45 protein-coding genes and 1 tRNA gene are annotated in these 49,135 nt (G+C 56.0%); 16 read left to right on the top strand and 30 right to left on the bottom strand.

From position 1 onward, the window contains the following. Positions 1–128: 128 nt before the first annotated feature. Together KHW85_RS07170 and KHW85_RS07165 are read right to left on the bottom strand one after the other, a co-directional pair. A complete protein-coding gene (locus tag KHW85_RS07170) occupies positions 129–2,912 on the bottom strand; it encodes a choice-of-anchor M domain-containing protein (RefSeq protein ID WP_291459368.1) in 2,784 nt (927 codons plus the stop codon). A 51-nt stretch (positions 2,913–2,963) separates the two neighbouring features. Next, the gene (locus tag KHW85_RS07165) at positions 2,964–3,725 is read right to left on the bottom strand and encodes an SDR family oxidoreductase (protein ID WP_291459367.1); all 762 of its coding nucleotides are present in this window, start codon (positions 3,723–3,725) and stop codon (positions 2,964–2,966) included. 38 nt (positions 3,726–3,763) lie between these two features. Between KHW85_RS07165 and KHW85_RS07160 the strand changes: the two genes are divergently transcribed. Beyond that, complete coding sequence (locus KHW85_RS07160) at positions 3,764–4,549, top strand: exodeoxyribonuclease III (RefSeq protein WP_291459366.1); 786 nt, start codon at positions 3,764–3,766, stop codon at positions 4,547–4,549. Here KHW85_RS07160 and KHW85_RS07155 read toward each other — a convergent pair. The 6 genes from KHW85_RS07155 to KHW85_RS07130 form a co-directional block, all read right to left on the bottom strand. Then, positions 4,533–5,339 carry a serine hydrolase domain-containing protein gene (locus tag KHW85_RS07155; protein ID WP_291459365.1) on the bottom strand — a complete coding sequence of 269 codons (807 nt, stop codon included), beginning with the start codon at positions 5,337–5,339 and terminating at the stop codon, positions 4,533–4,535. The two genes, KHW85_RS07160 and KHW85_RS07155, sit on opposite strands and share 17 nt — an antisense overlap. Before the next feature lie 10 nt (positions 5,340–5,349). Further along, positions 5,350–6,123, bottom strand: a complete 774-nt coding sequence (locus KHW85_RS07150) for a helix-turn-helix domain-containing protein (RefSeq protein WP_291459364.1) — start codon at positions 6,121–6,123, stop codon at positions 5,350–5,352. Between the two features lie 113 nt (positions 6,124–6,236). After that, positions 6,237–8,852: an ATP-dependent chaperone ClpB gene (gene clpB, locus KHW85_RS07145; RefSeq protein ID WP_291459363.1), complete on the bottom strand. Its 2,616-nt coding sequence runs from the start codon at positions 8,850–8,852 to the stop codon at positions 6,237–6,239. Between the two features lie 194 nt (positions 8,853–9,046). Continuing rightward, positions 9,047–9,847, bottom strand: a complete 801-nt coding sequence (locus KHW85_RS07140; RefSeq protein ID WP_291459362.1) for a hypothetical protein — start codon at positions 9,845–9,847, stop codon at positions 9,047–9,049. Continuing rightward, positions 9,837–10,643: a glutamine amidotransferase gene (locus tag KHW85_RS07135; protein WP_291459361.1), complete on the bottom strand. Its 807-nt coding sequence runs from the start codon at positions 10,641–10,643 to the stop codon at positions 9,837–9,839. Before KHW85_RS07135 ends, KHW85_RS07140 begins: the two co-directional genes overlap by 11 nt. After that, entirely contained in the window at positions 10,640–11,953 is a 1,314-nt protein-coding gene (locus KHW85_RS07130) for a MurT ligase domain-containing protein (RefSeq protein WP_178705883.1), read from the bottom strand. The genes KHW85_RS07135 and KHW85_RS07130 overlap by 4 nt, the downstream gene beginning before the upstream one ends. Positions 11,954–12,039: 86 nt before the next feature. Between KHW85_RS07130 and KHW85_RS07125 the strand changes: the two genes are divergently transcribed. After that, on the top strand, positions 12,040–12,618 hold the full coding sequence (locus KHW85_RS07125; RefSeq protein ID WP_291459360.1) for a GtrA family protein: 579 nt from the start codon (positions 12,040–12,042) through the stop codon (positions 12,616–12,618). A gap of 80 nt (positions 12,619–12,698) precedes the next feature. Here the strand turns inward: KHW85_RS07125 and KHW85_RS07120 are convergent, their stop codons facing one another. From KHW85_RS07120 to KHW85_RS07100, 5 genes are all read right to left on the bottom strand, one after another. Further along, positions 12,699–13,223, bottom strand: coding sequence for a helix-turn-helix transcriptional regulator (locus KHW85_RS07120; RefSeq protein ID WP_291459369.1), 525 nt, complete (start codon positions 13,221–13,223; stop codon positions 12,699–12,701). Further along, positions 13,223–14,266 carry a DnaJ C-terminal domain-containing protein gene (locus KHW85_RS07115; RefSeq protein WP_291459359.1) on the bottom strand — a complete coding sequence of 348 codons (1,044 nt, stop codon included), beginning with the start codon at positions 14,264–14,266 and terminating at the stop codon, positions 13,223–13,225. Before KHW85_RS07115 ends, KHW85_RS07120 begins: the two co-directional genes overlap by 1 nt. A 45-nt stretch (positions 14,267–14,311) precedes the next feature. Continuing rightward, positions 14,312–14,965, bottom strand: coding sequence for a nucleotide exchange factor GrpE (gene grpE, locus KHW85_RS07110; RefSeq protein WP_291459358.1), 654 nt, complete (start codon positions 14,963–14,965; stop codon positions 14,312–14,314). Beyond that, entirely contained in the window at positions 14,962–16,818 is a 1,857-nt protein-coding gene (dnaK, locus tag KHW85_RS07105) for a molecular chaperone DnaK (protein WP_291459357.1), read from the bottom strand. Before dnaK ends, grpE begins: the two co-directional genes overlap by 4 nt. Before the next feature lie 251 nt (positions 16,819–17,069). After that, entirely contained in the window at positions 17,070–17,525 is a 456-nt protein-coding gene (locus tag KHW85_RS07100) for an RNA-binding S4 domain-containing protein (RefSeq protein WP_291459356.1), read from the bottom strand. A 180-nt stretch (positions 17,526–17,705) separates the two neighbouring features. On the opposite strand from KHW85_RS07100, the gene KHW85_RS07095 reads away from it, so the two are divergent. The 5 genes from KHW85_RS07095 to KHW85_RS07075 all read left to right on the top strand — a co-directional run bounded on the left by KHW85_RS07095 (position 17,706) and on the right by KHW85_RS07075 (position 23,728). Beyond that, positions 17,706–18,812: a methyltransferase domain-containing protein gene (locus tag KHW85_RS07095; RefSeq protein WP_291459355.1), complete on the top strand. Its 1,107-nt coding sequence runs from the start codon at positions 17,706–17,708 to the stop codon at positions 18,810–18,812. 149 nt (positions 18,813–18,961) lie between these two features. Then, positions 18,962–20,821, top strand: a complete 1,860-nt coding sequence (locus KHW85_RS07090) for a cell wall protein (protein ID WP_291459354.1) — start codon at positions 18,962–18,964, stop codon at positions 20,819–20,821. Between the two features lie 113 nt (positions 20,822–20,934). Further along, a complete protein-coding gene (locus KHW85_RS07085) occupies positions 20,935–21,948 on the top strand; it encodes a phosphodiester glycosidase family protein (RefSeq protein WP_291459353.1) in 1,014 nt (337 codons plus the stop codon). A gap of 3 nt (positions 21,949–21,951) precedes the next feature. Further along, the gene (locus KHW85_RS07080; RefSeq protein WP_291459352.1) at positions 21,952–23,220 is read left to right on the top strand and encodes a bifunctional glycosyltransferase family 2/GtrA family protein; all 1,269 of its coding nucleotides are present in this window, start codon (positions 21,952–21,954) and stop codon (positions 23,218–23,220) included. Between the two features lie 67 nt (positions 23,221–23,287). After that, entirely contained in the window at positions 23,288–23,728 is a 441-nt protein-coding gene (locus KHW85_RS07075) for a GNAT family N-acetyltransferase (RefSeq protein WP_291459351.1), read from the top strand. 57 nt (positions 23,729–23,785) lie between these two features. Here KHW85_RS07075 and KHW85_RS07070 read toward each other — a convergent pair whose 3' ends face one another. Then, positions 23,786–24,244: a MarR family winged helix-turn-helix transcriptional regulator gene (locus KHW85_RS07070; RefSeq protein WP_009408723.1), complete on the bottom strand. Its 459-nt coding sequence runs from the start codon at positions 24,242–24,244 to the stop codon at positions 23,786–23,788. 261 nt (positions 24,245–24,505) lie between these two features. On the opposite strand from KHW85_RS07070, the gene KHW85_RS07065 reads away from it, so the two are divergent. Next, positions 24,506–25,816 (top strand): M18 family aminopeptidase, encoded by a 1,311-nt coding sequence (locus KHW85_RS07065; protein ID WP_291459350.1) that lies wholly within the window; start codon positions 24,506–24,508, stop codon positions 25,814–25,816. A gap of 120 nt (positions 25,817–25,936) precedes the next feature. Here the strand turns inward: KHW85_RS07065 and KHW85_RS07060 are convergent, their stop codons facing one another. After that, positions 25,937–26,452 (bottom strand): NUDIX domain-containing protein, encoded by a 516-nt coding sequence (locus KHW85_RS07060; RefSeq protein WP_291459349.1) that lies wholly within the window; start codon positions 26,450–26,452, stop codon positions 25,937–25,939. 15 nt (positions 26,453–26,467) lie between these two features. Then, positions 26,468–28,036, bottom strand: a complete 1,569-nt coding sequence (locus KHW85_RS07055; protein WP_291459348.1) for a TrkA C-terminal domain-containing protein — start codon at positions 28,034–28,036, stop codon at positions 26,468–26,470. Between the two features lie 159 nt (positions 28,037–28,195). On the opposite strand from KHW85_RS07055, the gene KHW85_RS07050 reads away from it, so the two are divergent. Together KHW85_RS07050 and KHW85_RS07045 are read left to right on the top strand one after the other, a co-directional pair. Beyond that, positions 28,196–28,831 (top strand): DUF2510 domain-containing protein, encoded by a 636-nt coding sequence (locus KHW85_RS07050; RefSeq protein ID WP_178704832.1) that lies wholly within the window; start codon positions 28,196–28,198, stop codon positions 28,829–28,831. Then, complete coding sequence (locus KHW85_RS07045; RefSeq protein ID WP_178704835.1) at positions 28,828–29,622, top strand: hypothetical protein; 795 nt, start codon at positions 28,828–28,830, stop codon at positions 29,620–29,622. Before KHW85_RS07050 ends, KHW85_RS07045 begins: the two co-directional genes overlap by 4 nt. Before the next feature lie 94 nt (positions 29,623–29,716). Here KHW85_RS07045 and KHW85_RS07040 read toward each other — a convergent pair whose 3' ends face one another. Then, positions 29,717–30,451: a TetR/AcrR family transcriptional regulator gene (locus KHW85_RS07040; RefSeq protein WP_178704838.1), complete on the bottom strand. Its 735-nt coding sequence runs from the start codon at positions 30,449–30,451 to the stop codon at positions 29,717–29,719. 198 nt (positions 30,452–30,649) lie between these two features. Between KHW85_RS07040 and KHW85_RS07035 the strand changes: the two genes are divergently transcribed. The 3 genes from KHW85_RS07035 to KHW85_RS07025 all read left to right on the top strand — a co-directional run bounded on the left by KHW85_RS07035 (position 30,650) and on the right by KHW85_RS07025 (position 33,362). After that, on the top strand, positions 30,650–31,495 hold the full coding sequence (locus tag KHW85_RS07035) for an aldo/keto reductase (protein ID WP_291459347.1): 846 nt from the start codon (positions 30,650–30,652) through the stop codon (positions 31,493–31,495). 86 nt (positions 31,496–31,581) lie between these two features. Beyond that, entirely contained in the window at positions 31,582–31,995 is a 414-nt protein-coding gene (locus tag KHW85_RS07030; protein WP_291459346.1) for an ACT domain-containing protein, read from the top strand. A 50-nt stretch (positions 31,996–32,045) separates the two neighbouring features. Beyond that, a complete protein-coding gene (locus KHW85_RS07025) occupies positions 32,046–33,362 on the top strand; it encodes a DUF4921 family protein (RefSeq protein WP_291459345.1) in 1,317 nt (438 codons plus the stop codon). Positions 33,363–33,734: 372 nt separating this feature from the next. Here KHW85_RS07025 and KHW85_RS07020 read toward each other — a convergent pair whose 3' ends face one another. Continuing rightward, positions 33,735–33,998: a hypothetical protein gene (locus KHW85_RS07020; RefSeq protein ID WP_291459344.1), complete on the bottom strand. Its 264-nt coding sequence runs from the start codon at positions 33,996–33,998 to the stop codon at positions 33,735–33,737. A 481-nt stretch (positions 33,999–34,479) separates the two neighbouring features. After that, a tRNA-Ser gene (locus KHW85_RS07015) sits at positions 34,480–34,566 on the bottom strand. A gap of 78 nt (positions 34,567–34,644) precedes the next feature. Here KHW85_RS07015 and KHW85_RS07010 point away from each other — a divergent pair. Then, positions 34,645–35,016 carry a sterol carrier family protein gene (locus tag KHW85_RS07010; RefSeq protein ID WP_291459343.1) on the top strand — a complete coding sequence of 124 codons (372 nt, stop codon included), beginning with the start codon at positions 34,645–34,647 and terminating at the stop codon, positions 35,014–35,016. Here the strand turns inward: KHW85_RS07010 and KHW85_RS07005 are convergent. Further along, positions 35,003–35,296 carry a DUF4235 domain-containing protein gene (locus KHW85_RS07005; RefSeq protein ID WP_291459342.1) on the bottom strand — a complete coding sequence of 98 codons (294 nt, stop codon included), beginning with the start codon at positions 35,294–35,296 and terminating at the stop codon, positions 35,003–35,005. The genes KHW85_RS07010 and KHW85_RS07005 overlap by 14 nt on opposite strands. Before the next feature lie 104 nt (positions 35,297–35,400). On the opposite strand from KHW85_RS07005, the gene KHW85_RS07000 reads away from it, so the two are divergent. Continuing rightward, positions 35,401–36,429 carry a hypothetical protein gene (locus tag KHW85_RS07000; RefSeq protein ID WP_291459341.1) on the top strand — a complete coding sequence of 343 codons (1,029 nt, stop codon included), beginning with the start codon at positions 35,401–35,403 and terminating at the stop codon, positions 36,427–36,429. On the opposite strand, the gene KHW85_RS06995 is transcribed toward KHW85_RS07000, so the two are convergent. The 4 genes from KHW85_RS06995 to KHW85_RS06980 form a co-directional block, all read right to left on the bottom strand. Beyond that, positions 36,410–37,885 (bottom strand): LssY C-terminal domain-containing protein, encoded by a 1,476-nt coding sequence (locus KHW85_RS06995; protein WP_291459340.1) that lies wholly within the window; start codon positions 37,883–37,885, stop codon positions 36,410–36,412. The genes KHW85_RS07000 and KHW85_RS06995 overlap by 20 nt on opposite strands. A gap of 481 nt (positions 37,886–38,366) precedes the next feature. Next, on the bottom strand, positions 38,367–38,915 hold the full coding sequence (locus KHW85_RS06990) for an NADPH-dependent FMN reductase (RefSeq protein WP_291459339.1): 549 nt from the start codon (positions 38,913–38,915) through the stop codon (positions 38,367–38,369). A 103-nt stretch (positions 38,916–39,018) separates the two neighbouring features. After that, positions 39,019–40,044, bottom strand: a complete 1,026-nt coding sequence (locus KHW85_RS06985; protein ID WP_291459338.1) for a hypothetical protein — start codon at positions 40,042–40,044, stop codon at positions 39,019–39,021. Continuing rightward, positions 40,034–41,068: a VWA domain-containing protein gene (locus tag KHW85_RS06980; protein ID WP_291459337.1), complete on the bottom strand. Its 1,035-nt coding sequence runs from the start codon at positions 41,066–41,068 to the stop codon at positions 40,034–40,036. Before KHW85_RS06980 ends, KHW85_RS06985 begins: the two co-directional genes overlap by 11 nt. A 158-nt stretch (positions 41,069–41,226) precedes the next feature. Here KHW85_RS06980 and KHW85_RS06975 point away from each other — a divergent pair, with 158 nt between their 5' ends. Next, the gene (locus tag KHW85_RS06975; RefSeq protein WP_291459336.1) at positions 41,227–42,666 is read left to right on the top strand and encodes a cell wall protein; all 1,440 of its coding nucleotides are present in this window, start codon (positions 41,227–41,229) and stop codon (positions 42,664–42,666) included. Between the two features lie 149 nt (positions 42,667–42,815). Here KHW85_RS06975 and KHW85_RS06970 read toward each other — a convergent pair whose 3' ends face one another. The 6 genes from KHW85_RS06970 to KHW85_RS06945 form a co-directional block, all read right to left on the bottom strand. Beyond that, positions 42,816–43,829, bottom strand: coding sequence for a VWA domain-containing protein (locus tag KHW85_RS06970; protein WP_178704869.1), 1,014 nt, complete (start codon positions 43,827–43,829; stop codon positions 42,816–42,818). Continuing rightward, positions 43,826–44,308 carry a hypothetical protein gene (locus KHW85_RS06965; RefSeq protein ID WP_291459335.1) on the bottom strand — a complete coding sequence of 161 codons (483 nt, stop codon included), beginning with the start codon at positions 44,306–44,308 and terminating at the stop codon, positions 43,826–43,828. Before KHW85_RS06965 ends, KHW85_RS06970 begins: the two co-directional genes overlap by 4 nt. After that, positions 44,298–45,266, bottom strand: coding sequence for a DUF58 domain-containing protein (locus KHW85_RS06960; RefSeq protein ID WP_291459334.1), 969 nt, complete (start codon positions 45,264–45,266; stop codon positions 44,298–44,300). The genes KHW85_RS06965 and KHW85_RS06960 overlap by 11 nt, the downstream gene beginning before the upstream one ends. Then, the gene (locus tag KHW85_RS06955) at positions 45,263–46,252 is read right to left on the bottom strand and encodes a MoxR family ATPase (protein ID WP_291459333.1); all 990 of its coding nucleotides are present in this window, start codon (positions 46,250–46,252) and stop codon (positions 45,263–45,265) included. Before KHW85_RS06955 ends, KHW85_RS06960 begins: the two co-directional genes overlap by 4 nt. 90 nt (positions 46,253–46,342) lie before the next feature. Further along, positions 46,343–48,298 carry a hypothetical protein gene (locus tag KHW85_RS06950; protein ID WP_291459332.1) on the bottom strand — a complete coding sequence of 652 codons (1,956 nt, stop codon included), beginning with the start codon at positions 48,296–48,298 and terminating at the stop codon, positions 46,343–46,345. Positions 48,299–48,429: 131 nt separating this feature from the next. Further along, a partial coding sequence (locus KHW85_RS06945; RefSeq protein WP_291459331.1) for a phosphoenolpyruvate carboxykinase domain-containing protein occupies positions 48,430–49,135 on the bottom strand: 706 nt, incomplete at its 5' end.

Here is a 49,135-nt window from a genome sequence, read left to right as displayed (position 1 = left end):
GAAGCAAACGATCATGCCTCAACCGCAGATCCACAGACATGAAAAGCCTCCCATTCCCTGGACTTCAATTTCGATGTCCAAGAAACGGGAGGCAGTTCAATGCGTCCAACCGGGGCACTTGCGTGTTATCAGTGTCTTCTACGGATCACGAGGGCAGTACCAGCACCCAGCACAATCGCCAGTGCTGCTGCAGGTATCCACCACCAGCGTGGGAATTGTGCCACGGTCGATTCGGTGGCCTCATCATTGCTCAGCTGGGCTGCTTGAGCTGGAGAAGCTGAATCGGCAGCCGGACTCTCGCTGGGCGTCGGAGCAGCGCTTGACTCTGCTGAGGTAGCCAATGGAACAGCCCCGCTGCCACCACTGACTCCCCCAAGAACGCGTCGGGAACCAGAAGAGTTAGTGCGAGATCCAAGCAAGCGTTCACCCGCGCTGACTTGCCCCAGAGTATTGCTCGGTGGGGTCGAATTCGTTTGGGTGGGCGGCTGAGTTGATGGATTTACCGAGGCCGTTGGATCTGCAGCCGAAGGACTCGCCGCAGGAGAGGGCGCAGATTCTGTCGGGACAGGTGTCGGAGCACTTGTTTGATCCGGCGTGGGGACCGGCGCTACTGAGGGAGTGTCTACTGAGGGAGTGGGCGAAGGAATAGGCTGCTCAGAGGGCTGGTCGCTCGAGGGAGCGGGCGCTGGGACCGCGGCCTCGTGAACGGATACGTTCCAGCTCACCGGTGCAGCGATCTCTTTGTCTCCATCGAGCGCACGAATCTGCAGTCGATAGTGACCGGGGCGCGAAAATACCCAGTTTGCGTGCATGTGAGTCGGCGAGTCAGTGTGAATGAGCGACTTTGCGGGGTCTGCAGAGTCGACCATGATATTTGCCGGGCCACCGAAGGTTCCTCCCTGGAAGAAGGCAACTCTGGAGTCCTTCGGAGATTCCACGACCTTCAGCTCATAATCGATTCCCTTGGGGAATTGAGAATAGTCGATGCCTTCCGTGCTAACCCCAGGCCAGACGATGTCGGGATTTTGAGTTTCAGGAAGCACATAGCTGGATTCACCAATTGCGCCCAAAACGTCATAACTGGGATCAGATAGGCTCTGCGGACGGGTGAAGCGCGCGTTGACACCAACCTTCCACGTCACTGAATCTATTGCACGCATGACTGAGGTCTTCTCTCCCGTTAAGGAATCATCCTTCAGCACCAGCGAGTAATTCGTGGGGGCGCCAGAATCCACGCGAAGACGCAGATCCATATGGCCACGTGCGAGTTCGACCGGATTTGTCTTCAGAGCATCGCCCGCGTGATCGTTACTGGTATCAGGAATATTTGGTGCGGGAGAAGGCGTCGGCGCCGGAGAAGGAAGCAGCGGTTCACTGGTTGGTGCCGGAGCCGGTTCAGCAGGGCTGCCACCCGGCCACATCTTCAACTTCAGATCCATTCCGAATGAGGAGGATAGTTCCACATCTTCCTGCGCCTTCGTGGTCATGGATGCCAAAGACTTGGGGTGCGGGCGAACACTAAACTTCATGTACATGGGCTGCCCAATGCAGGCACCCAAATCTTGCTGCTGGACATCAATTCCCCCCTTTCCAAGGGTGCCTTCAATGGCACACCAAGGGGAAAAATCATATTCGCTTTCGAAAAACTCAACCTTATAGGCAGCGCGCAATTCGGGATCGTCAGCCTGAACCTGAACTGTGTACTGGCCTTCGCTTCCTTCCTTACGGATATAGGAGACATGAACGCCTGGACGAGAAACTGAAATTTGCGCGGGATCCCAAACGGGACTCGGATCCGGATTAGAGGGCTCTATGATGACCGAACTCGCTCGGGTGACACGCACCTCCGCACGGTCTCGCTGAGAGAAGGCCTGAGGCGTCGATGCCCAGCGCGCACTACCGCTTCCGGCCTCGGGAATAAAGACCGCCTGAATCAGCGCATCATCGTCACCCAGAAGTTCGCGCACCTGCGCTTTCCCGTCGACCACGGGTTCTTCGGTGAGGAAGTAGCCGTTGACGGTCAGCCAGAGGCGACCTTGATCCGTTGAGTGACCGCTATTGAAGGTGATCTCCGTCAGGTGCTGATCTCCGGGGTGTTCACGCTCCGGGTTGGGAGCAAGCGTCAACGAGGGCTGCGCCTGAACGCCATCGCTGCGCTGTGCCTGTGCAGCAGCAAATGCTTGGTGAATATCTGTGATACTTCCGGAAGAGGGGTTAGATCCACCGACCTGCCAGGTCAGCGACTGGATGGGTGAGGTGTAGATCGTTTTTCCATCGATCGAACGAGCATTCACACGGAAGCGCGCTTGGTAGCGCCCCGGTTGTGTGAAGGTCGTGAAAAGGTGCGTGTGACGCGGGTTGTAGACCGATCGATAGGCGATATCGTGGCTCGACAGGAAACGCGACACCGAGTCTCCGTGATCGATAAACATCTCCATCCGGCCCGGACCGTCAACATTAATCAGATCTAGGGTGTGGGTGCTTCCATCAAATTCATCAGGCGCTGCCCATTCGACAGAGGAGTCTGCGCCAAGGCCCGCCCAAATTGGAGTGTTGTTGGGACCAGGGTTTTGCGGGGCTGCGTTGAGGACTGAATGCTCGGGACCAAGGAAGGCAAGGTCAGGACGCTTTTCAGGAATCTCTAATTGATACTTCGCGTCTTGTGCTCCGCTGCCTGCCCAGGCTTTGGGAAGCCATAGAACGGTCTTTTCCACCGGCATATTGATGGTGTTCATCGTGAAACTATGCGTATCCGCATGCCAGATTGGAATGGGGGCATCGACGTGTTGACCGGTAACGACCCATTCGGTATCGCGATCAGGCCCAGCCCATGCGAGCTGGGGCATAAGGGCAATGGTCAGGGCTAGGGCTCCGGTAGAAATGATCCTCTTTACTCTCATAATGAGAATCATTATCACAGTAGAAGTGTGTGAGCGTCAATTCCTCCCCGAGCACACAAAACACTACATATGCGGAAGCAAGCGCATGACGCGGCGCGTGACCCAACGCGGCGCAACTCGCATCGCAGCCATTGCCACCTTGTAGACCGGCGTGGGAGTCACCAATACCTGACCGCGTCGCATCGCAGCCAAAGCTTCGGTCACGACCTGCTCTGAGGTTGCCCACAACAAGTGAGGCGCTACAGACATGTCGACGCCTGCGGCCTCGAAAAAGTTCGTGTGCACCGGTCCAGGGCATACTGCTGTCACGGTGATACCACTGCCCCGAAGTTCCTCTGATAGCCCCTCGCTGAATGCGCGAATCCACGCCTTATGCGCGCTATACGTCCCCGCACCGGTCTCTGACGCAACAGAGGAAATATTGATGATGGCTCCCCGTCCACGCGCACGCATGGCATTGACCGCCGCATAGGAAAGAACCATGGGCGCACGAACCATAACATCCAGAGCGTTTTCTTCGGCCTCAATAGCGTTATCAATAAATGAGTGCCCCAGCGCAAAACCAGCGTTATTCACCAATAAACCAACGGGTGATTGCTCATCTGACAAACGTTGAGCGACGCGTTCAACATCACCAGCAACACCAAGATCAGCAACGATAACTTCCGCGTTGACTCCAGCGATCTGATGTAAATCCTCAGCGAGCTTACGCAGCTTCTCTTCGCGCCGTGCCACAAGGACCAGGTCGTGATGAGCCGCTGCTAGCTGCCAGCAAAATTCTTCGCCAATACCCGAGGTTGCTCCGGTCACAAGTGCGATACCCATGGTCATCATCTTAGTGGCCTCCGCGTATGCTGGATTGCATGAGGCTTGCAACTTGGAACGTTAATTCAATCCGCACCCGTGTCGACCGCGTTATTGCTTTCCTTGAGCGCGCCAATATCGACGTCTTGGCAATGCAGGAAATTAAGTGCAAGCCCGAGCAATTCCCAGTTGAAGCCTTTCGCGAGGCCGGCTATGAGGTCCGTATGCACGGCCTCAACCAGTGGAATGGCGTCGCCATCGCCTCGCGCCTCCAGATCGTTTCGCACGAGGTCAATTTCCCGGGACAACCTGCCTTCGGCGACCCCGCAGTTGTCGAAGCCCGTGCTCTGGGCGTCACAGTACGTGACGGCGACCAAGAAGTGACAACGTGGAGCCTCTACGTTCCGAACGGACGCGAGCTCGACCATCCGCACTACTCCTACAAGCTCGAATGGCTCAAAGCCCTACTCACAGTTGGAGATTCTTGGCTTGAAGAAAAACGCCAAATTGCACTGGTTGGCGACTGGAATATCGCACCCTACGACCATGACGTGTGGGATGTAACCGCTTTCGAAGGTCAGACACACGTCTCCCCCGCCGAACGAGATGCCTTCTTCGCTTTCGCTCAGCACGGCTGGGAAGAGGTTACCCGCGAGCGCGTCGACCAATACACCTACTGGGACTACCAGAAACTTCGCTTCCCCAAAAATGAGGGAATGCGCATCGACTTCATCTACGCCTCGCCCGAGCTCGCACAACGCGTCACCGCAGCAGAAATTGACCGTGATGAACGCAAGGGGAAGGGCGCTTCTGATCACGTTCCCGTGATCATTGACCTCGCATAGCGTGCAGGATTTCCTCGTTCAGGGTGCTCCAATTATCGTGGTGCCACGGCCCAAAAGGCTCTTCGCCAAGGAAAACCGCGCGTTCACCTGAAAGCGGATCAACCCACAGGAATGAACCAGCCTGCCCAAAGTGGCCGAAAGTTGCCGCAGACGACTGGGGCGCAGTCCAGTGGGGATTCTTCTCTCCCTTAATTTCACACCCCAACCCCCATGGACAGGGACGAAAATTCCCATACCCGGGGGCAATCCCACTCAGTTCAGGGAAGTGAACACTCTGTGCGTTGGACGCGAGTTCGCTTGATACCAGAGTCGGATGGGCAAGTTCGCGAGCAAACACCATCAGGTCAGCCGCATTCGCACGGCCCGAATAAGCCGGCGAACCTTCAATTTCTACGCTCGCCAGCCCCAAAGGCTCACTGACACTTTCCTCAATCCAGCGAGAAATCTGGCTCCCCGTCGCTTCTTCAAGCATCTGCCCGGCAACTTCAATTCCCGCATTTGAGTAAATCCGTCGCTCTTCTGGCGCGCGTCGCAGGCGCGCCTCGTTCATCGCCATTCCCGAGGCATGCGAGAGCAGGTGCTCAAGCGTCACTCCCGGGAAGGGAGCAGGCGCATCCACAGTGATGAGACCCCGAGAAATCGCAACCAGTGCGGACCACGCGGTGAAGAGTTTGGTGACCGAGGCCAGAGGGAAAACTTCCTGGGGATCCCCCCAGCTCAGCGAGCTACCGCCGTCATTTTCAGCACAAATCGCTGCCTGGAAGGGAATCGAGGAAAACTCTGGAGACATCGCTCATGCCTCAGTTCTGAGCGCTGGAGTATTCCACCAGGAGTTGTTGGAAGGGCGCTGCTGCCTTGCGTGGAATCATCGATCCAAGCGCGAGAAGCTGCTCAGCGCTATAGCGCAATTCCCGAACCGCGAAGGCCAAGTACTTAATGATGAGCTCGCGGCTATCAAGACGCTCGCCGTCCCAACCACCGAGGATCACCATTCCATACCAGCGCTCGACAAGCCTGCGAGTATCCACCGGATTCTCGGGATCATAATCGGGCATCTCCTTGGCCAGTTTCTCAAGGAGCTGGAGCATCGCATCAACTCGATATGAGAAATGATCATGGGCAGGATGGCTCTCGTTCACAGACTCAACGGTAAAAACGCGATCCAGATCAGTCATCACCTGGTTGTCGGAGGCTGCAGCAAGGCGCAGGTGCGCAGCGATCCACTCATTCATGGTCGCAACTTTTGCACCGCGTTCTTCAAGGATCGGATCGCCGGGAGTTCCGTCTTCCGTTTCGGCAGTCACAACCTCAACATCGAAAATACCGAAAGCCTCTTCGAAGGCTTCGATAACATTCAGGACCAGAGCATCCTTCGTCGGGAAGTGATACATAACGGTCGGATGAGAAACGCCGATTTCTTCAGCAAGATCTCGCAGAGAAAAACCGTAGTAGCCGCGCATTGACAACAACTGCGTTGCCCCGCGAATAATCGTTGTCCGAGTGGAACGTCCAACGGAGTAGCTACCTCGCTTCTTACGGGCAGGACCCGCTTGCGAACTTTCGTCTTCGCTCACGGCTACCTCCTTCATTCTTCAGTTCTGCTCTGTTGGGTGGGGATAACTCTTAAAGTCTAAGCGAAAATGCGGGTGGTGCGAAATTATTCGCACCACCCGCAAGTCGCTACCGATCAGCGATTGGACACCTCAACGCGGAGTCCTTCAAGATCATCGGTGACGTCAACGGAAACAGTATCGCCGTCTTCAACCTCACCGCTCAGAAGCAGTTTGGCCAGTCGATCGCCGATCTCGCGTTGGATCAGTCGGCGCAGAGGACGCGCACCGTAGGCCGGATCGTATCCTCGCCTGGTCAGCCAGCCTCGCGCACCTTCGGTGACATTGAGGCTGATTCGGCGGTCCTTCAGGCGATCCGCCATAGATTCAACCAAGAGATCAACGATTCCAGACAGATCCTCGGGGCTGAGCGGATCGAAGATCACGGTCTCATCCAGACGGTTGATGAACTCAGGCTTGAAGGATGCGCGCACGGCGTTCATTACGCCTTCACGCTTCTCTTCTTCGCTGAGCGAAGGATCGGTCAGGAACATCGATCCCAAGTTCGAGGTCAGGATCAGGATTGTGTTCCTGAAGTCCACGGTACGTCCCTGACCATCGGTCAAACGTCCGTCATCCAAGACCTGCAAGAGAATGTTGAAGATCTCGGGGTCCGCCTTTTCAACTTCATCCAAGAGGACGACGCTGTAGGGGCGACGACGCACGGCCTCGGTCAGTTGACCGCCCTGTTCATAACCGACGTATCCCGGAGGGGCACCGACCAAACGGGCTACAGAGTGCTTCTCCGAGTATTCCGACATGTCGATTCGCACCATGGCGCGTTCATCATCGAAGAGGAACTCTGCCAAAGACTTGGCAAGTTCGGTCTTACCAACGCCCGTGGGACCAAGGAAGAGGAAGGAACCGGTGGGTCGATTCGGATCGGACAGGCCTGCACGCGAACGACGGACCGCATCGGAAACCGCGCGGACAGCATCCTTTTGACCAATCAGTCGATGAGCAATGAAGTCCTCCATATGGACGAGCTTCTCGCTTTCGGTCTGGAGCAGTTTGCCAACGGGGATTCCGGTCCACGATTCGACAACCTCAGCGATCTCGGTCGGGCCGACCTTCTCAGCGATCATTGGCTCATTAGCCTCGTTCGCCTTTTCTTCAGCCTCAACCTTTTCTTCCTCTTCGCGAATCTGACGTTCAATCTGCGGAATATCACCATTCTGGAGACGTCCAGCTTCGTCGAATCGACCGGCGCGAATCGCCAGCTCCAACTGGGTGCGCAACTCATCCAATTGGACGCGGAGCTCACCCACCCGGTTGTGGCCAGCCTTTTCGGCTTCCCAACGACTGGTGAGGGCGGAAAGCTCTTCGTTCTTGTTCGCAAGGTCTTCACGAAGCTTCTCGAGGCGCTCCGCAGTGGCCTCGTCCAGACCATCGGGGTCAGACTCGGTCAGGTAGGACTCCTCCATACGGAGACGCTCCACTTGGCGACGCAGAACGTCGATCTCCTCGGGCGAGGAGTCAAGTTCCATACGCAGGCGGGATGCGGCCTCGTCGATCAGGTCAATGGCCTTATCGGGAAGCTGACGCCCGGTGATGTAGCGATCGGACAGTTGGGCCGCTGCAACCAAAGCACCGTCAGAAATAGTGATCTTGTGGTGTGCTTCGTACTTCGGCGCGATACCGCGCAAGATTGCGACGGTGTCCTCAACCGAAGGCTCACCAACGAACACCTGCTGGAAACGACGCTCAAGAGCGGGGTCCTTTTCGATGTTCTCGCGGTACTCATCCAGGGTTGTTGCGCCAACCATTCGCAGCTCGCCACGGGCCAACATGGGCTTGAGCATATTGCCCGCGTCCATTGCCCCTTCAGCGCCGCCACCGGCACCAACGACCGTGTGGAGTTCGTCGATAAAAGTGATGATCTCGCCATCGGATCGTTCAATCTCGTTAAGAACTGCCTTCAGGCGTTCCTCGAATTCACCGCGATACTTCGCGCCTGCAACCATTCCTGTCAGGTCAAGAGCGATCAGCTTCTTGTTCTTCAAAGATTCGGGGACGTCGCCTGCGACAATTCGCTGAGCGAGGCCTTCGACGACGGCGGTCTTACCGACGCCGGGCTCACCAATGAGAACAGGGTTGTTCTTGGTTCGACGAGACAGCACCTGGATCACGCGGCGAATTTCGCTATCGCGTCCAATCACGGGATCCAGTTTGCCTTGGCGCGCAACCTCGGTCAGGTCGCGTCCGTACTTCTTGAGGGCCTCAAAGGAACCTTCGGGATCTGCACTGGTGATAGGTTCGGGGCGAAGCTCATCCAGAGCCTTCTGCAAGCGCTCTGCGGTCGCACCGTTTTCACGCAGGATCTCACCTGCACTATCGTCATTTGCAGCCAACGCAATGAGCAGGTGCTCGGTAGAAACATAGGCGTCTCCCTTAGCTTCTGCACGCTTGCGGGCGTCGTTAATCACCTGGATCAGACCACGTGAAGTCTGCGGCTGGGCAACACTCGAACCGCTAGTTGAGGGCAGGGCGACCAGCGCATTGCGCGTACGAGCGCCGATCTGCTGCGGGTTTGCCCCAATTGCTTGAAGCAGAGAGTAGGCAATGCCCTCACCCTGTTCAAGAAGTGCTTCCAAGAGATGCAGGGAATCCACCTGCGGGTTCCCAGCGGCCTGTGCCGACTGGACCGCGCTGCTCACTGCCTCTTGGGCTTTGCTTGTAAATTGTTCAGTCATCATTCCTCCTGCCGCTCATAACGGGCGGCTTTTTCGTTCTGACTTACACAACGTCAACAAACTTGAGTCTATTCCACTCAACTTTATTTTTCTGCACGAATCAGCATTCGAAAACACATTTCACAGAAAAGAAAAAGAACGCCGAGCTGAACGCATAACACGCCAGCCCAGCGCTCCCTCACACATGAGCAGTTTTAGCGCGAACGACGCAGGTAAATACCCAGACCAATCACGCTCAAGCCCAGCATTCCCACGACACTCGACCACGTCATCGCATCGGGAGCCTTTGACAGCGCGACAGACTCACTAAAGCCAGTCATTCCAACCATTTTCAGACCATCAGGAGAGCAGGCAAGCGTGTAGTCACCAGCCTGCAGTCCCGAAACGGTCCACTGGCTCAAGGTGGACTGCATAGGGTGCTCTCCCCCATCACTTCCACGAAGGAGGCATGAGCTCGCCTGTCCCGAGGTCACCTGTACAACATAGCCACCGCTAGAATCCACGCTCACGCTCTGACCGCTGGAGACCTCGCGAGCACTCGCCTGCATTGCAGAAAAATCCGCACCAGACATTGCAATTCCAAAGAAAATCGCAGGAGCAATGAGAACGGACATGACAATACCCAGCACGATCACACCAATTCCACGACGGCGTTTCTTCGCCGACTGACGAACCTGTGTAGGAACACCGATTTCCTCACCACGCATGGGATGGGCTGGTGGCGCATAGCCAAGTTTCCCGCCGGAAGTACGCAGTTTGATCCGTCCCTGTTCCCCTTCGCGAGGCAGTGTCCTCCCCGCCGGCGCCGAGTCCCCTTCCCTCTCAGATACAGCCTCGATCGACGAGGCCTGCCGAGGCTCGGGCACTCGCGCGGAGGTCATCGCAGGCTCGGCCTCGGAATAGCGTTCAAAACGCGGGCCGCGCGAGGGCAGGACCAACTCACCATACTGATCCCAGGGCACATCCCGCCCTGATCGTGATTCCTCAGCGCTCATGTCGTTCCAAACGCTCGCGGAGCTCGGGGCGCGAAATGGTCGCAGCTAAACGTTCGTGACGAAGTTCCGCAACCCCCGGAACCTCGAGAGGCTCAAGTTTGTGCCCCAAAGCGCGCTCAAGCAAAAGGTCCGCAAGCTGGGGGTTACGCGCAAGGACCGGCCCATGCAGGTAGGTCGCAATGATAGACCCCTGAACAGCGCCGTCGATACGCGGCGCTTTGAAGGCAGCATCATCGCCAGAAGCACTCTGCTCATCAAAGCCTTCGGGAGGAAGAATCGAGTTCCCCTTACCGAAAAGCACCTTCCCCAATGGACGTGCATCGGGGCCCAGCTGGCTTCCACCACCGTGGTTTTCAAACCCTGTCAGCGGCTCAGATAGTCCATCAATCTCGGGCTGAACAACAAGTTCGCCGATCGAACGCTTTCCCTGAGGACGAGTCGTCAGATCCAAGAGGCCCAAACCCTCGACCTTGCGATTGCGCGCATCTGTGTACCAGTGGCCCAAAATTTGAAGTGAACCGCAGATCGCCAGAAGAGGCCTGCCCGCTGCTACAGCATTCTTCAAACCGGGATCGGCGGTGAAAGTCTCAACCGCAAGTTCTTGGGCTGCGTCTTCACCACCACCAAGGGTGTAGATATCAAGATCATCGGGAATCACGTCACCAACACCGACATACTGAATCTGGGCGTCAAAGCCACGCCGACGCGCGCGTTCCGCGAGCACCAGGGCATTGCCACCATCCGCGTAGGTCCCCAAGACTTCAGGGAGAAGAACACCAATTCGCAGTGCACTCATTCTGCTTCCTCCGCTTGACGATGAGAATCCAAAACCCGCTTAAAATCACGCAAAGCCGTGTAGTTGAGAAGAATTTCAACCCTGCCCGGCACGCACGATTGCAGCGCATCCATTGGCAGCGGGAAAAGTTCACAGTGGACGCCCGCATATTCCAATCGAACTGCGAGGTCTGCACCGCGCTCACCACAGGCATAAACCTTGCGATGTGGAGCGCCAAGAACCGAAAAGTCCACATCCCACAGCCACGACAGGTCTTGCCCGTCGGCAACCTGGCCATTGATCGCGACGATGACCTGATCGACACTGGGGTCAATCATGTACATGGCTTCCTGCCAGCCCGCGGGGTTCTTTGCCAGCATGAGTCGCGCCAGTCGACCATGAATTTCATAGGTCGAATAGCGGCCTGCGACCTCAACGACCTCGGACATTGCGCGGCACGCGGCCTGCGGGTCAACGCCCATCGCGACGGCCGCAGCCAGCGCTTCGAGCGCATTGGACAAATTGGCACGACCGGGCAGAGAGAGCCGCAGAGGAATTCGCAAACCATCCTTACGGCAGGCAATGGCACTGGGGTGGGAAGGATCGGAAAGGTCCTCGTCTTCAAGCCACCACAGAGGATCGGGGCGACGATACTGGTCCAAACCCTCATCGGAAGAAGAGGCCGTCAAAGGAACGACCCGCCAGGAATCATCGGCGTGGATGACGCGTCCGCCGCGTGGGAAGGCAGTTGAATCCCCCATCCATGCGTGTCCGGCAGCGACCCACTGAACATTGGGGCTATCCCAGGCAGCCGAAGCGACCAAGGGATCATCACAGTTCGCAATCACAACAGCATTGGGATGCTCATTGACCGCCTTTCGGAGACGACGTTCAACAGCTCCGATCTCACCCACTCGATCCAGCTGATCTCGTGAAAGGTTCAGCAAAACCATGGCCTGCGGATCCACAAAACGCGACACCGTGGGCATGTGCATCTCATCAACTTCGAGCGCGGCAAGCGGGGCATCCGAACGCATGAGCGCGGTGGTGATTCCCGGGGTCATATTGTCTCCATTTGTATTGGAGGCAACATGGCCAATCGAAAAGAGCGCAGCGCGAAGCAGGCGGGTTGTTGTTGACTTTCCGTTGGTGCCAGAAACGACAACACTTCGGCGGTTCTTTGCCAATTCTGCGAGCAAATTCGGGTCAAGCTTCAGCGCTACTTTGCCACCGATCATTCCACCCGAACCGCGTCCGAGGCGGCGAGAGGCCCAACTGGCACCCTTCCCCGCTACAACGGCCACGCGCGAACGTAAAGTCAATGAAGTCATGGAACCTACACTACATTGATTGCTTCATAGCTTCTCCACAGCTTGGGCATAATTCTCACAGATCAGCTGTGGGCAAAGTAAGTGTCATGAACACGAACGCAGCACTCCAGTCGCAGGGGCAGACCGCCACGACATTCGCTTCCGCTCTCAGCGCGAAGCTTGTCGACTCGGTCCGCACCAACGCGCGCATCCTGCGCTACCTGGCCTCGTCGCTGTCCTCAACCGCGCTGGACTACACAATGCTGCTCATCCTGAATGCAACCATCGGCGGAGTCTTCCTGCCGGTCGCACTGGCCAGGGTCTCCTCGTGTTCCTTGAACTTCGCTCTGAACCGGAAGGTTTTCAACGCTCGCGGTGGAATTGTTGCGACCGCAATCCGCTATGCGATTATGGCGGCAAGCGTAATGACCATGTCCTACCTGATGATCCAAGCTTTGGTATCAGCCGGAATGGCTCTGTGGATGGCCTCTTTAACCGCAAATACTTCGCTCTTCATCGTCAACTACCTCGGCCAGAACTTCTTTGTCTTCGGCACCTTAGCTGACCTTCACTCCTCAATTTCCGAGGCCGTGGCCGGGCTTCAGCGAACAGCAACGCGGGCCACTGGCATCCTTTCGTCGTTGCTTGCACGGATTACTCGACGGGACCTGGTCTTAGCTGCCTGAATATGGGGAGCAAAAAGGGGAGGCATTTTCATGCCTCCCCTCACTCACTCCACCTCAAGGACATCGCTCGAGGGGGTGTGTTATCGAGAAACCACAACGGTCCCTTCGATAACCCGGACTCCTTCGGGCGATGCTTCAATAAGCGCGCGAACGCGCTGGTTACCAGCAGGTCGCCACGCTACGAGGCCTCGGTCTCTGACGGGTATCATGCCACCGCGTCGAGATTCTTCAGCACGGCGTGCATGTGCACGTCGCATGGGACGAATCTGGCCATCTGGGCTTGCTACGAATACTCGATCAAAGACGGGTTCGAATTCTTCGACCCGCTCAGCCAAGGCGTCGCGTTGTTCTCGCAGGCGATCAACCTCATCCTCCAGCTCCATGATCCGCTGGATACCGGCCAAGTTGATTCCTTCATCTTGGCTAAGGCGCTGAATCTCCTTCAGACGCTCGACATCGCGTCGGGTGTAACGCCGCCCGCGTCCCTTCGCACGGAGGGGTGTCACCAAGCCAATCCGATCGTATTGACGCAAGGTTTGCGGATGCATTCCCGCCAGCTGTGCGGCAACGGAAATCACGAAAGTTACTTCATCCTGATGTCCCATCACGCACTCACCTTCTTTACAAGATCTGCGCGCGGATCACTCTGATCAAGAGAATCCGCCAGCGACTTGATCGAATCAAGCTGTTCAGGTGTGAGATCCTTGGGGACCACCACACTGATGGTTGCCAAGAGATCGCCCGTTCCCTTCTTCGTGGCCACACCGCGCCCCTTCAGGCGCAGGGTTCGACCAGAATCAGAACCGGCGGGAACCTTGACGGTGACGGCCGAACCATCGATCAAGGGAAGCTCAACCTTGGCACCCAGCGTTGCCTCGGCAAAGGTCACGGGTAGGGTCATGCGAAGGTCATTTCCTTCGCGGCTGTAGACCGGATCCTCCTCGACATGGATCGTGACGATCAGATCGCCAGCGCTCCCACCATTGATCGAGGCCTTCCCCTTGCCGCGCAGGCGCACACTCTGTCCGTCCTTAATTCCCTTGGGAACCTTGACGGTCATAGGCTTACCGGAGACAGCCAACTTGATGTTGACTCCACTTAGGCTTTGCTTGAGCGTAATGCGCGTCGATGCGTGCAAGTCTTCACCCTTTTGGGGGGCTTGCTGGTAAGGCGAACCGTGCGCTCCGCCGAAGTCACCGAATTGAGATGCGCCAGCAAAGGGTGAGGCCCCTCGCGAAGAGCCGCCACCAAAACCACCGAAAGCGCCCAAGATGTCATCTAGGTTGATACCTGCGCCGCCACCGCTGGTGGAGAAACGAACATTTCCACCGTTTCCCCCACCGAAAGCGCCGAAGAGATCTTCGAAGTTCACTCCGGATGCTCCACCACCGGCACCGCCACGGAAACCGCCGGCACCCATCGAGCGAATCGCATCGTATTGCTGGCGCTGCTCAGGATTGGACAGGACCGTATAGGCCTCGCCAATTTCCTTGAAGCGTTCCTCAGCTTCGGGGTTCCCCTTGTTCTGGTCGGGGTGCCAGGTGCGCGCAAGTTTGCGGTAGGCCTTCTTGATTGTGGCCTCATCAGCATCCTTGCTTACGCCAAGGACCTTGTAGAAATCCTTTTGGAGCCAATCTTCTCCACTCACTGCGCGTCACCTCCTTTTTTGACTCTGCAGTTCGTTGAATGTTCCTTATTCAGGGTTGTACACCAGGACTTTCGCCGCGCGGATAATGGTCTCTCCGCGACGATATCCAGATTGCAAGACCTGTCCCAGGACCGGGTGGTCCACATCGGGATTGGGCTGAGCCATCAGCGCTTCATGAATCATGGGGTCGAAATCGTCCCCTTCATCTGCGAAACGTTCCAGTTCGAAGCGCGTTCGAAGCGTGTCTTCCAGCTTGTTCGCGATCGAGGCAAAGGGACCATCGTTGAGATCCCCGTGCTTGCGCGCGGCCTCGATATCGTCCAAGACACCGATCATGGCTTCCAGCACCTGGTCGCGTCCGGACTGGACGTGGCCGGCAACGGATTCCTTGGAACGGCGAACGAAGTTCGAATATTCCTGGTTCAGGTTGTACAGGTCTGCATGGGCGCGAGCGAGTTTTTCTTCCGCCTGCGCCGCTTGGTCGAGAGCCTTGGACAGTTCACTGTCTTCCAGCTGCTCTTCGAAGTCCGACATGTCGACTTCACCCATCTCCTCGCCCTGACTGTTTGCCGAGGCAGCGGTTGCGTGTGCAGCTGCGCCCTCTTGGGCATGGGGCTGGGCGTCGCCCGGGGTGGCCGGCTGAGAGCCGACCACCGGTTCCTGGGCGTCGTCGGAAGGATTCGTGGGCTCGGTGCTCACTTGTCGTCCTCATCCACGACTTCGGCGTCGATGACGTCGTCATCGGAGGAAGTGGACGACTCCTGCGAAGCGCCTGCTTCAGCAGCAGCCTGAGCGGCCTGAGCGTTCTGGTAGACCTCCTGGCCGATCTTCATCGCGGACTGGTTGAGCTTCTCAACGGAGCTCTTCACAGCCTCGATATCGCTGCCCTTGAGGGCTTCCTTCACGGCGTCAAGGTCGCCCTGGACTTCCTGGCGGGTCGCTTCGGAGACCTTGTCGGCGTCTTCCTTCAGGGTCTTCTCGATGGTGTAAACCAGCTGCTCGGCAGAGTTGCGAATCTCCAGCTCCTCGCGGCGCTTCTTGTCGTCTTCTTCGTGCTGAGCGGCCTCGTTGACCATGCGATCGATCTCTTCCTTGCTCAAGGCGCTACCGCCGGTGATGGTCACCGAGGTTTCCTTGCCGGTTCCAAGATCCTTTGCGGAGACGTGAACGATACCGTTGGCGTCAATATCGAAGGTCACTTCGATCTGGGGCACTCCGCGCGGTGCGGGAGCAATTCCGGAGAGCTCGAAGTTACCGAGGAGCTTGTTGTCAGCGGTGAACTGACGCTCGCCCTGGAAGACCTGGACCAGAACCGAGGTCTGACCGTCGGCAGCGGTCGAGTAGACACGCGATGCCTTGGTCGGGATTGCGGTGTTGCGCTCGATGACCTTATCCATGACGCCGCCCATGGTTTCGATACCCAGGGACAGAGGAGTCACATCGATCAGCAGAACATCCTTACGGTCGCCCTGGATGACGCCGGCCTGCAGGGCTGCGCCAACTGCGACGACCTCATCGGGGTTCACGCCCTTGTTGGGCTCGCGGCCACCGGTGAGCTTCTTGACGAGCTCGGCAACGGCGGGCATACGGGTGGAGCCACCAACCAGGACGACATGGTCGATCTCGCTCACGGAGATTCCTGCATCCTTAATGACCTTCTCGAAGGGAGCCTTCGTGCGGTCAAGCAGATCCGAGGTCATTTCCTCGAACTTTGCGCGGGTGAGAGTCTCGTCCAAGTGAACGGGGCCATCAGCGGTTACCGAGAGGTACTGCAGCGAAATGTTTGTGCTCATCGCGCTGGACAGTTCCTTCTTGGCCTGCTCGGCTGCTGCGCGCAAACGCTGAAGTGCGACCGGATCCTTGGAGAGATCAGCACCGCTCTTAGCCTTCACCTGCTCGATCAGCCAGTCGACGATGCGCTGGTCCCAGTCATCGCCACCGAGGCGGTTGTCGCCTGCGGTTGCGCGGACCTGAATGGTGGAGAAGCCATCGTCATCCTTGCCGATTTCCAGCAGGGAGACGTCGAAGGTACCGCCACCGAGGTCGAAGACCAGAATGAGTTCGTCTTCCTTACCCTTTTCGAGGCCGTAGGCCAGTGCCGCAGCGGTCGGCTCATTGATGATACGCAGGACATTCAGGCCTGCGATCTGACCGGCGTCCTTGGTTGCCTGGCGCTCTGCGTCATTGAAGTACGCAGGAACGGTGATGACCGCGTCGGTAACGGGCTCACCGAGGTACTCTTCCGCGTCCCTCTTGAGCTTGGAGAGGATGCGTGCCGAGATCTCCTGTGCGGTGTACTTCTTGTCGTCAATGTTAACGGTCCAGTCAGTGCCCATGTGACGCTTGACCGAAGAGATGGTGCGATCAACATTCGTGACCGCCTGACGCTTGGCGATCTCGCCAACCAGGACCTCGCCGGTCTTGGAGAAAGCAACGACCGAGGGGGTCGTACGTGTGCCTTCTGCGTTTGCAATGATTGTGGGTTCTCCGCCTTCAAGTACTGCGATTGCGGAGTTCGTGGTGCCGAGGTCAATACCTACTGCGCGTCCCATAATTTTTCCTTTCATCAAAGCGTGGTGCAAATTGTCGCCGAGGCGATACCGCGCTTTGTACGTCTTCTGTTTGTGGTGGCCGAGGTTTCGACCTTCAGACCACCTTGAGTCTGTTGCACTCAAGTTTACGGATCGACTACCGGGCCCGCAAGCCCTACATCAAAACTTGAGTCTGACATACTCAACTTATTTCACAGGGTTTTATTCCCTAATTTCCCAAAACATTTACCAAGAATCGGCAACTCTGCCATTTACCATTGAAATTCCGAGGAAAAATCGGAGTTCATTCCGCGGAATTTCTCCATATCGCGACGTTCTTTCTTCGTCGGACGCCCACTTCCGCGTTCTCGCTGAGCAAAAGCAACGCCCAGCCGAGGCCTCGGCTCACTGAGATCCTCATAGCAAAGTTTCGCGAAGGGATAACCCAGTCGTTTCGCAAGGAGCTTGCGAACGATAAGAACACGGTCAAAGCCCTCTACTCGCAGACGAACCTCATCGCCCACGCGCACTTTTTGCGCAGCCTTCACCGATTCACCGTTAATTTTGACGTGACCGGCACGAGCAGCTGAGGTTGCCTGCGAACGCGACTTCACATGGCGCGTTGCCCACAACCACGTATCAATACGCATGGTCTCACCCGCCGCGAGCGCCCCCTGAGGGACCTCACGCGGTTCATCACCAGCGCTCACGCCCGGCTTTTCGCTCATAGCAGCATCTTAACGCCCATGCGCTTGCAGCCTTCCTGCTCCCCCACCGCCCACACAAGTGGCACTCCACCACTCAGCGCACGCCCGGCCTCGTTTGTGGCGAAGACACTTTCAAGATGCCAAGATGAAGCGATGGAGTGCGTACATTTAACAAGCGGGGCATGTCATTCATGCCCCCTCATGCCCACTCCCTATGACATCCAGTTTGCGCAGCGCCAAAAAGAAGCCAGCGAGCTACTGGCAACTCTGCCCCAGGCCTCGGAAATGAAATGGCTGCCCGCCGCCGCATCAGCGCCTGAGCACTATCGAAGCAAAGCAAAATTTGCGGTCGGGGGAAGTGCTGAGCAGCCGACTTTAGGGATCACAGGAGGCGCACCCAGCTACGCAGGAGTAGACCTCCCCCGCTGCATTGCGCATACAACGGTCATCGCAGATACCATCGCCCCCTTAAAAGCGTTCATCCGCGAGCTCCACTTGGAGCCCTACGATATCGCGCGCAAGCGTGGCGAGCTCAAGCACATCCTGGTCACGCAGGGAACTGATGACGCACTGATGATCCGCTTCGTCATGCGCTCAAAGCGCGACTTAGCACTGCTGCGTTCAAAACTTTCGCTCTTGCACTCACTCATTCCCACGGCCAAGGTTGTCACCGTTAACATCCTGCCCGCACACGCCGCACTGGTAGAAGGCGATGAAGAGATCGTCATTTCCCAGCAGCAGACACTGCCCATGCTTGTCGGCGATGTCGAGCTTCACCTGGGCCCACGCTCGTTTTCGCAAACCAATACGGGAGTAGCCTCGCAGCTCTATCGCCAGGTCGCGCGCTGGGCGCAACAGAGCGGGGTGTCTTCCCTGTGGGACCTCTACTGCGGAGTGGGCGGTTTTGCACTGCACGCGGCACTTGGCGGGGTTGAACGCGTCAGCGGTGTTGAGATTTCACCCGAGGCCATTGCTTCCGCTCGGGAAACCGCCGAAGAACTCGGCGTGAGTGGGCGCGTAAGCCTAGTGGCCAGCGATGCACAAAGGTGGGCTTTCGCACAGGGTAGGGATCATTACCCCGAGGCCCTGGTCGTCAACCCACCGCGGCGCGGAATCGGAACAGAGCTTGCTCGGTGGATTAACCAGAGCAACATTTCCACGGTGATTTACTCGTCCTGCTATCCAAAGTCGCTGGTCAGCGACCTCCAGCTCATGAATTCCTACAGGCTCCAAGAAGCGCGCCTCTTCGACATGTTCCCCCATACGAATCATATGGAATGCGCGGTTTTGCTCACCAAAGTCGCATAGTTCTTCTCTTTTTCAACACCTTCACATACGCTGGACTCTTGTTCAAAGTTCACTGAGTAACTAGACTCAAAACAGATGCGTTATTGAATCTATTGAGACCCCATCTCACACAAGAGCAGACTTCCTCGAGATAACGACAAGGTAGAAGGATGATACGAACTCGAAATGCTGTGTTAGCCACGGCTGCTACTGCCGCTTTTATAGCCGGTGGCACGGCGCTATTGGGTCCTCGTGATGCGCAAGCCCAAGATCAAGCATTCTCGATCTCTCAAAACATCACGGCTGACGCAGTCACTGTCTGCAACACCAGTCCTGTCATTACGACCTACCACGGGACCGTAAATCTGACGATTCCCGTTGTCACCCTTCTGGCCAATTTCCAAGACGAAATGCAGACCGCAGCTGCAGCCGGCCAGAGCCCACATGCAGCGGGAGCTCAGAACCCCGACATCTCCTTCACGGTTTCCGTTCCTCAGGGAACACAGGTTGGTCCCGGAACCGTCACAAATTCTTCCTCTCTTCTCTCAAGCTGGTGGTTCTCGCCCAATTCAGAGAAGACCGAGATGACGGTTAACCTTCATCTGACACAGACTGATTGGCAGGGACTCTACACCACCTACACATCCGAGAAGAGCAATCCTCTTGGACACACCGTCACGATCAAGATTCCCTACGCTGTCGGTGCAAATAACGCAGCGGATGCAGCACGGATCGCTCAAGAGCAAGTCACCAGCAGCGCAACTGTGAAGTTCTATACGGGTGGCGACGCCCCGAGCAAAGTCTTCACTTCTGCGGTGGTATCAACTCCAATCGCGTCCACTCCCACAGACTGCTTCTCGAACGCACCCCAGCGGACGACACGTTGGGTGGATGCAGAGACTGGAGCCGACCTCAAGGCCCCTCAGACCGGTCCGAACTTCTTCCAGGCTGCCGGAATCCCCGACTATGAGTTTGTTTCCTCAGAGCTGTCGACAGACCGCATGACCGGCTTCTACAAGTACAAGAAGGTTTTCGGTGACCTTCCGGTCAGCGGCGATGATCCAACGGTGGATACCGACTTCACGATCAGCACTGGTGACGCTGCTCCAGCAGAAAAGGAAAGAATCCAGGCTGAAAATAAGAAGTCACTTCTGACCATCGAAAACGTCGTTCACCTGAACAATCTTCAAGGTGGGCGCATTGCCGCCCTTCTGCAAAAGTACGAGGAATCTCCCGCAACTTTTGATGAGATGGCGCTGAAGAATGCACACCTGGGCTTCACTACGCAGATTACTCTTCCCGATCAGCTGAAATTTGCTGATCCCTCTGCCATCTCCATCAACGGGATCCCGGAAGGCTTCACGGCAAAGACTGTTGCCATTGATGGTCAGACGGCACGTGTGACAGTCGATGTCAACGATCCCGAGTCCATCACAACGGTCGAGGCTTTGAAGGACGCGATGTCAAAGCTTCAGGGCGAGGCTGTCATCACGATCAAGAAGATTGCATTTGCCGATTCGGCGCGCCCTGACACCGACTACACAATCGAGCATCAGACTCAGGGGTTGGTCTCAGTCGATATTGAAAAGCAGCTTGGGGTTATTGTCCGCCCGGGCACTCCCTCCCCCGCTTGCCCGCCAACTATGGGTGGATACGACCAGCTCAAGCCTGCCCAGCCACTTTCCGTCCAAGGAACAGTGTTCGACCCGCCCACGCCGGCATGCCCTCCAATAACTGCATATAGCGCTGCATGGACTTTGCCCATGACCGGCCCCTCAGCTGGCTGGGCCGAGGCACCGCTCATGGAGCATTCTTTGACGTACACAAGCAGCGAGTCGCACCCTTACGTCACACGTTTGACGTTTAAGGGCGATCCGCAGCCTACCCCGCCGGCTCCCACGCCAACTCCCTCAACCCCAACTTTTGGGCCTCAATTGGCGAAGACCGGTGCGGCAGGCGTGCTCTTCTTCATGGGCACTGCAGCGGCAGGAGCGACCGGCATGGCGCTCCGTCGCCGGTCGCGCGCATAACATGACTCATTAACCACTGTGATCCCGCGGAATAACCTTCCGCGGGATCACTTTTTACACCAAACCTCCACAGGTCACACACAGCTTGTCCTTAATCCCTACAGAATCCGCCAGTGGATTCTGTAGCCATGAACACGAACAACCTTCCCCAGCCGGCCGCTCCTTCGGCCGATGATCTTGCACCCACACGCCCCACAAAGCGCCGCCGCAAAGGTTTGCGCAACGGAATCATTGCGGGCGCAACTGCGATCACACTGGCTTTGGGTGGCACCACTGCTTGGGCTCTCAACCGCTACGTGATCGACCACGTTGAAGTCACCAGCGCTTCTTCTTACGAGGCCTCGCAGGGCAACGCGCAGACCACTTCCTTGAATACCGATACCGCGACCACGACCTCGGACACCTACACGAACGGAAACACCAAGATTTCCGTCAAGCAGGTCCAGGATAACGGCGTCACCTATTACGTCGCCGATGTCCAACTCTCCGATGCGACTGCACTTCGTTCCGCTTTCGCAAACGATCAATTTGGCGCAAACATCACGGACCTTGTCTCCTCGATCGCTACGGATAACAACGCCGTCTTTGCCATTAACGGCGACTACTACGGTTTCCGCTCGACTGGAATTGTGATCCGAAACGGGACAATCTACCGCGACAGCGGAGCTCGTCAGGGCCTGGCCATCTACAAGGACGGCACGATGAAGGTCTACGACGAAACTCAGACCAACGCACAGACCCTGGTCAACGAGGGCGTGTGGCAAACCCTCTCCTTCGGTCCGGCTCTTTTGCAGGACGGCCAGATCATCAGCGGAATCGACAACCTGGAGATTGACACCAACTTCGGTAACCACTCCATCCAGGGCAAACAACCGCGAACCGCGATCGGAATCATCGACGACAACCACTTTGTCTTCGTCGTTGTGGATGGGCGTTCTCGAACTTCAAGCGGCGTGACCATGAGCGGCCTGGCCGAAATCATGCAGAGCCTGGGCGCAAAGACCGCATACAACCTCGACGGCGGCGGCTCATCTGAAATGTGGTTCAACGGCCAGGTTGTCAATAGCCCCTCTAATGGTGGCGAACGCGCTACCTCCGACATCATCTACATCACGAAGGGAGCATGAGCGATGTATGTGTTAATCCCCGCTTACCAACCGGACGCACGATTGCCGCGTCTCATGCTTGAACTGCATCGCGCAGATCCTGCAACGAAGATCGTTGTTGTTGACGACGGTTCAGGCCAGAAGTTCAGCGATATTTTCGAGGCCGCAGCCACCGCCGGCGCGCACGTGATCTCTTATGAGAACAACCGCGGTAAGGGCTACGCTCTTCGAGAAGGTTTCACCTGGATCCGTGATAGTGCAGGCGACTCGCAGGAGTGCGTGGTGACCGCCGATGCGGATGGGCAGCACACTCTCAATGATATTTTCCGGGTTGGCCGGACCTGCACGGATACCGGCACAAGCGTGCTGGGAGTTCGCGAATTCGTTGGGCATGTCCCCGCTCGTTCCCGGATCGGCAACACCGCGACTTCAGCCCTGTTCTGGCTAGCAACGGGCTGGAAGCTCAAGGACACGCAAACCGGGTTGCGTGCGTTTCCGGTCGCCTTGCTTCCCGCGCTGCTCGAGATCCAGGGGGATCGTTACGAGTACGAGCTCCGCGTCCTTCTGCACTTGGCGAAGTTCCACCATCCGGTCACCCAAATCTCAATTGAGACGATTTACGAGGCCGGAAATCCGACCTCCCACTTCCGTCCCTTGCAAGATTCGGCTCGAATTTGGGCTCCGCTCTTGAAGTTCGCTGCTTCTTCAGGAATTGCGACCATTATCGACTATGTTTTGGTCCTTCTCCTGAACGCGGTCACGGGTACTTTACTCTTCCCCGTCGTTGCTGCTCGCCTGGTGAGCGCTTCAGTGAATTTCGCAATGAACCGCCGCGTTTTCGAGGCCACGGGAGTGCCGTTGCGTCGCAGCGCCCTCCGTTATGCCGCACTTGCCGTCGCAGTGGTTGCAGGGTCGTACACAATGCTTGCTGTATTGACGGGAATCGGGATGCCACTGTGGATCGCGAAGATCATTGCTGACACGACCATGTATCTGGTTTCCTACTCGGCGCAAAGCCGCTATGTCTTCGCACCCGCACAGGACCAGAGCTCCAAACCCACGCCTCATGAGTCCCAAGCTCAACCAAAGTCTCCGACCCAGACCCGGGCGAAGGACCTCGAAGTTAGTGTCGCAGGGGCAGCCCCAGCACAGCTGAGCAAGCAGGGTGGAAACACACCGGTAAAACCAGTGCTGCCCACGCCCGCAGCACCGTCTATCTCAACCATCCGTTCACTGAATCCACGAGGCCTAAACGCTCGGCACTCTAGTGTCCCCTTGAGTCGGGCCTCGTGAGCATCGGATAATAACTATCCTCAGTGGCATACTTATGGCCTGTATAACGCATTAACAAGGAGCACCCATGCGTATCGAGATCCTCAGCGAATGTGACTCATCGACAACAGAAAAGGTTCACGAGGCCTTTGACCGTCTTCTTCCGCAGCTTTCCTCTTCCGCACAGCCTTTGTCGCTCGAACAAATCCAAGAGCTTCTGGCTCAGGACTGCTTGCACTTGGTGTGCGCGCTCGATGAGGATGACCAGATCTTGGGGATGCTCTCGCTGGTTGTTTTCGATATTCCGACTGGCCGCCGAGCATGGGTCGAAGATGTCGTTACCGATCAGGCCGCACGCGGTCAAGGCGTGGGACAGAGCCTTGTCAATGCCGCGGTTGAGCACGCTCGGGAGCTGGGAGCTAAAACAGTCGATCTCACATCTCGGCCGACGCGAGAGGCGGCGAACCGCCTCTACCGTCGGGTTGGTTTCCTTCAGCGCGAAACCAACGTCTACAGGAAGTCTTTCTGATCCCGTAAGACCCGTATGTGGGAGGTGGGACAGCAATCACTGTCCCACCTTTTCTGTTTAAAGAAGCGTATCTGAGATGACGTTGAGAATTCTGAGCAGGGTATCGCGATCATCGCCTTCTACCGCGCCAAGAAGCCCGTTACGCACTGCGCTTGCGAAGACGCCATTTGCAGCCTCATAGGCCTGACGCCCTTCAGGGGTAATGCACACAAGGACAGAACGTCGATCCGTTGACGATCCTTCTTTGGTAATGAATCCCTTTGCCGCAAGGCGAGAGATTGCACGACTAGTTCCCGAACGTGTCAACGAGACCAGCGCACCCAGCTCGCCAGAACGCATGGGCTGCTCACCGTTAGCAAGCTCATCAAGCATCTCAAACTCAATCAGAGCAAGAGGTGCACTTTTACTAATTTCCGAACCTAACGTGCTTTGAACAGCACGTGTAACAGAACTCCACGCGTGCCAAAGCTCAGATTCGCTCTCATCGAGGAGAGTCTCATTGCTTTGTGTAATCACCCTTTTAATTTATCAGTTTAGCAACAATAAAACTACCCTCTGACCTGCGCAAATGCCCAAATAAACCGGACCAATTTTCACCGAATTAATACGAAGTGACACGATCTGACAACAAAATCATCCACCACGATGATCAAAGTTGAACGACTGTCAGCTCACACTTTGTGAGCTAGTTGGCAAAATGATCGAGAAGGTCGCTTTTTACATCCTGCACAAATGAGCACATCTTCGTGAATGAAACGTGCAGCGTAGGATGGATGCATGACACCACGACTTGAATCGGATCATCCCGAACTCGACGCAAACACTTTGGACTATGTCCATTTCCTTGCAGACTCTCCCAGCCCCTACCACGCTGCACACCTAGTTGCGCAGCGCTTGGAAAACCTCGGTTTCACTCGTCAAGACGAAACAGCAGCATGGGATGCGACTCCCGGCGGACACGTGTTGGTTCGCGGAGGCGCCGTCATGGCATGGGTAGTTCCCGAAAATATCAGCGACACCGCTGGTTTCAGGATCGTTGGGGCACACACAGATTCCCCTGCTTTCACCCTCAAGCCCTCACCTCAGACAACAACGGCTGATGGCTGGGGACAAATCGAGGTCGAGGTCTACGGCGGAATGATCATGAATTCCTGGCTGGACCGCGAACTGAGCGTTGCAGGCCGACTAATTTTGGCCTCGGGAGAAGAAATCCTGGTTCGTACCGCTCCACTGGCCCGCATTCCTCAGCTCGCAATCCATCTCAACCGCGGGGTTAATGATTCCCTGCACCTCGATCCCCAAAAGCACCTGCACCCGGTATGGACGGTCGACACTCCCGATGCATCGCTCATGGATACCATCGCACAGGCCGCAGGCTTGGATAACGCAGATGACGTGGTCTCTTTCGATCTGATCTGCATCCCTTCGCAGGGACCTGTCACCTTCGGCGCGGATTCGCAATTCGTTGCTTCAGGACGCCAGGACAATCTCTCATCGGTTCACCCCGGACTCTGTGCACTTGAGGACCTCGCTCGCCAAGGGCTCCCCTCAGACGGTGACATCCTCGTTTTCTCATGCTTCGACCACGAAGAGGTCGGTTCAGAGTCTCGCACGGGTGCAGCTGGCCCAATTCTGGAAGACGTTCTGCGTCGCACCGCTTTCGCCTTGGGTCGCGATGAGGATGGTTACGCGCGAATGATTGCCTCCTCGACATGCGTGAGTGCCGATGCCGCACACTCAATTCACCCGAACTACCCCGAGGTTCACGACCCTTCACATCACCCGGTCATGGGCAGAGGCCCCATTCTCAAGATCAACGCCAAGCAACGCTATGCAACCAACGGGGTCGGAATGGCTCTGTGGAAGCGCGCTTGCGACGCGGCAGGGGTTCCAACACAGAACTTCGTGTCGAATAATGCGTCACCATGCGGAACAACAATTGGCCCGATCACCGCAACCCGACTGGGTATTGAAACAGTGGATGTGGGCGTAGGCCTGCTCTCTATGCACTCGGCTCGCGAAATGAGCCATGTTGCAGACCTTCTGGGACTGCGCAAGGTTCTGGCAGCCTACTGGCTTGGCGCCTGAGCGGATACGCTCTGGACAGACAAGGCCACACGTATTTACGGCCGTGGGGGGGTGGGGGGTGACGAACTCCCCGCCCCCCCTACTTTCAACTAAACTTGTCACAAGACATGTAGCGAAGTATTAGCGCTGAAAATCAGCGGCCTGCTCACCGCTGAATGCCCGCGCAATAGTCCGAGTGAATCGGTCATTCATCTGCGGGACCTGATCCCCCGGTACGAACATCGTCTGGGTGTTCTCACCATCTGCGGGGAAGGGATCTCCACTGAGCCATTCACACGCAAAGGCTACGTCCAGGTAAGTCGTCTGATCGCCATTTTCATAGGTAACCGGGCCAACGACTTCAACGCTCAGCAAGCGCATGGCTCGTGCCTGACATGCAGTCTCTTCGAGGATTTCTCGGCACGCGGCCTGAGCCGGCTCTTCACCCGGATCGATAATTCCCGTCACCGGTGTCCACGCGTGATTATCGGCGCGTTGAACAACAAGTACCTCAACCGAGGAGGGGTCGATGGGAGAGCGCCAATTAATCGCGGCTCCATCACGGCCTCGTAAGACGACAGCGGTGCAACCTGAAAGCCACAGCATGGAGTGCCCCACGTGCCGACGTAATTCCAGAACAAAATCCGGTGTTGCCATGAGTTACTCCTTAGCTCACAGTGTCCAAATAAATGGCACCAAGAAAATTTTGACGATGATCGCGAAGGCGAACAATGTCGCGTAAGCGGCCTCGATACGTTCATCAGCAACACGCGCATCTGCCGCTTGCAAGACCGCTGGCTGTCCCAAGAAGCCTGCAACAGCCCCCGCGGTTCGCGGTGCAGACAATCCCAGATATCGGCCGGCGATTGCCTGAGCACCGCAGCACACCACTACGATGATCGTCGCTAGTATCGCAGCCTTCCAGCCCTCTGGACGCAGCAGAAGATCAACAAGTGCCGGTCCCGCGTTTAGGCCCAAAGCAGCCAGGAACAGCATCAGCCCTACGGAGCGAATGGTGATATTCGCTGAGGCGGGAAGCGTCCATACCAGAGGCCCGGTTCGACGAAGCGCCCCCAGCAGCATTCCGACAATCAAGGGTCCAGCCGCAGATCCCAGTTGGAAGGTTGCTCCTCCAAACATCGGGAAGGGGATCGCGCCCAAGGCCATGCCCAAAACCATACCGATACCAAAAGCCATTCCATCAACTTCGCTGACCCGACGTTCCGAGTCACCCAAGAAGCTCTGGACGTTATCAAGCTCTTCCTGCGGAACAACGACTGCCGCATGATCACCCAGATTGAGCTTGAGATCATCACGTGCCAGCAGGTCAAGATCACCACGACGGACTCGGGTAATGGTCGCACCGAAACGAGTTGCCAGATTGAGCTCAACGATCGCTCGTCCCGCAACATCGGGACTCGACACAACGATTCGCTCAAAGGCAACATCGGAGCGGTCATCAGCCAAGTGGTCGGAAACCTGCGTTCCCAACTGCTCGACGACCTCGGCAATAGCGGAAGCCCCACCGACCAGAACAACAAGATCACCGGCGCGAAGTTCTTCGCCGGGGATTAAGACGCGGGTACGGCCTTCACGCTGAAGGTAGGACATACGTACGCGTCCCTCGCGCCAAGCGAGAATCTTTCGCGTGAAGACCGGGCGGTCCACCCGAACAGTAACGGCGTCGAGGCCAGCGCCCGCAAGCGATGGCGTGTCCTTCTCCCCCAGCCACTTTCGCGTCACCGTCATGGTGACGACAATGATTCCGACAATCACACCGATGGGGTAGCCGAAGGCATAGCCAACTGCTGCCTGAGGGTCACCGCTGACTCGCGTCGCTGCATCCAACGCAGGTGCGGCGGTCAGCGCACCAGTGTAAAGCCCGGTGACGAGGCCTTTGCCCAGTCCCAAGAAGTGGCCTCCGATCGTGGCGACGACCGCACCGACAACACAGATAATCGTGGCCGACCCTAAAAGTGATGTCTGTTTACGAAGATCGGAGAAGAAGGTAGAACCAGCGGCAATACCAACGGTGTAAACGAAGAATGCCAGGCCGATCTGTTGGATGATCGCAGTTCCCTGACCGGCTTGCGGCGAATAAGCCGAGACAAGCAAGCCCACAAACAGTGCACCGGCTGCACCGAAACGCAGCGGCCCAAAGCGGATCGCGCCGAGAACAGCGCCCAGTCCGACAACCAGGAAAATCGTCAAAAGATGGTTCTGTGCGAGGAATTGGGCCATAGCTCTAAGGGTAGTGGTCAAATGCGTAAAAGAGAGGCGCACAATGGGCGTGGACTGTGAATACACCCACGTATCCAATCACACTGCATCCAGAGTCCTTACAGACAGCGTCCAGCATGTTACCGTTCAATAAAAGGACGTATACGGAAGGATCCCTCCATGACAAATCCCCAAGCGGGTTGGTACAGCGATCCCTCAAATCCCTCACAATTGCGGTGGTGGGATGGGACGCAGTGGACGAATAACACCCAGGTAGCTCAGGGCGCCACACAGGCATCAGCGCCCCAGCGTCCGATAACGACAACTTCGTCCTCGTACAGCGCTGTTCCCCAAAGTCCTCTTGCAGCAAATAGTGGCTCTGCTCAGGCGCACTACCAGGCACAACAGGGTGGCTATCCCCCCGTTCAGGGAGGAACTCCAGGCACATATCCAAGCCAGCAATCCACACAGAATGCACCTGCTGCCACGCCAGGATTCCCTCCGCGTCCCGCAAGTTACACGGGCGCTCCGACGACGGGATCAGCCTTCCCCGCTTCTCCAATGGCTCCCGCAATGCCGAAGAAGCCTAAAGCTCCGAAGAAACCCCGCAATAAGCAGAAGACCTGGGCCGTCGTCTTTACTGTCCTGAGCGTTCTTTTCATAGTGCTTGGCTTCCTTTTCCTTGGCGCAGCGTCACGTAATAATGCGCGTGCCAACACGGTCAATGTAGAACTTCAGCCAGCACGTCAGTCCATCAGCGAATTGCAAAAGCAAGTCGATACGTTGAATAAGCAGCTCGGGGAGGCAGGCAAGTGAGCACGAACGGACCCCAAATTCCGAATCAGGGACAGGTAGCAGACGCCACCCAAGCCCAAGCCGCGACAGAGGAAAGCCACGCTGAAACAGGACAGCAGAAGGCAGCTGCACCCAAGACCGGTTCGTCGAAGCGTTTATTCCTGATTACCGCAATCATCTGTGCCGCGTCATTGATCTTTGCATTAGTGACTTTCACGCAGAATATGGTCGCTTTGAACAGGTACCACTCGTTGGAGAATGAATCTGCGCAGTTGGAACAGCAGGCGCAGACCCTCCAGGAACAGGTCGACGAGGCACAGACGAAGCTCGCGCAGAAGCAGGTTAAGCCCTGGTGCGATTCCGTGAACGCTGACTCAACAGGCACTCGAGAGAAGATCGACCAGCTCCTCAAGCAGCTGAAGATGATCGACCCCGATGAAAAGAGCGTTCGAAACGTCTGCGGCGAAAAGTACAAAGCACTGACCGCTTCTCTGGATTACTCACGCGTGAGCGCACGCACCGAAAACGGGACGATCAAGTGCGAAACGGATGGCAACCACGTTCGTCTCAGCGGAAAGATCGATCAATTCAAGGGCCCAGAATTTGCTCAAAAGACAAAGACGAAGGCCGATCTCACTTTAACGATCACCTACACCCTTGAGGGTACAACCGATACTGCAACGAGCATTGTCAAGGTCCCTGATGTCACTCCGGGCGGTTCGAAAGACTGGAACAGCGAGGCAGACCTTCCCGGTCGAGCACTCACCTGCCGAGTCACAAACCTGCAGTGGTGGCCAAGCGATCTGAAGTAGAACGCTTGATGCTTCGGCAGTTATAGCTTGAGGGGGTACGAACCGTAGCGTACCCCCTCAAGTTGTATTACCTCAGCTTTTTTGAGCTGCTTCCTCAGCTATTTGCAAGCGCTTGGCGAACCAAGGGAATCAGCTTTTCACGCGAAGGGTCCACGGCCTCGGCAAGGAACTGCTCACGGTCAGTACCCTCAAGTCCCTGAGCGACTGGCTGCACACTGTCCTTGGGGATTGAGAATCCAAAGACGATCACGTCGATGATCTTTCGGATCGGCATTTGATTGGCTTCGGCAGAGTCATTGACGCTACCTAGAGCCTCGAGGTAGAAGATCGAGAGGATCTCTCCCATGATGTTGGTTGGCAATAGTGCGCGGCGTCCCATACGATCCAAAGCGGATTCGAGCATCTGGGTCACGAAATCAGCAAGCTCATTGCGCTGATTTCCAGGAATTCCATCAGCATCAGGGTGACGCATTTGATATAGACGGTATTCCATCAGGAGGATATACACCGTGCGCCCCTGTGCGGAAAGACTGTCGAGGGTATCAACAATGCGTTCTAGAGTGAGCGGCCCTTCGATTGAATCAAAGGCCTGCGTCATTTCTGTTAATAGCCGCGTTGAGTATGCAATAAATGCATCTTCCAACAGCTCATCCATATTCGAATAATTCGAATAGAAGGCACCACGGGTGAATCCGGCGCGGGCCACGACCTCGTCAATCTTGGTCCCTGCGAAACCTCGCTCCACCAGAATTTCAATGGCGGCGTCAACTAGGCGTGAACGCGTATTCGCTCGCGCTCTGCTTTCGCCTTCTGCACGCTTCTTAACCACAGCCACCTCCGCGGTATATCTAACTACGTCCAAAAGTCTAACGAGCTTTTCCTGCTGACACACGCGGAAAATAAAGGATTTTCACGCTTTAAGGCCCAAATTTGAAGCTACGAAAGTCCCAGCGCCGCCACGGGGACATATCATGTGTTTCAGGGCATAGTTTTTTGGCATTTTATTTATTTTTGTATCGGAGTTTTTATGGGTCACTCAATTGCGCTCCTCCCTCTAAATTCGGGCGCTTCTATTCCTCAATTTGGCTTTGGGACCTACAAACTGACCGGCCAAGATGCCTATGACGGTGTTCGTGATGCACTTGAGTTGGGGTACCGCCATATCGATACGGCGCAGATGTATGGGAACGAGGCCGAGGTGGGCCGCGCCCTAGCCGATACTCCTCTCGCACGCGAAGAGATCTTCGTCACTTCTAAGCTCAACAACCCTAATCACGAGCCTGATGTTGCCCGCGAGAGCCTTCAGCGCTCACTGGAGGACTTGCAGCTGGACTATGTGGATCTGTTCTTGATCCACTGGCCGCTTCCAATGTTCTACGGAGGTGACATCATGCCCACCTGGCGCGCAATGGAAAGCTTTGTGGATGAAGGCCTGGTGCGCTCTATCGGGGTCTCTAATTTCGAGGCCCACCACCTTGCCCCGATCCTTGAGCAGGGACGCATTGCGCCTGCTGTTAACCAAATCGAGTCTCATCCCTACTTCGCAAACCGCGAGCTTCACCGTTTTAACGCCGAGCATGGAATTATTACCGAGGCCTGGGCTCCCTTGGCTCGAGGCACTGTCCTAGGAGAACCAAGCATTACTGAGATTGCGCGCGAGGTCGGTGCACGTGAATCTCAGGTGGTTTTACGATGGGCACTTCAGCGAGGAGACGTTGTCTTCCCCAAGGCCTCGTCGCATGAGCGCCGAGCAGATAACCTTGATGTTTCCGGCTTCGAGTTGAGTGCGGAGCAGATGGCTCGAATCGATGCACTGGACCACGGAGAAGCGGGGCGCACCGGTAAGCACCCCGATGTTATGGACCGGATGTAATACTTTCGCTTCAGGCGCAACTTATATCGTTTTTCGATGTGAGACAGAGCCATATTTTGCGGGTACCGCTGGGCTATCGTGAAGCTATGACACATGCATCTTCGACGGATCTTGATCGCGTCCTCGCCTCTCTTGATCCCACACCCAGCGGCACTTACGTATTTTCCTTGGTTGACGAAATCCCCCAGAACGTCGACATTTTTGCACTAATCCGCGACGAAGATTCCTACACTGTGGTTGTCGAGGAAGACGCCGCACGTGAAACAGGAATTAACCCGGATGAGCTGTACACGCGAATTGACCTGGGTTCTTCGACCGAGCTGGCTGCAATCGGCATCACGGCATCGATCGCTCAGATCCTTGCTGCACGCTCAATTACTGCGAATTTCATTGCCAGCCGCCGCCATGACCACCTCTTTGTTCAGCCTGATCGCGCTCAAGAAGCGACAGCTCTTCTCGAAGATCTAGGAAGGCGAGCAAAGGGCTGGCTGCCCGCCTGAAATTTTCCTGTTCGTCAGACGCGAAAGTGCGTTCGGAATAAAGTAGAAGTATGGCTGTACTACCCACGGGAAGCGATGAGGCAATCCTCCGTCTAGCCGACGGCACGGTGAAACAGCGAAATCTTCTGACCGGAACTGAAGTGTGGACGGTTCCCGGTCGAGCTCATCGCCCCCTAACTCGTCCCGGTTCCACGCCACCCCTGATTGATCATGATGCCGACGGGCATCATTGTGCATTCTGCTCGGCGCGCTATCTTGAGACTCCACCGGAGAAGGCCCGTGTGATCCGCACACACGCAGGGGAATGGGAGACTCTCCACGGCCTCGGCGCTGAGGAACTTGGGGATACGGTTGCGGAGTTTCGGCGGATCCCCAACCTTTTTGAGATCGTTTCGTACAACTATTGGCACCTCAACCACGGTCATGTTCCTTCCGAGGCCGAGCGGCGCAGGATGGCGGAATACCTGGCCTCGCCCCAGGGTTACGACCACGTGATGCACGTGGTGCGCGCACGCTTCATGGCCTCGGGCGGGAGCGAAGAAGAGTTCGCCGCCCTTTCGGATTCCGAGAAACTCAGCCAAGCAAATGGGTTCTTTTCCGGCGGGCATGATCTGATTATCGGGCGACGTCACTACGTTGATGGAGCGAAGGATACATCCCAGTTAGCTTCGGCTGGGACGCTTACGCCCGAGGAACACTTCCAGTACATGTCGATGACCGTGCGGGCGATGCGGGATCTGTACGACTTGGATCCGGCAGTGAAGTACGTGGTGGCTTTCCAGAACTGGCTCAAGCCTGCGGGTGCGTCTTTTGATCACCTGCATAAGCAGCTTGTGGCAATTGATGAGTTCTCAACGCAGACGCATGATGAGATTGAGCGCGTGCGCACCTATCCGGGGATTTATGACGAGCTCTTGAAGATTGCCGCGACCCGTGGGCTGATTTTGGCACAAAACGATCACGCCGTGGCAATGGCTGGGTTTGGGCATCGCTATCCTTCCTTGGCAATTTGGCCGCTTCACGCGCCGGCTGAACCTTGGGAGTACTCCCCCGAGCAATTACGAGGCATCAGCGACCTTGTGCACGCAATGCACGCGGCGACGGGTGCGGAGGTTCCGTGTAACGAGGAGTGGTACTACCGGCCTCCGAGTTCATCGATTCCTATGCGCATGAGGATTTTGATCAAGTGGAGGATTTCAACGATCGCCGGTTTTGAGGGCGGGACAAGGATTTACCTCAATACGATTGATCCCTGGACTGTGCACCAGCGGATGCTGGAACGCCTGCTTGTCATGCGGGATGAATGCTCAATCGCACAGATGAAGCTGGGTGAAGAATGCAAGGTCACACCGCTGTTGCTGAGGTAAGGGTTTTAGGCGGTTTGCCGTCGTTCGTTTACTGTTTGCGCGCGGGCAAGATGATCGAGTTCCCGGCTTTTCGGGCATGACAAAGGCGAGAGACCCGAGGCCTGCCCGAAAAAACGGTGGGCTGGCTGGCTTCCCTCGCCTTATGCAAATGTCGGGCCTTCAGCCCCCGCGTTGAATCGTGCTGTTATTTCAAGCCTGGCGGAGGGTACCAACCCGACAGGTCGAGCTTAACAGGGATTTATCAGGAAAGCTAGACTTGGCTTGCGCTGTACGCACTTCAAGAAACCGCGTGGAAATTGTTTGGGTAGCAAGCAGCAGTGAGGCAACATTGATTTGTAGCCCCGCGCGTGCGGGGAAAATGAAGAGGGAGAATTAGGCGTGCTGCCTGTCGTACAGGCAGTCCTCCCAGTACTCCCGGATCATGTCTTCGTCGTACCCCCTTACAAGGCCGTCGATTAGACTTTCCGGGATGTCTGCTCCGTAAATAGTGAGGTCTCCGATAATTTTCATCGTGAGCGATTCGTCCTCGGCTATTTCAAGAAGAAACTTACTCTCCTCATCTTCGAGAACGGGGGTAGGAAGGATGCTATCTGCACATCCGATAAGGTCTTCGACCGTATACATTGCCTCAGTCATGATCACTCCCTCACTCAACTGATGTCAGTTGACCATTTGACGCGCGAAGTACATCCACGCCTAATGGGATATGTAGTGATTGTCGCGCCATCGCAACCTCCTGCATTCGAAATACAGTCGATCTTGCTCAACGATTCAGCATCACTGCGATTCGACGAGCATCAGGCCCTTCAACCTGACAGAAGCCAGAATAAAGACTGACACCTTCATTTGCGTCCAGTTTGGAGAAAGAAAATAAAGAAGTTTTTCACAGGATTCCAGGCACTACCTCACGCTTTATCACATGCGTCAACCAGGCCTGCTTGACAGGCCGGTTGAAAGTAGCCAAAAGACACCGACGTCGCCTCAATCCAAAAGAATCGAATAATTTTCGCAGAAGCGCGAAGGTCCCAGAGCAAGCCAGCTCCCACCAGCATCGAACTAACCTGCTCAATAAAAAAACTTGTGGCCCCAACATCAGTTGGGGCCACAAGCCTAAACGCGGTAGCGCAGGGATTTGAACCCTGGGTGGCTGTTACACCACACAGCATTTCGAGTGCTGCACCTTCGGCCGCTCGGACACGCTACCTAGGCACCCCACAATAGCGGATCTGGCAGGATGGGGCAATTCCACGCCAAGATAGACGAAGCGACCTAGACTGACGACATGGCAAAACGGCGTATTGATCCAGCAGAAGGCCACACCGCACTCCTCACGTGGTACCGCGCCCCCGAAAGCGCCTCGCGCACAACTCTCTTCACCGCCGTACGCTACACGCTCGAAGAAATCGCAGCCCTACACCCCGGCCGCTCCGTCGAACTTCGAGTTCCCCCGGCCGGCGCCACGCAAATTCTTCCGGGTACAACTCACCGCCGAGGGACTCCCCCGGCGGTGATCGAAATGTCGCCAGAAACCTGGCTCAAACTCGCATGCGGAATGCTGGACTGGAATGATGCGCTCTCCCATGGGGACCTTCAGGCCTCGGGACAGCGCACCGATCTGTCCACATATCTTCCGTTATTTTCTAATTTGCAATAGCCGGCTGATCTAGATCCGACAGGATCTGCGACACGGCTTCAACCGGCGCAAACCACTTATTCGTCTTGTTCACCACGCCACGCTGAGCAACCGCCGCAATAGCTGCAGAGACCGCGGCGAAGGTCACCACCGAAACCAAGGATGCCGTGCCATCATCATCCTGAGGTGCGGCCTGACCTGTCACAGCCTTCCAGCCCAGCTCCGCGACCTTTCCGGCCACAAAACCGGCGGCCAGCGACAGCCCTGCGGTAATGAGTTTCTGACTGAGACTGCTTCCCATGATGACTCCTTGCATCAGATCGCATCGAACACTCGATACCAACATTTTGCCCTATCACCGCGGGAATATCTCTCCTTCCATGCGCTATTGCTTAGACTGGTACGGTGCGAAAGACAAAGACCGCCTCTCCGTCCCTCCAACGCTCAGCGCATCTGCGCCGCCTTACCATCACGCTCCTGGGGGCGCTAGCCCTCAGTGCATGCTCTCCCTCCATCCCACAGGGAGCACAGTGGACGGATGACCCCTTCCGCACAGACTCAACATCTTCGGCTCAGGGGACCGCGGCCTCGGCAACAAAGAACCGCGCAACCACAGGCAATACTGACGGAATTCCACGAGGAAGTGGAACCCTACGCATCGCTTACGTTCCCGGCTGGCGCCTCCCCCCTGATTACATCGCTGCTTTCGAGGCCGCCAGTGGTTACACAGTTGAGCAGAGCGAGTACGCTCCGAATTCGCCGCTAAATGCCGATGTCATCTTTGGCGTCGACTCAAAACAAGCCGCAGCTTTAGGAACAGCAATCTCCATTGGCAATGACCCGGTCTGCGCGTGGGCAGATCGCTCATGGTTCTCCGCAAATAGCAAGGCACTGCCCTCTTCACTCAAGGATCTTTCCTCGGCAAGCTTCGCCCCTCTGACCGCGATTCCGTCCCAGGATTCCGAGGCCGGCGCCGCGTTCGATGCGAAAGCCAGCTCAGTCCTCGGCGAGGACTACGAGGACTGGAAAGAGAACCTGAAGGACGCGCATTCGATTATTCCCTCCGCAGCGGAGGCACTGGGACAGTGGACTGTCACCCTTGCAGATGATCGTCTCTCGCTCATTTCGGGTACGACAAGTGCTCAGGGCGCCCACCAACGTCCAATCCTCATCTGGGATGCACGCCTAGCGGTTGCCGTGGCCTCCAATACTGGCGCCGAAAGCCGCGCTGAGGCTGTCCCGGGAACATGCGTGGATTTAACCGTTTCAGCAACAGTCCCGCAGCCTTCTTCGAATTCCGAGGCCGCCCGTTCTTTCCAAGCATTTCTTGAATCCGAGCTGGGGAAGAATGCTGCCGCCTACGCGGGACTTGCCTATAACGATGGGGTGCCCGAGGACTCGCAGGCCGCGTGGTTTATGAAGCCGGTGAAGTAGGCAGGACGCCTGCAAGATTTGCTTTCGCCTGAAGTCGTTCTTTCTTACGCTCTCTGACCCATTGGTGGCATGCACGCGCTGAAAGAGCCAATAGAGCAAGCACCCCCAAAGACGAACGGATCAGCGTCATCAACACAATGTGTGTCGCGCCCGAACTGGCAATATCTGCGGCAGCGAAAATAATGTCGGCGCTCAGGGCCGTCAGAAGAATAATCCGGGCACGAGGATGCCCATTCCACGTCATGACAGCAGTAATGATTTCCATGACAAGAAGAATCACGGTTACAAGAGCGACAATCAGCCTCATCGACAAAATATAGAATTGCGCATTGGCGACATCATCAATGCCGATGACATTAAGTGCAATGTACTTCCACGGATTTTGAAGGACTAGGTAAGTCTGGAACAGCTCGGTTGCGAACATGAACGCAACCAGGGCCATGCCGACAACCAGTTGGACCGGACGTTGACGATGTGCTTGAGAATCAACATCATGGGCATCTGCCATTTCATGGGCATCATCATCATTGGGCTCAACGTCTTGAACATCCAATAGGTACAGGTCACCATCGGTGATGATGCGGTCCCCACCACCATTTTTATCGTGGTAGGAACTGAAGAAATCGGGAAGAATCTCAAGCTCTGCCGCGGGGTTAGCGAAGAGGACATCATCAACAATAAAGTTGCGCTCAATATCGATATCGGCATCGATCTTATGAGTGATTTGGAAGGTCAAAAGACTCAATCCGACAGCACGATCAAAGGTTCCCGCTGCCAGCCATTCGACGCGACGACCGCCCGGGAGAACCCAGCCATCGGGCGTACGCCAAAAACGCACGTGATGGCGTTCTGAAGAACGACCGGGAACGCCTTTTTGGTAGGCAAAGTCCTGCTTACGACCAAAGAGCACAAGATTTGAAACCGGCGCAGCATCGTAGCTTTTACGACTGACGAAGGTCCGTATCACTCGAAAAACTGTGTGGGGAGTAATCGGGTCAGCACGTACCCATCCGGCTGCAGTCATGGCAGCGTGGATATCGATTTCACTACCAACAAGAGCAAGGTTCACTGGGTCACCGAGGAGCCCATCAGCAGTCCTGGTTCGACCAATGAAATAGTCGGGAACATACAGCCACGTGAGCAACTGATGGATTCTGGGAAGTGCGAGGTAAGCGGTAACTGCCCAGCAGATCAGGAACCACGCGATAGCGGTAGGTTTGAGTTTGATTGACCCCGCCAAGAAAACGTAGGCGAGCCACAGTGTTGCCACACCAGAGAAGATAAAGAACAAGGCATCGACAACATCGTCGAAACCCCAGTCGCGGTCCTGCGCAAACGAGAGTTTGTCAGATGCTCGCTGGTAAACAGGGGGCTTGCGGGGACGCGGGCGCGAATGAGCGGAGGCGTTTTCGCCCTCATCGCTCGACTCAGTGGCCGATACGTGACTCTCGCTCATATCCCTTCCTTACGCGTGTATGTATAGCCACAAGCCTAGTCTGAGAAGACTCATCCTTCCGCTTTTCTGAGAGTCTGTATTCTCATCGTGCACACCTCGGCAGCACGGGTTTTCGCACTAACAACATCGCTATGAGACATCAAGAGAAGAGATTGAGGGCGCCCGGAAAGAGACTCAACAGGCGCCCTCTTGGAGACGCAGAATGTCAGGGGGTGTTTCTCGTCTCCGTTCCTCACGTTAGCGCCGACGAGAAACCATTCGGAGGTTTTTACTTCTGTGTTTTTCTGGAAATTTTCCCTTGAATAAGAAGGCTTTAAACAGAAGTGACAACCTTGTCTACCGCACTAAAACAGGGTGGTGCGTTTTACGCAAACCTAAAGCAGCAGCACGGGAGGCACACAAATTAAACACCCTCCAGCCTTAAAAAGGACCTTAGTCCTACTTTTGGCTGGAGGGTCGTTTAATTCAGTAAAATCTGCGCTCAGGCATGCGAACGAATGTAGTCCGCAAATTTTTCAATAGCTGACTTCACAAATCCCTGAGTTGCCGCATCAATAAAGCGACTATCTTCGCCGATATCCTCATGCGACATCTTCATGTACACCTCGGGCTGCGTCATCAACAAGGGGTTAAAGAACTCAAGCGCCTGACGGGTTGAGATCTGCCCAATAGCAGCACCGACCGCTCCCCTAGATGCGCCCACGACATAAACCGGCTTACCGCCGATGGGATTGGATCCCCACGGACGGCCAAACCAGTCGATAGCATTCTTCAGACCACCGGGAATCGAGCGGCCATACTCAGGGGTTGCAATCAGAACGGCATCCGCATCTTCAAGGATCTTCTTGAAGTCCGTGGCGATTTGCGGGTAGTTCGCATCGTAATCAGGGCTGTACAGCGGCAGCTTCGAGAAATCAGCCTCAACAAATTCCAGATCAGCAGGAGCATCAGCAATCATCGCACCCACCAGCTTACGATTAATGGAGTTCGAGGACAGCGAACCAATGATGTAAGCGACCTTGTAAGCCATGGGATAAGCCTTTCTTCCAGGAGCCGCTTTCGAGCAGCACTGCAGGCATAAACGTCACCTAGATTCCGGTTTATTCCGGCCTAAGACCTAGATCACAGAAGATTTACCAGGCGCCAGTACCACCGGTTCCGCGTTTGCGATCTTTATTCTGGCGCTCCTCGCGATCGGTTTGTTCCTGACGCTTTTGCATCTCTTCACGCTTCGCGCGTTGCTCTTTGGTCTCTCCCTCATAAGGATCCTTGGACTTGTCTTGGTTTTGTTTGTCCTTGTCCTGGTTCTGCTGATCCTGGTTTTGTTTGTCTTTATCCTTATTGTCTTGGTTCTGCTGATCTTTGTCTTGGTTCTGCTTGTCCTTATCCTGATTCTGTTTATCTTTATCTTTGTCCTGATTTTCCTGCTTCTGAGCCTGCTGCTGCTTTTGCTGAGCACGATCATGAGCCTTGTCAGCATCGGCGCCACCGCCGCCGCCCTGCTGGTTCTGGTTCTGCTGATTCTGTGTCGAGGCAGCGGATTGACAGGGGGCCACGACCTCGCCCATTTCTTTATAAATTTCAGCAGCACGCGCACGATCCGTGCTCATCGCCGCATCTCCCTGCTTTTCCAAAGCAAGTGCCAAATTCATTCTGACGGTGCACTCATAGGAATAGGTCTCAATTCGACCGTCCTCAATCTGCTTTGCCTTCGGAACTCGGTCCCAAGCAGTGCGCAACTCAGCGACGGCCTCGTCAGGATGATCAAGCTTCACATGCTGCGTCCCCGCGTTGTAATGCGCAACCCAGCTGGCAGGACCAAGATCTCCCCAATAAATCTGCTTTGAATAGGAGTTCAGCGCACCCTCATTATTCCCCGCGCGCACAGCGCGACCCGTATTCCATGCCCACACCGGCAGGGCGGTCATATAAATTCCGACAGCTAGGGCAACCACAACAATGGGAAGCGACCACCACAGAGGGCGCAATAGCTTCCCATTACGTCGCGGCTTCTCCGCCTCGTTCCTCTTTGCCGAGGCCGGGGTTGCGCTGGGTGCGCCATCCCCCGTTTGGGTATCAGCTGCAGCCTCGCCATCTGCTGGAGGCTGATAGAAAGCAGTAGGACGCTGTTCCTTATCGCTGCGGCGCTTAAATCGCACGGGTCCTCCTCAGCGCGTGGATACGACCCGCAAAAATAGCGGCCTCCCAAGCTAATAGCACAGTTAAAACAAGAGCCGATGGCCACAAAACGTAGCGTGAAGTTTGGATCGTATCGTTTGCATCCGCAGTATTTCGAGCATTCTGAACCGAGGATGAAGCTGCGGAGCTAATGGCGGAATCATTGGGTGAACGAACCATATTGATACCAAGTTTTTGAGCGATCTCATTCAGCTTCTTGACATCAATCTTCGAAATTGCATCGGGGTTTCCGGGCTGGGAAAAATCTTTGATGTATTCGGGGGTCGAACCGTCATTTTGCTTCCCCAGAGCGGCAACCTTCATCTTCCCGCCCTCTTCAGTTCCATAGCCGATGACCAAGCCTCCCGTCAGGAGCGGCTTGATCTTGTCCCATTGCTGAGGATCGCCTCCGCCGGCACTTCTCCACGCAGAATTGTTCGAGGTCTCACCATCGGTGAACACGAAAAGTACGCGGGTATTTTCAGGATGCTTGTTTGCGGCCGCCTGCATTTCTTCCGCAAGATATTGTGCGGGGCGGTCCGGGGATGAACCTCGCGAAGAGGAACTCACTTCCTGAGTCAGCGTCGAAACAAAGGAACGAACCGCGCCAAGGTCAGAGGTCAGGGGAAGCTCAGTATCGGCCTCGGAATCCCAGGTGATAATGCGATAACGAGCACCCGGAGCAGCTTGAAGGATCTGCTCAACATCGTGGCTCACGCCTTGAAGACGAGTCTTTCCGCTTTCCCAATCCTCGGCGGCCATCGAACCGGTCCGGTCAATCGCAAGCCAGACCTCGACATTGGTCGTCACTTTTTGCGCTTCACCGGGAACTGAAGGCCCGATCAAGATGGAGAGCAGTGCGCAGGTGATAGCACCTCTGCGCACCAGATCCGATGTTCTAAAGGGGCGATGACGCCGAGCACTCCACCAGGAAAAGAAAGCGCACGCTGCAATGATCACAATGATGATTGCAACCGACATAAGGGGTCGGAAGGAGAGCGACAATATTCCTCCTGCGGATCGGATCAAACACTGGCAAGTATAGTGCCCATCTCAAATTCATCCTCTCAGGGAAGCTATTTGACATCTGAAGCGATCCATCGTTAAATTCATTTGTGTATCATGGTGTCCTGATACAAACCACAAAGAATAATCGAGGCAAGATGAAAACCCTCCGAAACATTGCCGCCGGTTCACTCGGACTGGCGCTCGTTTTTTCCTCTTTTACCGCCATTGATGCTCAGGCTGTTGAACGCGTTCCCGGGCAAATCAACGGCGATCGCAGCTCCGGCTGCGTCGTCGACTGGACCGCTCGCGCCATGCTCGATCGGAACATGAACAATATTCCGGTCGGACTCCGAAAGGGCCCTTACTCAACTTCCGGCTTCATGGAGAGCGTCCACCCAGACTACGGCAGCAAGGCCGTGCTTGAGAACCACCACTGGTTCAACCCTGTGAGTGATATCCAATACTGGCGCATCCCGATCGGTGCCGAATATGGGATCCTTCCCGGCGCAACCCTGACTGTAGATCTTCCCGACGACATGACCGATGTCCATCTGATGAGTGACCTGCGAACCGAGGTCAAGGACATGACGCTTGATGAGTTCATGGAGCGTCAAACCTTCGGTGCACTGGCACGCAAGCTCAATTGGGATATTGTCCCCACCGCAACCCAAACCGATGCAGCGCGTAATATCTGGACTCTGACCTTCCCGAATGGCCTGCCGGAAGGCCACGCTGCGATCGTTGAATTCGTCGGAAACGGTGACCGTACGAAGCACTACGAGGCAACCTCTCACTTCCGCGGCCTGCGCGAAACAGATGAGAATGGCAACGCATGCCTGACGACTCCTGAGCCTGAACTCACTGTCGGACAGTGCCAAGCCGGAGTCGTTGGACGCACGACTTTCTCGCCCTACTCGAAGGATATTGACCTTCGTGAAAAGTACTCCGATCGCTGGCAGGGAACCGGCGCCCTTTGGGGCGAGGCCGGAGCTGACGGCTGGGATCCTTCGCGCCAGTACTCTGATGCCGCCGGCGCAACACGTCGTATGCGCTTCTACGCTGCAACCAAGCGCGAGCTCAACAATGCGACGATGACCGTAAGCGCTCCCCAGGGCGCAACCTTTGACGAGGCCTCGATCGCCTCTGCATTGACCCCCGGCGGTGGCCAGCTTGTTGCTAACGGCTTCTCGCAGTCGGTGACAGGAATTTCCAACCCGACCGTGAGCGCCGATAAGAAGACCCTCACCTTCACGGTTGCACACATGCCAGAAAACTCCTCACTGAGCGTTGAGGTCACCGCAGTGCTGACCGGCGAAAAGGCATTCGATACCCCGACTTCGAAGCCCATGGTCTTCTTCCACACCCTGGTTGGTTCTATCCCCGGATGCGAGGTCTCGCCTTCGCCTTCGACTCCGGCAACCGAGCCCACTCCCGACAAGCCTCAGGAGCCCAGTAAGCCAGCAAGCCCCAAGGCTGCAAACCCGAAGAAGGCAGGCCCTCTGGCACACACCGGCGCCACAAGCGGAATGGTCCTTGGCGCAGCAGGACTGACCCTGATTGCTGGTCTTCTTGCAGCTAAGCGTCGCAAGGCCTAAGCGCTTCAGGCAATAAATCATTGTGGGGCCGCAGCAACAGCTGCGGCCCCACAAATGTATTCACAAGCAATCGAGGCGGGCTCTCACTGAATCCTGTCGACGTCGCTACGGCCCTACTAAAAGATCTCCCTCCAGCTCTTTCCTAGGCATCAGAGCTTGGCAAAACCAACAAGCCCAAGGAAGGCCACGATGGCAAGTGCTAGCCAGGCCACGGGCGTATTGACGCGGTCAGTAACCGTGACGCGAGCATCGCCCTCAACCTCGCGCTTCTGCTGGGCCTCGATATTTTGAATAATCGAATCCACTGTGCCGGAGCTGGACATCGTATAGAACTCGCCACCGGTTGACTCAACCTGGTTCTTCATATCTTCGCCCTCGGTGGTCAGCGTCGAACCCGGGTAGAGGCCGATAACCTCAACCTTCTGACGCTTTGCAAAGTCAATTGCTTCCTTGAGGGTATACAAGCCTTCACCATTGACTTCATTATCCGAGGCCAAAATAATCGTCCGCGAGCGCTCTTGATCTGTGTGATCAAAACCCAGCACGCAAGATGCTAGACCGTCACCGATAAGGGATGCTGCTTGCCCATCGGGATCATCAGTTCCCTCAAGATAACGGGCAAGATCATTGGTGATGCGATATCCGTTCGAGGTCTTCGAAATGACGCCATTCCTCAGTAGCGAACTCAAGGTATCGAGGTTGTCGTTCACCATCGTGTAATCATCAGTCAGCGGGAACTTCCGAACTGAACGACCACTCCACAGGTACAAAGACACACGCTCGCCGTTGAAGTGCTCAACAAGGCTCTTGAAGGCATCACCGATTTCGCTGTCATATTCCAGCATCGAACCTGATGCATCCAAGCATAGAACGATATCTCGCGAGGCCAGACGACGGTCATCCACTCGACGGTCAACGGGGTTTGCAGCGACGACAGAAAGCGATACGGCAGCAGCACAAAAAACAGCAAGCAAACCAGCAACCGCCATACGCGTGCGGCGCATCAGTGCACGGTAACGCGGTAAGTCACGTACGTAACCGGTATTGGCAACCCAGCCTCGACGTTCCCTCGCATGAAGCCGCAGACCGATACGCCACCAGCCAAAAGCTGCAGCGACAGCAATAACACCCAGGACGACGGCGATGAGGTACCCATACCTCATTTCCTCACCACCTCCCGCGCGTAATCCATGACGAATGCGGGATCGAACTGAGTTTCTTTGCCATTGGCCTCGGAATCTGCTTTAAAGCTGTCCTCGCAGGCAGAAAGAGCATCCGCAAGATCAGGCCATGTGGGAATGAGTTTTCGAATCTCAGACACGGTTGCAGTCTCAAGATCACGACCGGTACGTTCAGTGCCCAGCGCACGCAAAATACCCGCGACTGCCAAGTGCACCCCGCGGTCATCCAAGTCGCCCGTGTTCAAGCGACCCTCGACCTCGTCAATAAAGCCCAGGTAGCGCAGACGACGCTTCTCATCCAAGGGAATAAGTGCGATCTGATTCTGTTCCTGCAAGCGGTTCGAGCGCAGCCAGCGGATCAGCCACACTCCTACCCACACCAGGACAAGAGCCAGAAGCAAGACTCCAATAATCCACATCCAGTTCGGGTAGTTGAGAACCTCGCGTAATTCACCGGACACGACTTTCCCTTTCCAATGCGGAGAGAAGAGTGCGAACAACCTGATCACTGGACGAAACACTCACGCGGGTAATCCCCGGGATCTCAAGGAATTGACGCACTGCAGTTCGGCTTTGGTCAGCTCGCGCGGCGGCCTCGGCAGCAATCTGACTATCCCCCAAAAGGAAGTCGGGAAGCGGGCCAGCGTCAACATCCACAATCCGAGTACCCGCGGGGAGCTGCGTCGGATCCGCATCCGCAACCTGCATGATGAGCAAGCGGTGGCGGACGCTCAGGCGTTTAAGCAATTCTCGTACACGAGGCGTGGGCTGGGGATGCGTTTCATCCGTGACCAAAACAATAAGGGAGCGACGGTAGGTTGCCGCCTGCACGCGAGCAAGAAGGGTTTCAAGATCCGAAGAGGGCGAGCGCAGGTCAATATCTTCCTCGAGGCGTCGCAAAATCAGTTCGATATGCGCATTTCCCGATCGCGCGGGCATGTGTCGCATACGTCCTTGACAGCCCGACACCAAACCCACCTGGTCACCGCGGCTAGAGGCAAGCCATGCGACGACCTGGCAAATCGTTAATGCAACCGCTTCTTTACTTTCACCCGAAGGGGCAAGCGCACTCATCGAGCGTCCGGTATCAACAACCAGCATGACCTGAACATTCGCGCTGGCTTCAAAACGCTTAACGATGGGCTTTCCGGCACGAGCGGTTGCTGCCCAGTCGATATCTTTGACATCATCGCCGGGCTTGTATTCGGCCATGTCCATAAATTCCCAGCCCTGCCCGGCACGCGCAGAATAGTGCTGGCCCTCCATCAAGGAGAGCAGCTTACGCAAGACCGGGAGCTGAGTTCGACCGCCCAGAGCACGCAGCTGTGCGTTATTCGCGTGCGCTTTTTGATGCTGGTCGACGTCACCGAGAGTCTGAGACGTGCCCTCAACGACCCCCTTCTTCAGGATTGGGCTCACGGTACTGCTACCGCGTTGAAGACGGCATCGATCAAGCCATCAACTGAAATCTCATCGGCCATCGCATCGAAGGTGCGAATGATGCGGTGGCGAAGAATTGCGTGACGAAGCTTCTTAATATCATCAGGCATCACGTAGTTGCGGCCAGCCATCAGCGCCACGGCTTTACTCACGCGCATAAGAGCAATACCGCCACGAGGCGATGCGCCCACTCGCACATGCTGCGAGAAACCGGGAAGCGGGTTGGGGCCCATACCACGAGTGGTATTGATGATGTCGACGATGTACGCCTTCAAAGTATCGTGCAGGAAGACGCGTCTGGTCATCTGCTGGAGGAAAGTCAGATCTTCCAGGGAGATGGGCTGCGCATCGATGGGCTTGTCCATAGTCCCCGCTTCGATGCGGTTAAGAACCTCAAGCTCCTCCAAGGGCTTGGGGTAGGTGATGATTTCTTTCATCAAGAAGCGGTCCATCTGCGCTTCGGGAAGCACGTAGGTTCCTTCTTCTTCAATGGGGTTCTGAGTGGCCATCACCATGAAGGGCTTGGGCAGCGGATAAACAATTCCACCGATGGTGGTCTGTCCTTCCTGCATCGCCTCGAGCATGGCAGATTGGGTCTTTGCCGATGAACGGTTGATTTCATCGAGAAGCACGATATTGGCGTGGACGGGCCCCAGTTCCGTTGTCATCTCATTTTCGGCCTGGTTCCAAATACGCGTACCAACAATATCGTTCGGCATCAGGTCTGGGGTGCATTGGATGCGGTGGAAAGAACCCGAAATTGCCTGCGCAATCGTTTGAGCGGCCGTAGTCTTTGCCAAACCGGGGACGGATTCCATCAGGATGTGCCCCTGAGCCAACAGGCCAACAATCAGGGTTTCACGAAGGTTTTCTTGGCCGACAACGCGCTCTGAGAAGATCTTCTGGATACGGTCCAGGAGCTCTTTGCTGCGTTTGAGCTCATCATCGGTGAGATAAGTGGACATTCAGGAAACTCCTGGCTCATTGAATAATTACGAATATCTTACTGTTTTTTAGAAGCGCATTCAGGTTCGTGAGTCACCGGTCTTTCCCAATCACTGCGTGCTACTGGGAGTGGGCAAGGTGATTGGAGGTACGGAAAAACTGGGTATGGTGACTGAAATGGTCGGAATATGCGTCACCGTTGGGGTATTGGAACTCTTGATCGTCGTATGTGCACAGGCGCGAATAATTCCGAAAACCAGCATGAAGATCACCGCAAGAATCCATCCCACACGCTTCTTTTTTCGCGCGACAGCCTGCGATTCATACCCATAGGCGCCCGTAGAAAGACTGTTGTCTGCGGGAGTTCCACCGGGATTGCGCCAGGCCTCCTCCATTTCCGGAGCATTTTGCCGCCACAGACGAACGGTGTCCAAGTGCGTGATGTAGTCGGGCAACGGCTTCACACTGCCCTGTTCAACTCCCCGGGGTCCGTATTGGTTAAAGCTATCAACCAGCTCAATTTCCTGATCGAACAGCGAATCAATAGTCAGAGTTGGAACGTTTTCTTGAAGATACCCCAGCAATGAGTCAAAGATGACTAATGACTCTGGGCTGATGAAAGCTTTGGGATAGAGGGGCAAGAAGGTCCCATCGCGATCAATGAGGATATAGGCCTTCCCCGTACGAAGAAGTACCGCAATGTTTGCAATGGTAATTTCAACACGACGGGTAACTAAGTTCGGATTAGCAGCCTTCAATGGATCAAACCACTGCGCGACGAGCCTGTCACTTGAGACCATGAGGTGATGAGGAAGAATCATCGAGTATCCGCTGAGGTTTTCAGGAACGCTCGATAGAAGGTCTGTCCCCTCTGTCGAGGGATATGGAATCGAAGGGGCAGGCTCGGGATATCCCTTATAGAGTGGGAAGTGGTCGTAAGTAGACTTCGCTGCGGTCAGAAGCGGATAACGCCGCAGCAGCTGGGGCGATGCCACGTCGTAGGCGATGTGGGCGCACGCGATTGCTCGGTCGATGATATCGCGGACCTCTGCGGGGGTCGGCACACTGGTGTCATTAATCCGGTGCAAGTGCTGCGAAACATCGAGATTCTCATCATCTGCAACGCGCTCGATAATTTGGGAAAGATCGACCGTTAGTTTGCGCTCCGGTTTAAAGAATTCATCAAGGAAACGACGCGCATCCCAGTACATGTCCATTTCTTTGAAACGGACCATTCCAATGAGTTCTGGAGCAACAGAGTAAGCAGCGCTTGACACTTTGATGTCCGAGTAACGCGAATTCATCGCTCGCAGAACATTTGTAGCGTCAATAGCTATTGCCCAACGTGCCGCAAGACCTGCGCGCGTCATTGGGACAGCAAAAGAGAATAGATAATTTGTTCCACCCTGCCACTGACTACCCGGCTGGTACTGCTCACGCGGTGTCTCGGTATTTACTGCTAGAAGATCATCCAGGTCCAAAGAATCTGGCGCACGATCAAAGCCCAACCCCAAGAAGTCAGGCTCTGTCGTTACAAAAACACAGGGGTAGCGTGCTTCAAAAGGCGATATCCGGCGCGCAAGTTCGCAAGCCGCGGGAAAGTATTTTTCGGCCTCGAAAGTCACGCTATCAGGACGGAAAATAGCGAGCAAAGCTTCGGAAATACCCGCGCGATTGGCCACCTCGGATGCCCACATATCAGAGGCATCTGCATGTCCGGCAGATGGAAGCATGCCTTCGGGATTTTCAAAGCAAGCCGGCAAACGCAACCACGCTTGGCGGACGATTTCACGCGGCCCATGTACGCGGATATCGATTTCAGAAAGGTAGCTTGCTAATTCAACCTGAGCGGACGCGAACTGACCGGGCGCATATTCAACTGGACGTTTGAGCTCGGTGCCAATGGACTCCATGAGCACGTGAAGGGCACCGATTTCTTCCGGAGCGACATTGAATGTTCCGTAGGAGAGTGTCAAACACATCCACAGATCATCCGGATTTCCCGATGATGGCTCGAGTACGGCCCACTCGTATCCGTTAACAGTCGTCCATCGTTTAACAGCCAATTCGCCTCCCCACGTGGGCGCCCAAAATGCGCACGTATCTTCTACTCTAAAACATCACTGAAAGACAAACATAGGCGGGCGGCTCCCGCTGTGGGAACCGCCCGCCTATCGAGTGTGCTAGCTAGAAGCTATCAGGCCTGCTTTGCAGCAGCGATGCGTGCACGGAACTTCGCGAGCTGCTCGGTGATAGCTGCGGGGAGCTTGTCGCCGAACTGCGAGAAGTACTCTTCGGTGTCGTCCATCTCTGCCGACCAAGCATCGGGGTCAATCTCGAAGAGCTTTGCCCACTTGGCTTCGTCGATGTCCAGACCTTCAAGGTTGAAGTCCTCGAAGTGCGGGTAGCGACCGGTGACGCCGTCGATTGCCTCGACCTCGCCAGCTGCGCGGCGAACGATCCAGTCCAGAACACGAGCGTTGTCGCCGTATCCGGGCCACATGAAGTTGCCGTCTTCGTCCTTGCGGAACCAGTTGACCTGGTAGACCTTCGGGAACTTTTCGCCCAGCTTGTCCTGCATCTCCAGCCAGTGGCCCCAGTAGTCAGCCATGTTGTAGCCGCAGAAGGGCAGCATGGCGAAGGGATCGTGGCGCAGCGAACCGGCCTTAACGTCGGTTGCAGCAGCGGTGACCTCAGAGGCCACGGAAGCGCCGATGAACACGCCGTGTGCGGGCTCATACTGCTCAGCCACCAGCGGGACGTTGCTTGCACGGCGGCCACCGAAGAGGACTGCGTCAACCGGAACACCCTCGGGTGCTTCCCAGTCGGGGCAGATGATCGGGCACTGCGAGGCGGGAACGGTGAAGCGGCTGTTCGGGTGAGCAGCCTTCTCGCCGGACTCG

The organism is Actinomyces sp. oral taxon 181 (genome assembly GCF_018370895.1).
Classification (GTDB): domain Bacteria; phylum Actinomycetota; class Actinomycetes; order Actinomycetales; family Actinomycetaceae; genus Pauljensenia.
This window is presented reverse-complemented; position numbering and strand designations above follow the sequence as displayed.

Coding starts and splice junctions, on each gene's coding strand:
- KHW85_RS07170 (WP_291459368.1), bottom strand. CDS start 2,912: ATGATTCTCATTATGAGAGTAAAGAGGATCATTTCTACCGGAGCCCTA.
- KHW85_RS07165 (WP_291459367.1), bottom strand. CDS start 3,725: ATGGGTATCGCACTTGTGACCGGAGCAACCTCGGGTATTGGCGAAGAA.
- KHW85_RS07160 (WP_291459366.1), top strand. CDS start 3,764: ATGAGGCTTGCAACTTGGAACGTTAATTCAATCCGCACCCGTGTCGAC.
- KHW85_RS07155 (WP_291459365.1), bottom strand. CDS start 5,339: ATGTCTCCAGAGTTTTCCTCGATTCCCTTCCAGGCAGCGATTTGTGCT.
- clpB (WP_291459363.1), bottom strand. CDS start 8,852: ATGACTGAACAATTTACAAGCAAAGCCCAAGAGGCAGTGAGCAGCGCG.
- KHW85_RS07140 (WP_291459362.1), bottom strand. CDS start 9,847: ATGAGCGCTGAGGAATCACGATCAGGGCGGGATGTGCCCTGGGATCAG.
- KHW85_RS07135 (WP_291459361.1), bottom strand. CDS start 10,643: ATGAGTGCACTGCGAATTGGTGTTCTTCTCCCTGAAGTCTTGGGGACC.
- KHW85_RS07130 (WP_178705883.1), bottom strand. CDS start 11,953: ATGACTTCATTGACTTTACGTTCGCGCGTGGCCGTTGTAGCGGGGAAG.
- KHW85_RS07125 (WP_291459360.1), top strand. CDS start 12,040: ATGAACACGAACGCAGCACTCCAGTCGCAGGGGCAGACCGCCACGACA.
- KHW85_RS07120 (WP_291459369.1), bottom strand. CDS start 13,223: ATGGGACATCAGGATGAAGTAACTTTCGTGATTTCCGTTGCCGCACAG.
- dnaK (WP_291459357.1), bottom strand. CDS start 16,818: ATGGGACGCGCAGTAGGTATTGACCTCGGCACCACGAACTCCGCAATC.
- KHW85_RS07100 (WP_291459356.1), bottom strand. CDS start 17,525: ATGAGCGAAAAGCCGGGCGTGAGCGCTGGTGATGAACCGCGTGAGGTC.
- KHW85_RS07095 (WP_291459355.1), top strand. CDS start 17,706: ATGCCCACTCCCTATGACATCCAGTTTGCGCAGCGCCAAAAAGAAGCC.
- KHW85_RS07090 (WP_291459354.1), top strand. CDS start 18,962: ATGATACGAACTCGAAATGCTGTGTTAGCCACGGCTGCTACTGCCGCT.
- KHW85_RS07080 (WP_291459352.1), top strand. CDS start 21,952: ATGTATGTGTTAATCCCCGCTTACCAACCGGACGCACGATTGCCGCGT.
- KHW85_RS07075 (WP_291459351.1), top strand. CDS start 23,288: ATGCGTATCGAGATCCTCAGCGAATGTGACTCATCGACAACAGAAAAG.
- KHW85_RS07065 (WP_291459350.1), top strand. CDS start 24,506: ATGACACCACGACTTGAATCGGATCATCCCGAACTCGACGCAAACACT.
- KHW85_RS07060 (WP_291459349.1), bottom strand. CDS start 26,452: ATGGCAACACCGGATTTTGTTCTGGAATTACGTCGGCACGTGGGGCAC.
- KHW85_RS07055 (WP_291459348.1), bottom strand. CDS start 28,036: ATGGCCCAATTCCTCGCACAGAACCATCTTTTGACGATTTTCCTGGTT.
- KHW85_RS07050 (WP_178704832.1), top strand. CDS start 28,196: ATGACAAATCCCCAAGCGGGTTGGTACAGCGATCCCTCAAATCCCTCA.
- KHW85_RS07035 (WP_291459347.1), top strand. CDS start 30,650: ATGGGTCACTCAATTGCGCTCCTCCCTCTAAATTCGGGCGCTTCTATT.
- KHW85_RS07030 (WP_291459346.1), top strand. CDS start 31,582: ATGACACATGCATCTTCGACGGATCTTGATCGCGTCCTCGCCTCTCTT.
- KHW85_RS07025 (WP_291459345.1), top strand. CDS start 32,046: ATGGCTGTACTACCCACGGGAAGCGATGAGGCAATCCTCCGTCTAGCC.
- KHW85_RS07020 (WP_291459344.1), bottom strand. CDS start 33,998: ATGACTGAGGCAATGTATACGGTCGAAGACCTTATCGGATGTGCAGAT.
- KHW85_RS07010 (WP_291459343.1), top strand. CDS start 34,645: ATGGCAAAACGGCGTATTGATCCAGCAGAAGGCCACACCGCACTCCTC.
- KHW85_RS07005 (WP_291459342.1), bottom strand. CDS start 35,296: ATGGGAAGCAGTCTCAGTCAGAAACTCATTACCGCAGGGCTGTCGCTG.
- KHW85_RS06995 (WP_291459340.1), bottom strand. CDS start 37,885: ATGAGCGAGAGTCACGTATCGGCCACTGAGTCGAGCGATGAGGGCGAA.
- KHW85_RS06990 (WP_291459339.1), bottom strand. CDS start 38,915: ATGGCTTACAAGGTCGCTTACATCATTGGTTCGCTGTCCTCGAACTCC.
- KHW85_RS06975 (WP_291459336.1), top strand. CDS start 41,227: ATGAAAACCCTCCGAAACATTGCCGCCGGTTCACTCGGACTGGCGCTC.
- KHW85_RS06970 (WP_178704869.1), bottom strand. CDS start 43,829: ATGAGGTATGGGTACCTCATCGCCGTCGTCCTGGGTGTTATTGCTGTC.
- KHW85_RS06955 (WP_291459333.1), bottom strand. CDS start 46,252: ATGTCCACTTATCTCACCGATGATGAGCTCAAACGCAGCAAAGAGCTC.